Raw genomic sequence first — 57,201 nt, 5'->3', positions numbered from 1 at the left:
TAAAGATTCTGAAGAATGTCCAATGTAGAATTTATCTAAAGTTTTAGAATGAAGTATATAACAAAAATACATAGAACTAATATAAACAAAAAAGACTCACTGTTTCCAGTAAGTCTTTAAGTGAGCGCGAAAGGATTCGAACCTTTGACCGTCTGCTTAGAAGGCAGATGCTCTATCCAGCTGAGCTACGCACCCTTAAACGTTGATTTTGCTTAATTAAATAAGCTCATTAAAAAGTCGGGGCGGCAGGATTCGAACCTGCGACCTCCTGGTCCCAAACCAGGCGCGATGACCGGACTACGCTACGCCCCGAGAATATATAAGAGAGCGGAGGGTAAGGGATTCGAACCCTTGCGACACTTTCGCGTCGACAGTTTAGCAAACTGCTCCGTTAACCACTCCGGCAACCCTCCTTTTTTGTTTATTTTTTAATGATCGTTGTTCCGTTATTGCGAGTGCAAATATAGAACAGATTTCTTTATTTACCAAATATTTTTCAAGAAAAATTTGTGTATTTTTGAGGTAATAAATCATTAAAAAACCAAACTGATGCGTAAGACATTATATATCATCGGATTAAGCGCTTTTGTTTTTTCATGTACTTCCCAACAAAATGTGAAAAAAAATACGTACAAACCGAAAACCCCCGTGGCACAGCCGAAACCGGTCGTTAAAACAACGACTCCGGAAGCTCCAAAACCAAAAATTGTTTCTGATCATGGAGTTGACTTTTTTACTACCAATATAGCAGACCCTACAAAAAATGATAATACCGCAAGTTATGGTTCTATCGTTTCTGCAAAACCGGTGGGATATAAAGTTGTTAAGACTTATTTTCCTGCTGTTGCACAGAATTTCAGACAGCGTTACTTAATATTACATTATACAGCTCTTCCGGACGATAAGTCGATCATGGTTCTTACACAACAGGCAGTAAGCGCCCATTATCTTGTTAATAATACAGGAGACAATGAAATTTACCAGCTGGTAGATGAAAACAAACGTGCCTATCATGCAGGAGTAAGTGCGTGGAGGAATGATAAAAACCTTAATGATACTTCAATCGGTATTGAGATTGTGAATGCAGGTTATTCTACGGATGGTACAGGAAAAAGAATATTTGCTCCGTTTAGTGATGAGCAGATGAAAAAAGTAGCTGCATTGGCCAAAGATATCGCCACAAGATATCAGATCCCGGCTACCAATGTTCTTGCTCATTCAGATATTGCTCCGACAAGAAAACAGGATCCCGGGCCTATGTTCCCATGGAAAAAGCTATATGATGAGTATCAGCTGGGAATGTGGTATGATGAAACAGCCAAACAGAATTATCTGGAAGTGGCACAACTGGATTTTGCAAGCCGGTATATAGATACTGCTTTTATTTTTCAGGTGCAGACCGCTTTACAGAAGTTCGGGTATGGGATTGAGCTCAGCGGTAAATGGGATGATGCGACCAAGAAAACAATAGAAGCATTCCAGTACCACTTCCGTCCTCAGAATTATGACGGAATTATGGATGCCGAAACCTGGGCCATACTGCAAGCTTTGAATCAAAAATATCCGGTAAAATAAATTCTACTTAAAACGCATCTGTTAGATGCGTTTTTGTTAACTTTAACCCATCAAAAACAGTAAAATATCTGTAATGGAAAATTTCAGAAAAGAAAGTGATCTATTAGGCGAACTGAATGTGCCTTTAGATGCTTATTATGGGGTTCAGACACAACGAGCAATCGACAATTTTAAAATCTCGGGACAGCTTTTGTCTTCTTATCCGGACTTTATCAAAGGTTTAGCTTTCGTAAAAAAAGCAGCAGCAAAAACCAATTATGAATTAGGACTTCTTGATGAAAACCTGTATTTCAAAATCGCAGAAGCCTGTGATGAGATTGTCGCAGGTAAATATCATGATCAGTTTCCGGTAGATATGATTCAGGGTGGTGCAGGTACTTCCATCAATATGAATGCGAATGAAGTCATTGCCAATGTTGTATTGGAGAAATTGGGAAAAAATAAGGGCGAGTATGAGTTTTGCTCTCCTAATGATCATATCAATCTTTCACAATCAACCAACGATGCCTATCCTACAGCGATCAAAATAGGATTGCTGCAGATGAATGTCGGTCTGGTAGAAAGGCTTGAAAAAATTATTGCCGCTTTCCGAGCTAAAGGACAGGAATTCCAGGATGTTATTAAGATGGGCCGTACTCAGCTTCAGGATGCTGTACCAATGACTTTGGGGCAGGAATTTGAAGCATATGCTGCTACTCTGGAAGAAGATATCTCCAAACTGGATAACAATGCGCTTCTTTTTGTAGAGGTGAATATGGGGGCAACAGCTATTGGAACAGGTTTGAATGCCCCGGTAGGTTATGCCAGTCTTTGTGCTAAAAATCTGGCGCAGATTACAGGATTTCCTATAGTTTCAGCACCAAATCTGGTAGAAGCGACACCGGATACAGGCTCTTATGTAATTTATTCTTCAGCAATGAAACGTCTTGCTGTGAAATTATCTAAGATCTGTAACGACTTAAGATTGCTTTCTTCAGGACCAAGAGCAGGGCTTTTTGAAATTAATCTTCCTCCTATGCAGCCCGGATCATCCATTATGCCGGGAAAAGTAAATCCTGTCATTCCTGAAGTAGTGAATCAGGTATGCTTTAAAGTTATCGGAAACGATCTTACCGTAACCTTTGCTGCAGAAGCAGGACAATTGCAGCTTAATGTAATGGAACCGGTACTTTCTCATGCGATCATGGAAAATATCAACTTCCTTTGCAATGCGCTGGATACCCTTCGTGTGAAATGTGTGGTAGGAATCACTGCTAATAAAGAAGTTTGCCTGAATATGGTAAAACACAGTATTGGTATTGTAACGGCACTGAATCCTTATATCGGATATAAGCAGTCTACGCAAATCGCTAAAGAAGCATTGGAAACAGGAAAAAGCGTTTATAACCTTGTTCTGGAAAAAGGAATTCTTTCTCAGGAGAAGTTAGACGAAATTCTTGATCCTAAAAATATGCTGAAGCCGCATAACAAATAAAAATCAATAAGGGGTAGATGGTCGTTCGCAGATCATTTACCCCTTATTATTCATCATTTATACTATAATTCGTGAGGTTTTTAATCATAATTCCTGCACATAACGAAGAAAACAATCTTTCATTCACCCTGGATTCTTTACAGTCACAAACCTGCAAAGACTTTACAGTAGTTGTTGTCAATGATGGCTCTACAGACAAAACTCCGGAAGTCATCCGGAAATATACAGAAAGTGATCCTCGTTTTGAAACCATTAATCTTCAAAAGTCTGAACATCAGCCGGGTTCTAAAGTTGTTCATGCTTTTAAAAATGGCTTGCAGACTCAGTCTATCCATGAATTTGATATTATCTGTAAATTTGATGCGGATATTATCCTTTCTGAAAATTATCTGGAAACAGTAGAAAAAGCATTCGCCGATAATCCGGATTATGGTTTGGTAGGTGGCTTATTGTATATAGAGAAAGACGGAAACTGGGTGTATGAAGGGAATTCCAACAAATACCACGTAAGAGGGCCAATGAAAGCCTATCGTAAAGAATGTTTTATTCAGATCGGAGGTCTAAGGGAAACATTGGGTTGGGATAATATAGATTCTATACTTCTCGAACATTTCGGTTGGAAGGAAGTTGTTTTTCCTGAATTACAGGTAAAACTGATTAAAGTAAAAGGAGCAGATTATACCATCAGACCCGCAGATTATTATGGCAGGTATTTCTATTTTCTGGGTCTAAACAGATTTCTGGCTTATGTTGCCTCTTCAAAAGAAGCAATGAAAAGTAAGTCTTTGTCATTTTTCTTTGATATTGTTAAAACTTATGAAGGCTGCAGATCTCAAAAAGCAGTGTTGAAAATTACCAGAGAAGAACAGAAGCTGGTTAATGATCAACGTTGGAGAATGCTAAAGAAAAAGTGGCTGAAAATGTAAGCGAAACGGAGATTTATAAATGAAATGTAAATAAAAAATTAACCTATATATCTGTTATTCATTAGTGAAAAAAATAGCCTACATAGAAATAGATACCCACGCTGAAATCGCCCAGGCTTTCATGGATATTATGCAGGATTCTCAGGATTTTGCTGTAGATTATTATTTTTCAAAGAAAATTAAAGATCAGATCAGATCAGGGCATGAGGCTGTATTTCTTTCAGACAGTTCCATGATTCTGGATCAATTAAAAGAAAAAAATTATGATTTGATTATGATCGGGACTGTTCACCGTTATTTTACTACTTTTTTTACCCTCATTAAAAAATACAATACGGCTGTTATAGCTCATAATCTTAATTTTACCAAAGCCTCAAAACCGAGCCTTTTGAAAAGTATTTTCAAAGGAGATGTAATCTACCGTCTGAAGCTATGGCTAAAAGAAGGATTGCTATATTCTTCTAAAATATATCTGACTTCACAATCACTCTTGGTTCTTGATGAAGCGATGGCTTCAGAAAGGTATCAGTTTTTACCTCTTTTTTATACAAAGGATTTTCCACAAACAGACAATGAACATCGGATTATTGTGATTCCGGGTGGAGTTTCTCAGAAAAGAAGGAATTATCAATATATTTTTACGACCATTCAACATATAAAAGCGGATCAAAGCTATGAATTTGTCTTTTTGGGAAAGGCAAAAGATCACGAACTGAAGCAGCTGGGGGAGTTATCACAAAAACTGCCGGAAAATATACGGATCACCTATTTCTCCGATAGAGTTTCTTCTTATGAGTTTAATCAGTGGATGCAGAAAGCAGATGTGCTCTGGTGTCCGATACAACAGGAAACTGAGTTTTTCAGCATGAAAGAAACCTATGGGGTTACGAAAATGACCGGTAATTTGGGAGATGCAGTAGTATATGGAAAATGGGCGGTTTTTCCTTCAGCTTATCCTTCAAAATTAAATTTTATCGTTCCCGAAGGTGAAAATTTCCTCCGGCAAGTGAACGAGCTGGCCAGGCTGAATTATGATTTCCGAAAGGAATACGGGAAAGAAGAAATCCTTAAAAAAACAGAAAAACTTCTAATGAAACTGACTTCAGGATAATATTACCTGACCGCATGATAAAAGCATAAAAACGAGCTCCAACATTTGTCGGAGCTCGTTTTGTTTTAGATATTTTAATTTTTCACTGCATGGTGTTTAATTATTTATTCTTTAAATTTATAAGTTTATTTTTATTAAAATGATAAAATTCACTTCTTAATTATTTTTATTTAGAAAAATTATAAATAATTTAGCGGCCTAATTATAAAAAATTGAAACGAATTGTATTGAGCGCAGTCCTATTTATAGGGTCTGTTACGATTTTATACGGTCAGGAAAAAAATATAGATCTGAATAACGGGACTTTTGAAGTTAAGCGATGCAGAATGATCTATGTTGAAAAAGGCATTACAACCTATACAGGCGGATGTGAAATTATTCTCAGCCAACCGGGGCAGCTTCCCAAAACTATTTTTCTGAAAAAAAATGAAAAACTTGTTGTAAAAGACAAGAAAGCTTCTATCGTTTACACGGATGCCATTTCGGATATCAGAATTGATGGCATTGAACTTACTGCTAAAAAGAAGAATTTCTCGGAAATAGAAATCAAACAGGAAGCACTCCAGAATATTCAGTCTTTTTCAGTAGGGGATGTTCTTCAGCAATTACCGGGACAATTTGTGCAGCCTTTTGATAATACCCAGTTTAAAAATATTGTCTTCCGTACGGCAAGTGGTGCTTCGGTAACCTCAGGTTCGACAATTTTAAGCGGCGATGAAGCAGGAAATAAAGCCTTCGGTGTACAGCTTATGGTGAATGATATTGCTTTATCAAATAATGAAAATATGCAAAGCTATAATTCGGCGTATAGTTCTCCTTTTGGAATCAATTTTACGACGACGGGAAGGTCCGGTACATTAACTCCGGCACAGCCCAACTTCGGGATTGACCTGCGTGAAATTCCTACAGAGAATATTGAAAGTATAGAAGTCGTTCAGGGGATTCCCGATGCTAAATACGGAGACCTGACTTCAGGACTTATTAAGGTGACGACATTTGCCAAAAGATCCCCGCTGCGCCTGGATGCATCGCTCAGGGAGGGAACTTATCAGTTGGGGCTTACCAGAGGATTTGCTCTTAAGAATGATCAAAATCTGAATGTTTCCGCAGATTATATGAATTCCATTACAGATCCCAGAACCAGTCTGATCGGGTATGATAGGTTCAGTACCAATATGCTTTGGGGAATCAATACCAAAAGGATAAGAAATCGAGTCTCTTTTTCATTTTCTCAGAATACCAGCAACGGAAAAAGAGATCCGGATGATTTGCAGGGAATTGTCATCAACAGTAAAAATAAGAGCTTTTCAATAAGCGATAATTTTAAATATATGCTGAGAGGTCGGGCCCGTAAAATATTCAATACCTTAAGTGCAGATGTAGGATTAAGTTATGCTACCCAGCTGACGGAGAGAAAATATTACCTGAATCAGGGCGCGCGCCCTTACGGAAATGCTCTGGAAAACAGTGTGTACTATGCGCCCTACACTCCGCCCAGCTATGAAAATATGACGTATGTGGACGGTAAACCGATCAGTATTTCTGTCAATACAAGTGCTGACGGGGTGTATACCACTTCTAAAAGATGGGTACATATGTATTCGGCAGGATTTAATTTCAGGTATGGAGATAACCTCGGAAGAGGGAAGTATGGAACAGCCGGACAATTTTCCACTATTGCCACAACCGGAGGAACAGCAAACGGAGTACGGGATTATAATTATCAGGATAATGTTCTCGCTACTTTCCAGTATGCCTTTTATGCACAGGATAATATTTTCAAACGATTAAATAATAAACATGCCATCAGAGCAAACCTGGGACTCCGTTATGATATTCAAAACGGAAAATCAACCCTGTCGCCGAGGATAAATACCTCTTATCAGATGGGAAATCTCAGCCTGCGTGCAGGATTTGGACTTACCTCCAAAGCGCCTTCGCTCAATCAGCTATATACAGGACCGAGATATTTTGATCTTCTTCTGGGAGATTACCGCCTCCCGGGATATTATACAGTGGGAATTATGCAAACCGTGGTGACTCCCGGAGATAATGTAGATCTCAAACCTTCAAAAAGCTGGAAAACTGAATTCGGAATAGATTATAAACTTCCATTTGCAACGATAAACCTTACGGCCTATTACAACAGACTTTTCGATGGCTTCAGCACGATATCAGTAGCTAAAGTGGTGGATAAAGCCAAAGTGGAAGTAAATGTTACCGGAACTCAAATTCCTACTTTTGAAATTGTAGGAAGTGACAAGTTTTATTATCTGCAAAACAGAATCACCAACGGATATGAATCTACAGATAAAGGACTGGAGCTTATGGTTTCTTTTAAAAAAATAGAAGCCCTGAATCTGGTAACAGCTTTTAATGCTTCTTATGTAACCACAAAAAGTAAAAAGAATGAAGGAATTCCTACCATTTCAGCACTTTCAGTTCCGGATCCGGCTTTCCAGTACGGGCTCTACAATGATACCTATTCCAACGCGGATATGGCAAGAGCCAGTTTTAGTTTTGACTATCATTTGCCGTCTTCAGGGTTGATCATAGGTCTTCGTACCGATCATTTTTTAATAGATAAGAGACAGACTTCGGGCAGAAGCATTTATCCGGTCGGTTATATCGATCCGCAACTTAATGTGGTCATGATTCCGGAAGGAGAAAGAAGCGATCCGAGGTACCAGAACCTTTTTAGAAAATCATCAGATGAAACCTTATCCGGGTTGGGGAGTAAAACATTGCATAATATACACCTTCGGGTAACTAAGGATTTCCTGAGTGGTTTCAGAATATCCATCTACGTGAATAATGTTTTCAATCTTAAAGCCTATAGTGAATACGGAACCCAATACGGGAACTTTAGTCCAACATCATTCGGAGCTAATATCTCATATAAATTTTAAAATCAGTTGTATTATGAAAAATATAATAACCTATTTGTTTTTACCACTGCTAATTCTCGTGGTTTTAGGATGTAAAAGAGAAGATGACTTCGGAAGCAGCAGTGATCTTCAGCCGGTACCTTATATGGTAAAGGTAAGATATGATGCTGCCAAATTCGGTCAGCTGGGAGGGAAAGGAGCTGCCAATTCCACGGTAACCTTAGAAAATATTTCTACCGGTGACAAAGTAATCGGGAAAACAGATATTAACGGAGAATTACATTTTAATGCCATTCTTCCCGGAACTTATAATATTACTGCGGAATCAGCAATGTCTAAGCAGGAATATGAAACAATATTCGGAATGTCTACATCCAATACCGAAGTTCATTTTGGAGGAATGAAGGAAAAAGCGATTGTGAATGTGAATGTTTCCGCAGCGGAAATTATACTCTCTTCAGGAAGAGTAGGAGATCTGGTGATTAAGCAGGTGTATTATGCCGGTTCTTCCACCACTGAAGGTGCTTCTTTCAGGGATCATTTTCTGGAAATTTATAATAATTCTGATGAAACTATTTATGCAGATGGTTTATATATTGGACTTTTGGAAGGGAATACAAACAGTAATGTGACGTCTTATACCCTGGCCAATGGGCAGTATGACTGGAGTAAATCTACAGGAAACAGTATTGGGGCAAGTGCAAATACAGATTACGTCTATGCCAATGTCGTGATCAGAGTTCCCGGTAATGGAAATCAGCACCCGATTTTACCAGGGGAAAGTATTGTCATTGCGCAGACCGCAATTAATCACAAAGCACCTTATGATACTCCCAACGGACAATCGGTTGGAATTAAAAAACCTGAACTGACCGTAGATCTCAGCGGAGCAGATTTTGAAACCTACCTTGGAGATTATCTTACGGCTAACGGTGGAAGTCCTTATATGTATGATATACAAAATATTATGGTTCCTGATATGCAGATTGTCCATTGGGCAAGCAGTTCTAAAGATATGCTGTTGAGTGTGACTTCCAGACCGGCATTTATCATATTTAAAGCCTCTCCGGATGAGGTTGCATCTTTTGCAAAAGTACCAAGTCCTAAAAGCGTAACTGGGCCGCTATTTGCCAGAATTCCTAAAGAAATCATTATTGACGGGGTAGATACAACCGATAAAGAATTAAAAGCACCAAAAGATTTACCAATGGATATAGATGCTACAAGAGCTTTTATTAAAGATCTGTCAGGAGCTCCTTATCCTGATTACAGTTCTTATTCCATCATCAGAAAAATAAAACAGGTGGTCAACGGAAGGACTATTCTGATGGATACGAATAATTCCCAAAATGATTTTACAACGATAAAAGTAAGCCCAAGAGGAAATGCACAATAATCATAGAAGTAAATTGTCATGGTACGGATATTTTATCCTGTTTGTCCTGATTTTAGCCAATCAACCGGTGTTTTCACAGAATACCAGACTGGATAGCATTGATATCAGTGATATAGAAAAAAATATCAGGCTGGAAAATCCTTATCTGAACTTTTTTCATCCCCTGGATTTTTCAGCAACTTCTTTTAATTATTCCGTGAATAAACAGGGATTTAAAAGAGTGCAGTCTCCGGAAAAATCAGAAGCTTTCAATTTTAATTCACAGGGTGTATTTCAGCTCTCTCCGAAAATCGTCCTTTCAGGAAGATTGAATGCTATTCGGGAGAAAGAACATGCGGTTCCTTTTATTCTAACGGATGAGAGAACTACTAACCAGCCCTTTATCCATAATCCGTCTTATTTCTACGCGCCGAGACCGGCAGACTGGTTAAAGCAGGATTATAATATTTATGGGGTGTTAGCATACCGGCCATTAGATTTTATGATCACCCAGCTAGGGGTCGAAGGAAATTTTACAAAAGCATACAGAGATGCAGATCCGCGTCCTAAAACAGACCGTTACGTTTATAATGTATTTTCTAAAATAGGACTGAACTGGAAAGAGCATAGCCTTTTTGCTAAAGGTAAATACTTCAATGACTACCGGAAGAATGATATCATGTATGTGAATTTAAATACCAATGTGCCCTCCAGTGATAGTGTGTATATCCGGTATAATGAAGGCTACGGGAATCAGTATAAAGGAGATCTTTATTCCTATACCGAATATAAATCTGACGGGTATATCTGGGGCGGAGAATATGCATTCAATACTAAAAATATCCATCTAAGTGCAGGATATGATTATCAGTATTTTATTGAACGCTTTTATAAACAATACAGCTATAAAGATACGGATAATGTAGAGCGACGGGTCTATATGAAATATTCGGGATTGAGAACGGATAGGCACAGTGCTTATGTAAATTTTCTCGGGAAGTTGAATGGATATCATTGGGTTTCACGACTGGATTTCTGGGATCAGATGGATGATAATTTCAATTATGAACTTAAATATAAAACCTATAGACTGCATCAGTATCAGCTAAGCTGGAATAATAATATCCGTTGGTTCAATACAAGGAATGAGTCCCAGAAAATCCGTCTGGATTTTTTATACGGAAGAAACAGAGTGAAGGATATTTCCGTAGTTCTGGACAGGGAAATCAATTATTTCCAGTATTGTATGGGATATGAAAAAGAATTTCGTGTGAATACGGAGGATAAACTGGCAGTCGGGGTAGATCAGTATCTGTATCTCCCTGTTCAGAAAAATTTTATGTATATTCCTTATCAGAGTACAAAAGAAAATATATTTGTACAAAAAATTGCGATCCCTGATTACGGATATGACGCTTCCGCAAAAACAGGGTTTACCTTACACCTGAAATATAAGATGAACCGGGCAAAAATCCGCTATGAGATTGAAGGAATATTAACCCAAAACTGGCTTGCAGGAAATCAGTATCAGCAGGCTGTGACTAATTATAATGGTAATGCAAACTTTATGGGTAGTTTTGCATTGAAAGTATTTTATTAAAATGAAGGAAAGATATCTTGCAATACTGGCTGTTGCATCAATAATTATAATGTCTGCCTATACCACTAATGATCCGACGGGATATACCGTAAATGAACTGCGCGAATTGTACGGGAGTGGTCATCATTCTCTGTGGCCTAAAATGCAGCTCTTTGATGAAGCGAAAGCAGGATTTCAGGATATAGGTTCTCTTCCTGAAATGACATTTCCCGCGGATAATCCTTATTCCGAAGATAAAGCAGAACTGGGAAAAATGCTTTTCTTTGATCCGCGCTTATCCGGTTCAGGTCAGATCTCGTGTGCAAACTGTCATAATCCGGATTTGGGATGGGCAGACGGAAGCAGAGTTTCCTTTGGACACAACAGACAAACGGGAACCAGGAATGCTCCTACACTGATTAATATAGGATATGCAAAAACATTATTCTGGGACGGAAGAGCCATGACCCTTGAGGAGCAGGTAAAATCACCGATTGAAAATCCGGTGGAAATGAATATTCATTATAAGCTGGCTACAAAAAATATAAGAAAGGTAAAAGGCTATAAAGTCTATTTTGAAAAAGCGTTCGGAACTAAGGATATTACAGAAGAAAGAATTTCTAAAGCGATTGCTACTTTTGAAAGAACCCTGGTAAGCCCGGCTTCCCGTTTTGATAAATTCATAAGAGGTAAGAAAAATGAGCTGACGGATTCTGAAGTCAACGGGCTGCATTTATTCAGAACAAAAGCTAACTGTATCAATTGTCATAATACACCCTATTTCTCAGATCAGAAGTTTCATAATCTGGGGCTTACTTATTACGGAAGAAAATACGAAGACCTTGGAAGGTATAAGGAAACGCTGAAGAATGAAGATGTAGGAAAATTCAAAACCCCGACGCTGAGAGAAGTGACAGATAATAAGCCCTATATGCATAATGGCCTTTTTCCGGAACTCGCCAATGTTGTGATGATGTATAATGCAGGAATGGGACGGGAAATTCCTAAAGCTCATCAGACGAATGATCCGAAGTTTCCACATAAATCTGCAATGATTGTCAGGCTGAATCTTACGGATGATGAGGTATTTGATATTGTAGCTTTTCTCAAAACCCTTAATAGCTATAAATATAAAATGAGGCCACCGGAACTGCCGGTTCAGTAAAAATAAGAGGTAAAATATAAAGAGAAAACGCTCCCAACCGGAGCGTTTTTTTATATTGAATTACCGGAATCTTTGAGTTTTCAGATCCGTATATCGTTTATTTAAACTTGAAAACACTTTTAATAAATCTCATGTTCAGGTAATCTTCTATCGGGAAAATTTTGGTGAAATAATTTCCGATATAGATCAGTAACAGGACTACAAAAGGTTTGTAAACCAGATTGATCAGGTTGCTGCTGAAATTAGGAAGAACAATGGCAACGGTGATCGCCAGAGTACAGATAATTGAAACGAAAATCATTTCAATACTCAACGGAGATACTTTAAATACAATATAATTGAAAATAATTTTTATAACATTGTAAATACTAAGAGAAATAGCGGTAGATAATGCAATCCCAATCAGTTTCAGCTCTGTATTTTTGATGAAATAATAATTCAGTCCGATGGTTAATCCTGCCAGTAAAAGCATCACCAGAATGTTGAATCTGTAATATTTTGAAAGAGAAATGATATTACCGTTAAATCCTGTAGCCAGATCAATTAAAACAGCAGAGCCCCAGATCCAGACTACCGGTTCGTATTCCCGGAGCATAGTGCCGTTTTTAGGCATAAACTGTGTCAGATAGGGGAAACCCACCATAATGCAGGAGAATAATACGGCGCCCAGAAAATATAAAGACAGGGAGGTTTTTTTGTGAAACCGGTCAAGCTCTTCCATGTCTCCGTCAGCAAGTGTTTTATTGATAATAGGAGCTGAAATATTAAACAATCCCAACTGGGGAATGGATATCAGTGAAATAAGCGCATACAGGACAGAATAAATTCCAACCTCTTCCATGCCCATGAATTCTCCGATCATAAAACTGTTGATAGCCAGGTAATTTCCGAAAGTTCCCAGAAAACCAAAAAAACTATAGTTAAAGAAATCTTTCCACAGATTATTTTTTTTGAAATAATCCGTATTGAAATCAAGCTGGATTTTTTCCAGTCTGTTGGTGTAATAAATATATCCGAAAAGCATGAAAGCAAATGTTCCGAAGAAGAAAGCAAATGCAATTTTTTGAGATAAAGCGAAATAATAGAACAGACAAAAAGCTCCCAGATTAGCAATTTTAGGAAGCAGATTATCAAAAATATTGGAAACTACAATTCTTTTATAATTGGAGGTATATTTATTGAAAATAGCACAGAATGAAAGAATAAGAATTAAAGGAAGGATCATTTCTTTAATCTTCCAGGCTTCTGAATGTCTGAATTTCGGGTAAAAATAAGGCAGTATAAAAAATACTGCAGTAAATACAAGAAAGTTGACGAAAACAGTGAGCAATGATAATGACAGCATATTTTGTTTCTTACCGTCTTTTTCTACCCTGTGAAAGAATTTTACATTTGAATATGAAATTCCAAGCACTACAAAAGGAACCAGCATCTCAGCAGCAGGAAGTATATAGCGGAGTTTACCGTAAAATTCAAAATCATTCGGGAAGATGAAGATTGCGGAAACCGTGCCCAGCAAAAAACCAATATAACCGATAATGGAATATTTGAAGCCTTGTCTCGCTACTACACTCATAAACTTGTTTTAGGTATAAAAATAATATTGTTGATGTACTGAGTTTTATTTTTTTCGTCGTTTATATTTTGCAGCAGAATGTCTTCTGTAAGTGTTTCTAATCTAAAGCTGTTTCTGTTGAGGTAGTGAGCCCCGTATCCCCAGCTTTCCACTTCAGCAATTTCATTCCATATAGGTGTTTGGTGATGTCTCTGTTCCATCTCAACCATTAAAGTCGGAAGAAACTGTTTAATGGTTTCTTTAGCTCCGGAAAGTGTCTTTATTTCATTGCCTTCAACATCTATTTTGATGAAGTCCAGTTTGTTAAAGTGTTCTATTGCAGCCCAGTCATCAAGTTTGATGACTTTTACTTTTTCAGTATAGCTTTTTTCCTCACCCTTTTCCTTGTAAGAAGTATTTAAGGTTCCGCGGGAAGCAATTGTTTTTCCATTGATGACAGGAACTTTAAATTCCGCTACCACATTCTCGTCAGAAAGAGCTAAAGGCAGAACTCTCATATGGGGAAACAGTCTTTTCAGGCGGCTGTAAAGTTTTTTATTAGGTTCAAAAGCATAAATATGCTCATGATCCAGCTTATTTTCCAGTTGATAAAGAAATGTTCCCACATTCGCACCAATGTCCAGTATCACAGCATTTTTAGGAAGGTATTCTTTGATCCATACCAGTTCCGGTTCTACATTGCGTTCCGAAAAATTATCTTTGTTAAGATTGTTTAAGTTCTTAAAATATCTTTTTTTGTAGAAATTCGGACTTATATATTGTAGCTTTTCTGCAAGTTTTTGGTATAAAGACATCCTTGGCTTTTTGACGAACAGCAAAGATAAGCAAAAATGTAAAACTTTTCTTAAAAAATGTTAAATATAATGATTTGATAATCAGCTGTTATGGTTTGTCAGCTGTTTTTTGTGAAAAATAAATTTTAACAGCCGGTTGATGGGCTGCGTGAGCTTTTCATCTGATGAACAGCCTATTTCGGACAATCCCGGAAATACAATAAAGAATAAAATTTTTTATTGTATTTTCCCGGGGATAATGATAGGGATAAACCGGATGTTGATTCAGACTACTCTACACGAAAGGGCGTATTCAGAAAATCATTAAACGGTTTCATGATTCTGAATACCTTTGTCAGGTTTTTTACCGCATCTTTGTTCAGGACTTCTTCATCCTTCAAAGGATGCAGGATAATAAAATTTTTAAGTTTCAGATATTCAGCCATCGGGTCTTCTTTTTCAAATCCCTGAGGAACTTTTTTAAGTTTGTCACTTTGGTCAAGCTCAGGAAAATACTTTTTAAATTCTTTATGATGCAAAACTTTCATAAAATCAGCCCCATATAATGAAATTTCCTTTCGGACTTCTTTTAAAACAGAAGATTCAGGCATGTAAATTCCGCCGGCCATAAACGACTTACCTGGCTCCATATGAAGGTAATATCCTCCTTTCTGACTTCCTTTACCCATTCCCAGAGAGGCTCCGAAATTGGTTTTATAGGGTGTTTTGTCTTTTGAAAACCGGGTATCTCTGTAAATTCTGAAAAGTGCTTTTTTAGCATCTGTTCTGGCAAGCTCTTCCTCGAAATCCGCCATTTCTCTTATGAGGTCTTCCAGAAAAGAAATAACATTTCCCTGTGACTCTGTGTAGAGATCTTTATGCTCATTAAACCATTCACGATTGTTGTTTTTTGTCAGTTTTTTTAGAAATGTGAAGGTTTCCGGTTGTATTGTATTCATTTTGTGATGGCAGTTTTGTTAGTATTTTTATAAAATGATGACTCAGTTTATGAATTACGAAGTTAAAAAATAAACTTACGTTGACCAAAAATTAGACTGGAGTTTACATATTCATACGTTTTCTTTTTTAGCTTTAAAATGCCCGCTCATTACAACTTCATTTTTATGAAATATCTTAAAAAAAAATCAAGAGGTAGTTTGAAAAAATTATAGGGAGGAAAAACTTAGAGTTATGGATCTTATTGCAGCAGAGCAGGAGAGCCATGCGGAAATGATGCGTATCAGTGCTATTGGCAGGTCCTTAATAGGGATCTGCATTTCTGAGATGTGTTCCTAATCATTAAATGATTGGATAATTGTTAGAAAAAAACAAGGCTGCCTCAAAAAGAGGCAGTTTTTTATTATGAAAATTAAATTGGGTAATCACTCGTATCTCAATGCTTCAATAGGATCAAGTTTAGAGGCTTTTAATGCCGGATAATATCCAAAAAACACACCGGTTACAGCACAGACAATGAAGGAGATGATAATAGAAGACTCCGTGATAAAAGTAGGCCAGGATAAAAAGAAAGTAACCAGTTCTGAAGAAAGAATTCCCAGAGCAACTCCAATAATCCCGCCGGTAATACTGATGAGAACAGCTTCAATAAGAAACTGATATAAAATATCTTTTCCCCTTGCCCCGATAGACATTCTCAGTCCGATTTCTTTTGTTCTCTCCGTTACGGAAACATACATGATATTCATAATTCCGATACCTCCTACAATCAGGGAAATACCGGCAATAGCAGATAACAGAACCGTAAGAAGCTGACTGGTGGAGCTCATGGTAGAAATGAGTTCAGCCTGGGTTCTGACACTGAAGTCATCGTTATTTCCATCCGCAGGAAGTTTATGTTGTTTTCTTAAAATTTCTGAAACCTGATCGGTAGCCTGCTGTGAGGTATTAGCATCAGTGGAAGCGGCATAGATAGTCTGAACGTAGGTAATTCCCAGAAATCGTCTCTGAACGGTATTAAAAGGAGCAATGATGACATCATCCTGATCCTGTCCAAATGCATTAGAGCCTTTTGTTGCTAGTACCCCGATTACTTTCATCGGAACTTTATTGAACCTGATGATGCTTCCTACCGGATCATCTCCGTTGGGAAAAAGGTTGGTGTAAACCGTTTGTCCTAAAAGACAGACTTTATTAGATGTCGTGACATCTTTTTTAGTGAAAAGATTTCCGCTTGCAATATTCCAGTCTCTGATTTTAAAGTATTCTTCATTCACGCCCTGAAGCTGTGTAGGCCAGTTGTTGGGTCCGTTGATGGATTGTCCGTTAGCCTGTACGGCAGGAGAAACATAAGAAACATCCGGAGCTCCTTTGGAAATAGCATCTGCATCCTGTAGTTTTAAAGTCTGTAAACCTGAAGCCCCGATTCTGGCCCCTCCTGAAACATTGACATTACTCGATGGACGGATCGTAATCATATTGGAGCCCATGGATGAAAGCTGATCACTGATGCTCTTTTTTGAACCTTCCCCGATAGCAGTCATGGCAATGACCGATGCAACACCGATGATGATTCCAAGCATGGTAAGGAATGCGCGGAGTTTGTTCCGTAAAAGAGCTTTCCAGGCAATTCTAAAGAGGTTGGTGAGGTTCATTATAATTAATTTTAATTTAAACTATTGATAGTCATCATTCATAGGAAGGTTTTCCAGAGCGTCTTTAGCAGACTTTATATTATCATTTTTTACATCTTTTATGACTTTTCCATCTCTTAAAGTGACGGTTCTGCTGCTGAAAGTGGCAATGTCGGGTTCATGGGTGACGAAAACAATGGTTCGTCCCTGTTTATTCAGATCCTGCATAACCGCCATAATTTCATAGGATGTTCTGGTATCAAGATTTCCGGTGGCTTCATCGGCCAGAATCATTACGGGCTCATTTACAAGGGCTCTGGCGATGGCAACTCTCTGCTGTTGTCCGCCGGACATTTGATTGGGAAGATGGTCTACTCTGCTTTCTAACTTTACGGCAGCTAAAGCCTGTAATGAGCGCTTATGACGCTCTTCTGCAGAAACTTTCGAATTATAAAGAAGCGGAAGTTCTACATTTTCCCGTGCCGTGGTTCTGGGAAGAAGGTTGTAGGCCTGAAAGACAAATCCTATCTTCTGATTCCTTAAAACAGCCAGCTCATCCCGATCAAGATTTTTGATATTGACTCCATCCAGAATATAGTCTCCGCCTGAAGGTTTATCGAGACAGCCTATAATATTCAGTAAGGTAGATTTACCGGATCCGCTGCTTCCCATAATGGTCACAAATTCACCTTTTTCAACCGAAAATGTTACCCCTTTCAGGGCATGAACGATTTCTTCGCCCATTCTGAATTCTCGTTTAAGATCCATGATCTCAAGAATTTTTTCAGCCATAACTTTATATTAATTTAATTGTCAGTTGCCGGTGGCTCTTTTTATCTTGGTCCGCCGCCACCGCCGCCGCTGTTTTTATTATTACCGCCACCTCTTCTTTGAGGCATAAACGGGCTTTTGGCCTGTCCGCCGGAAGTTTTTTTGGAAAGGGCTTTGTATCCGGTAATAATGTTATCATTTTTATTCAGTCCTGAAATAACCTGTATTTCCGTATCATTGTCCAGTCCGGTTTTTATTTTTTTACGGGATAGGGTACTGTCTTTCGCAATAACCCAGACTGCGGCTTCATTTTTCTTGTCTGTTCCTTTATTTTGTTTTTTCCATTGCCCTTTTTCATGTTTTTTACCGTTGGCAAAAGGGGAATTTACTTTATATTTCTGAACAATCAGGCTGTCCGGTCTGAAGCTGGTAGCCGCTGCTGGTATTTTCATTACATTTTCTAAAACCTCAGTGTAAATGGTGATATTGGCTGTCATTCCCGGCTTTAATTTTAAACTGGAATTATCTGCGTTAATGATTGTGGTGTAATTCACAACATTCGATGATACAGTAGGGTGGAGACGAACTTCTGCTACTTCACCGGTAAATGTTTCATCCGGGAAGGCATCCACCGTAAAAGTGGATTTCTGACCTACTTTTACATTTCCGATATCCGCTTCATCTACAGAAGCACGAACCCGCATTTTAGTAAGGTCTTTTGCTATACTGAATAGAGTAGGCGTACTGAAACTGGAGGCAACGGTCTGTCCTTCGCTTACATTTCTGTTGAGAACAGTTCCGTCTATCGGAGAATAAATATTGGTAAGGGACAGGTTTTTATTGGCGGTAGAAAGCTGGGCTGTTACCGTACCTACCTGTGCTTTTGCCATCTTGTACTGATTGTTTGCGTTATCAAAATCTGCTTTGCTGATAGCTCCCACTTTATAAAGCTGGGATTGTCGGTTGATGTTGATCTCATTATAGGCGAGATTGCTTTTGGCATTTTGAAGGTTAGCCTGATATTGTTCTGACTGAAATTTTAGCAGATCCGGATCCAGCGTAGCCAGAAGCTGTCCTTTTTTTACGGTTGAATTAAAATCAACGTAAATACTTTTGATAATCCCCGATACCTGAGTACCTACAGCCACCGTATCCACCGGTTGTATGGTTCCTGTGGCAGTAATGGATTTTGAAATTTCTCCCATCTCAGGTTTAACCGTTTCCAGCTGGATTTTTATTTCTTTCTCTCTGATGAAGAAAAACCAGACTGCACCAATAACAATGATGCCGCCCACAACCCAGTACAACCATTTTTTATTTTTTGTTTTCATCGTTTACTTAAGATTTATAGGGTTACCTGCATAAAATTCGTAGATCTGTTTGTTGAGTACTGCAGTATATTTAGCCTGAAGATAATTCTGAATAGATTGTATATAGAGTAGTCTCTGCTGCTGAAGCTGCACATAATCAATACTGCCGATTTTCATTTGAGCATTCATAATATCATACGTCTGTTTATTAATGTCAAGTTGCCTTGAGGCGGAATCATACTGAGAAACCGCATTTTGAAGACTGATATAGGATTGCTCCACCTGTTGATTAAGAACGGTTTTGGTGTTCAGTAAATCCAGATTGGCCTGTTCAATGGCAATTTTTGATTTTTCAATTTGTGTTTTATAAATCCTGTTATTGTAAATAGGAATTCCCAAACTTAATCCGACAGGCATATAGAAGTTATTTCCCAGCTGGTTAAAATAATTTCCGCTTCCATTGGCATAGCTGGTGGAAATATTGCCTGTTACGCTTAGGGTAGGTTGTATGGAAGCCTGGGCCATTTTCAGGTTGGTATTGGAGTTTTCTATATTAAGTTCTCCGTATTTTACTTCTGGGCGTTGGTTTTGTGCTAATGTTTGTACTTCCTGTAAGGGCTTTAGCTGATCATCCACTACAATACGATCCGGTTGTGTAATCTGAAAATTATATTCGGAAGGGAGTTGTAGTAATTGTTTTAAATTGACAATATCGGTTCGTAACGTATTTCTTGCCGATGTTAAATTGTATTCATCCTGTGCTACCTGTGCCTGAATCTGAAGGTAATTTAATTTTGAAATATTACCGGCACTGTAAAACTGATCTCCTTGTTTTAATTGAGTCTGGGTTGTTTTCAGAACGCCCTCCAGGGATACAATATTTTCCTGTGTCATGAGAATGCTTAAAAAAGCCTGTGTGATACTTAGGGTAATATTATTTTGGGCTTCCAGTACCGACAAATCGGCCATCTGCACCAGTAGATTTTTTGAAGATTCATTGTTTTTTATATAACCTGCATGATACAATGTCATAGAGGAGCCAAGCCCGATACTTTGGGACGGAACGCCGGTAGCCTGTAGCCCGTTTCCTCCATTGAGGGCAAAAATTCCCTGAGATACGGTTCCGTTTAAACTGGGGTATTTTGCATCTTTAGCCTGAAGAAGATCCTGCTCGGCAGAATTTTTAGATAATCTCAACGAGTTGATGGAAATATTATGTTCTTTTGCATATTCAATACAGTTATCCAGTGTCCAATTTGCTGGGTAACTGGACGTTTGTGCAAAAATTTCAAGACCCGTAAAAGAGAATGCCAGAAGGAAAAATTTGCTTTTCATGGTTTTATTTTTGAAAATTCATAAATAATACAGAAAAAATCAATCCAATTTAATAAAAAAAAATAATGTTTAACAACTTTTTAACCCAAAGCTTATTTTTTTGGATTTAATTTTTAAAAAATTAAAAATATATTAAAGGATTCTGAATTTAAGTTTGTATATTTAATACTTTGTTCAAAAACAAATCAAATAATTATTGTATCTTTGCAAAAATTTTAAAATAGTTAATGAATTTATTTACGGAAACCAATTTAAGTCCTGATATTCTTAAGGCAATTGGCGAACTGGGTTACGAAAGCCCAACAGAAATCCAAAAACAGACTATCCCTTTTATTCTTTCAGATATTCGCGATTTGATCGCACTTGCGCAAACAGGGACAGGCAAGACAGCAGCGTTTTCGCTTCCGATTTTGGATATGATTGACGATACGAGTCGCAAAATCCAATTATTGGTGCTTTGTCCGACACGGGAATTATGTCTTCAGATTTCTAAAGACATAAAGAATTACTCTAAATACATGAAAGACATCAAAACCACTGCGGTATATGGTGGAAGCAGTATTGTAGAGCAAATGAGATCTTTGAAGGATAAACCGCAAATCATTGTGGGAACTCCGGGAAGAGTAATCGATCTTATCAACAGAAAAGCATTAGATTTTTCTGCTATTCATTGGTTAGTATTAGACGAAGCTGATGAAATGCTTTCTATGGGATTCAAGGATGAATTGGAAACCATTCTAAGCGAAACTCCGGAAACTAAACAAACTTTCTTATTCTCAGCTACGATGAATAAAGAAGTGGAAAGAATTTCCAAAAATTACCTTACAAAACCACACCGTATTTCAGTAGGTTCTATCAATGAAGTGAAAAAGAACATTACTCACGAATATTATGTAGTAGGGTACCGTCAGAAAAAAGAAGCATTAAAAAGATTAATTGATGCAAATCCTAACCAGTATTCCATTATCTTCTGCAGAACGAGAATGGAAACTCAGGAAGTAGCAGATTTCTTAATGCAGAACGGTTATGCAGCTGATGCCCTTCACGGAGACCTTTCTCAGGCGCAGAGAGATACGGTAATGAAGAAATTCAGATTGAAAAATATTGATATCCTTGTAGCAACGGATGTTGCAGCAAGAGGATTAGATGTGAACTCTCTGACTCACGTTATTCACTTCTCTTTACCTGATGATCCTGAAGTATTCGTTCACAGAAGCGGAAGAACAGGTAGAGCAGGAAAAGACGGTATTTCTATGGCTTTAATCAAGCCTGAGGAAAGCAGAAAGCTGAAACAAATCAAGTCTGCTACTAAAATTGAAATTAACGAAAGAACAATTCCTACAGGAGATCAGATTATCAAAGCTCAGGTAGGTGGTGTTTTCGAAAAATTATTGACGGAACACGAAGATCTTTTCGAATTTGACGATAGTTTAATCCCGGATCTGAGCAATTTTACCAAAGAAGAACTGGTACACCAGTTGCTACAGTTCCAGCTGAAAGATCTCGCTTTATATTACAAAGATAAACATGATCTTGTGGAGCAGAAGTTAAGCAGCAGAGATGATGATTACTCAAGAAGAGATCGTGGACGCGACAGAGACAGAGACAGAGGAAGAGACAGAGACAGGGATCGCGGAAGAGACAGAGATCGTGGTGGAAAACCAAGAAGAAAAGATGAAAACATGGTGAGATTCTTCTTTAATCTTGGGAAAAAAGACCATTTAAAGAAACTTGATGTTTTAGATATTATCAATAAAGCGACTGCTGGCGGAAAAAGCAAGAAAAGAGCTGAAATCGGTGATATTGAGATCTTAGAGAAATTCTCCTTCTTCGAAGTAGAAAAATCATTCAAAGACAATGTTCTGAGCAATATTCAGTCTATGAAATTCAAAGGAAAAGATATGAGGGCTGAAGTGGCAAACTAAGCCTTATTATGATCATACAAAACCGGCATCATTGCCGGTTTTTTTATTTGATAATCAGATGTTCATGTAATGTTAACAAAACTTAATGTTAGATAGTTTCAGGTAAGATCCTTTTTTAAGAAATTTGCACACGAATTATAAATACTAAAAAATGGGAATTGGTAATATTTTCCACGCTTTTCAACCAAAGGATAAAATCTTTTTCGTACTTTTTGAAAAAGTAACTGAAAATCTAGTTGCAATGTCTGAAGAATTCAATGCAGGAATCAAAGATTTCGATCTTAATGACGATTCTATGTTGAAGAAAATGAGTGACTTTGAGCATAAAAATGATGAACTTACTCACGAAATCTTCGTAGAATTAGGGAAAAACTTCATCACTCCTTTTGACCGTGAAGATATTCACACACTGGCAACGGGACTGGATGATATCGCTGATTATATCTACGCTTCTACAAAATATATCTTCTTGTACAAATCACCAGAAATGAAGGCATATTCTGACTTCTCTTTACTGATTCACAAAGCATGTCTTGAGATTCAGAATGCCATGAAAAACCTTAAAGGGTTTAAAAACATGGAGCAGGTGAAAGAAGCTTGTATCAAAGTAAACTCTATTGAAAATATTGCGGACGATTTATTGTCTAATTCAATGGTGGAATTATTTGAAACAAACGATGCCATCAATATCATCAAAGTTTCATCTGTATTAAACTATCTTGAAGTAGTAACTGATAAAGCAGAAGATGTTGCCAATACGATTGAAAACATCATGATTAAATACGCCTAAACAATACATAGCAAAAAATGGAATTTCCGATTTTACTTGTAGTTATTATTGGATTGGCGCTTATCTTCGATTACATCAATGGTTTTCATGATGCAGCCAACTCAATTGCAACTATAGTTTCTACAAAAGTTTTAACTCCATTCCAGGCTGTACTTTGGGCGGCACTTTGGAACTTTGCAGCATTCTTTATTGCTGCTTATATCATTGGAGAATTCAAAATTGGTAATACAATTGCCAAAACAGTTAATGAGAATTTTATCACCCTTGAAGTGATCTTTTCAGGTCTTGTGGCAGCCATTGCCTGGAACCTGTTGACTTGGTGGTTCGGAATCCCTTCATCATCGTCACATACATTGATCGGAGGGTTTCTGGGAGCAGCACTGATGCATGCATTTATGCTGGATTATCATGAGGTGGCGGCAGCACAGCCGGCTCTTGGTTTCTGGGAGACCGCTAAGGAAGCTTTCAATCAGGTAACTCACCAGAGTGTCGTTAAATTTGATAAAGTAATTCCTATCTTCCTGTTCATTTTCATGGCTCCGATCATAGGGATGATTATCTCCATCATTATCACTTTAATTATTGTTCACCTTTATAAAAGATCAAACCCACACAAAGCGGATCAGTCTTTCAAAAGATTACAGCTGGCTTCTTCAGCTTTATTCAGTTTAGGACACGGACTGAATGATGCTCAGAAAGTAATGGGGATCATCGGGGCAGCATTAATTTACTACCACGTTGAAATGCTTCACGATCCGGTTTATCTGAATATTCCTGCAGCAGGACGTTTCGATTATTTTGCTCAGCATTACCTTTGGGTTCCTTTGGTATCGTTCTTAGCAATTGGTTTAGGAACCATGAGTGGTGGCTGGAAGATCATCAAAACAATGGGGACTAAAATTACAAAAGTAACTTCACTGGAAGGGGTAAGTGCAGAGACTGCGGGAGCAATCACATTATTTATCACAGACCACTTTGGTATTCCGGTATCTACAACACATACAATTACAGGTTCCATCATCGGGGTAGGATTAACAAAGAGAGTTTCAGCCGTAAGATGGGGAATCACCGTAAGCTTACTTTGGGCTTGGGTACTGACGATTCCGATTTCAGCTATTGTAGCAGGGATCACTTATCTTATCGTAACCTTCTTATCTTAAGCTGTAAATTAAAATATTCATACAAACTTTGTCCATCCGGGCAAAGTTTTTTGTTTTATAAAGCCTCGAAAAATTGTATTTTTGTTCAAATTATAAGATTTTATGGAATTTTTAGACAGATACCAGCAGATCGTTGGTGACGCCATCAATAAGTATACTTTTAAAGATAAACCTACGGAACTGTATGATCCGATGAATTACATTATTTCCCATGGCGGAAAGCGTCTTCGTCCCATTATGGTACTGATGGCATGTGATCTGTTTGGAGGAGATCTTAAACAGGCTATAAAGCCGGCTTTAGCGATCGAGTTTTTCCATAATTTCACGCTGATCCATGACGATATTATGGATGAAGCTCCTTTAAGAAGAAATAAACCTACTATTCATACTTTACATGGAATTAACGTAGGAATTCTTTCCGGAGACGGGCTGATGCTTAAAGCGTATAAGTTTTTTGAAGATCTTGAACCTGAAATTTTTAAAGCCTGTATCAGAATATTTACCCATACAGGACTTTTATTATGTGAAGGACAGCAGTATGATATCAATTTCGAAACCCAGGAAAATGTAACTTTTGATGATTATATCAGAATGATTACTTATAAAACCGGAGTATTAAGTGCTTCTTCATTCGAGATCGGAGCGTTAATTGCCAAAGCTGATTTCAAAGATGCTAAAGCGATTTTTAATTTTGGAAAACACATCGGTATAGCATTCCAGATTATGGATGATTATCTTGACGTATTCGGAGATCAGGCTCAGTTTGGAAAAAAACACGCAGGAGATATTTACGAGAATAAGAAGACTGTTCTTTATTTGTTGGCCAAAGAGCATGCAACGGAAGAAGAAAGAAAAGAACTTGATTACTGGTATTCCAAAAAGACAGAAAACGTTGATAAAATCTACGGGGTTGAAAAAATCTTCAGAAGAACAAAAGTGGATGAAAAAGCACTTCGGTTAATTGAAAAACACAATGAAATCGGACAAAGTTATCTTCAGAAAATTGATATTCCGGAAGAAAAGAAAAAACCGTTTATTGAACTGGCCAATTATTTATTGAGAAGAGAGAGCTAAATAGAGGAAGCAGATGATAGGGAGTAGGAGCAGCTTATCTGCTACCTATTTCCTGCCGCCTAACATCTATACAATGAAATTCAGAACCGAAGTTGATATTAGAACATCAGAAAAGAAGATTGAGATTGAAGACCGGATATTTTCAATAGGCTCATGTTTTGCTTCTGAAATGACAGATTTACTGCAGCAGGGGCAGCTTCAGACATTGAATAACCCCTTCGGGACCATCTTTAATCCTCATTCCATTTGTAATGAAATTAAAATTCTTCATGATTCAGCATTTTATGAAGAAGAGGATCTGATCACATATAATGATGAGTACATCTCTTTGGATCATCATACCGGTTTTGATACGCGGTATATTCATCAGACTTTAGATAAAATCAATACTGCTATTGAAGCGGGAAATGCATTTCTTCAGGAAGCAGACTGGGTGATCATCACCTATGGAACATCCTTTATTTATGAATTTCTTCCCAAGAAAAAACTGGTAGCCAACTGTCATAAGATTCCTCAGAAATTTTTTCAGAAAAGACTGCTCTCTCATCAGGAACTGACTCATTCCATCTATGATACTATTCTTGAACTTAAGGATATTTGCAAGGAAGGGGTACAGATTTTATTTACCGTTTCACCGGTAAGACATACCAAGGACGGAATGGTAGAAAATCAGCTGAGTAAATCAAAACTGATCACCGCCATTCATGAATCTATATCAATGTTTGAAAATTGTCATTATCTGCCTGTTTATGAGGTTCTTATGGATGATCTCAGAGACTATCGTTTTTATAAGGAAGACATGATTCACCCAAGTACTCAGGCTGTTAATTATATTTTTGAAAAATTTGGTGATTCTTATTTCTCAGAAGAGACAAAAGACTTTATCAAAGAAAATTTCAAAATAATAAAAGCGCTGGAACATAAAACAAGTGATAAAAAAGATCCTAAATTCATAGAATTCAGAGAAAAGCTGGATCAGAGAATTAAAAATCAGCAGGAAAAGGTTAAGCATAACATATTTTCAAATGACTGATTTTACAAAGCTTGATTATTTGAAAGAAGGTAGCGGAAAGCAAAAAAGAGCTTTTGAAATCCTTACCCGATACAAGGTTTTTGAAAAACTGAGTATCTATTCACCGGTTTTAGCGGGAACCATTCCTATTGACATTGATGTGGAGGGAAGTGATCTTGATATTATCTGTGAAATTGATCTGGCCGCTAAAGAAAATTTTTTGAATCATATTACAGCAACTGAGCTGATTCCGCCTGATGCAGAGATAAACGTTGAAGAAATGGTGGTAAGAGGAGAAAAAAGTATTGTACTGAATTTTATGCTGGAAGAATTTCCGGTTGAGATTTTCGGACAAAATAAACCGGTTATACAGCAAAATGCTTATAGGCATATGATTGCTGAGTATAAAATATTGCAGGAAAAAGGAGAAGAATTTAAACAAAAAATAATAGAGCTGAAAAAAAGGGGAATAAAAACAGAACCTGCATTTGGTATGCTGATGAATCTGGAAAACCCCTATGAAGATCTGTTAAAATGATAACAAAATGATTGATACACATACACATTTATATGCTGAAGAATTTGATGAAGACAGAAGAGAAGCTATTCAGCGAGCTTTAGATAAAAACATTACAGCGTTTTATCTTCCGGCTATAGATTCCGAATCTCATGAAAAAATGCTGACATTGGAAGCTGAATATCCGGGGCAGATTTTCTCGATGATGGGATTACATCCGTGTTATGTAAAACCTGAATCCTGGGAAAAAGAGCTGGAACTTGTTAAAACTTATCTTGATCAAAGACATTTTCCGGCAATTGGAGAGATCGGAATTGATTTGTATTGGGATAAAACAACATTGGACATTCAGGTAAAAGCTTTTGAGCAGCAGATTGACTGGGCAATAGAAAAAGATCTTCCGATTGTGATCCATACAAGAGAAAGTTTTGATGAAACTTTTGAAGTACTTGAGAAAAAGAAACATCCTAAACTGAGAGGGATATTCCATTGTTTTTCCGGTAATCTGGAACAGGCAAAGCATGCTATAGACCTCAATTTTATTTTGGGGATTGGAGGTGTCGTAACATTTAAAAACGGTAAAATAGATCAGTTTCTGCACGAAGTCCCTTTGGATAAAATTGTGCTTGAAACAGATTCTCCCTATCTGGCGCCGGTTCCGCACAGAGGGAAAAGAAATGAGAGCGCTTATCTTGATCTTGTAGCAGGAAAGCTGGTGAATATTTATGGAAAAGATTTTTCAGAAATAGATAGGATTACCACCGAAAATGCGAAGAAACTTTTCCGATAAAAGCAATTATAACATTGCTCTTTGCTGAAAAAATAAAAAGCTGCCTCAATGAGACAGCTTTTGTATTTTATTTCTTCCTGGTGAAGTTCTTGTTTTTAGGCTTTTTAAATCCTACCGGAGCGGATCCTTCGGTTTTCTTTTTATTATTATTGTTTTTAGGACCTCTTGAAGGTTGTCTCGGACCTTGTTTATCTGCTCCTGCAGACATCGGTTTATTATTTGAATCTCTTTTCTGAGCTACAAGATCATCTGTATGGAACGGATGATCCTTTACCACAGGGATTTTCTTTCCGATTAATTTTTCCGTATTCTTTAGGTTAAGAAGATCCAGCCCGTCTACAAAAGAAATGGATGATCCTTCAGCACCTGCTCTTCCTGTTCTTCCGATTCTGTGTACGTAAGTTTCAGAAACATCTGAAAGTTCAAAATTGATCACAAACTTTAATTCATCAATATCAATACCTCTTGCAGCAATATCTGTAGCTACAAGTATTCTTGTTTTTCCTGATTTAAAGTTGTTAAGGGCATTCTGTCTCGCATTTTGAGACTTATTTCCGTGAATGGCTTCTGCAGAAATATTGTCCTTCTGAAGTTTTCTGGCGATCTTATCGGCACCGTGTTTTGTTCTTGAAAATACCAGTACAGAATCTGCAATGTCATTTTTAAGAATGTGAGACAACAGATTCAGCTTATTCTCTCTTTCTACAAAATAAACCGACTGCTTGATCGTATCTGCTGTAGAAGAAACCGGGGTTACTTCTACTTTTACAGGATTGTTCAGAATCGAATTAGCCAGTTTTTGAATTTCTCCGGGCATCGTCGCAGAGAAAAACAAAGTTTGTCTTCTTTGAGGTAAAAGTTTAATAATCCTTTTAACATCATGTACAAACCCCATATCAAGCATTCTGTCCGCTTCATCAAGAACAAATATTTCAAGATTTTTCAGGCTGATAATTCCCTGAGCAATAAAGTCAAGAAGTCTTCCCGGAGTTGCTACTAAAATATCAACCCCTTTTTTCAATGCAGCCTCCTGATTTCCCTGTTTTACCCCTCCGAAAATAACGAGTTGTTTTAGAGGGAGATATTTACCGTAAGCATTGATGTTTTCTTCAATTTGAATAGCTAATTCTCTTGTTGGAGTAAGAATTAAAGCTTTTATATGATTATTAGAAATTTTATTCTTAGATAAATTTTGTAAAATAGGAATGGAAAAGGCTGCAGTTTTACCTGTTCCCGTCTGGGCACAGCCTAAAAAGTCTCTGCCTTCTAATATATCAGGAATAGATCTTTCCTGAATAGGGGTAGGAGTGGTGTATCCCTGTTCCTGAATTGCTTTAGCAATAGGTTCTATAAGTTGTAAGTCTGTAAAATTCAAATGAATGATTTTAAAATTTTAAATAAAAATTCTCTCAGTCTGAAAGAATTACATTTTGCAAAGGTACTCTAAATATTTTTAAGAATTCATGTGTTCTATGCGAGGGTAAACAATTCATTTTCATTTATTTTTTTATTATCCATAAATGGAATTTTCATTTATAATTTAATGTGTTTTTAATTATATTTTTAAAATTATAATAAATTTTAATTATTTTATATCATATTATTCATTTTTATGCTATATATTTGAGCGTAAACTAATTTAATCATGAAAAAAACAATCATTTTACTTGCCGCTGTTTGCGGTCTGGCAGTTCATGCCCAATCGTGGAATCTTACAGGAAATTCAGGAACGGCTCCCGGAACTAATTTTATCGGAACAACAGACAATCAGTCCCTGGTATTTAAAACCAATAATACAGATAAGCTGAAAATCACACCTGGCGGAAGATTTATCTTTTTTGATGTGACTTCAGCCGGTCAGGTATGGGACAGGAATCTGTTTTTCGGTGGCGGATATGATAATCCTACAGGTCTGTTGAATACAGCTTTCGGAATGGGAACTTTTACGATGAACTCAACCGGAGGGGCCAATGCCGCTTTCGGAGGTAACGCGATGTCTCTTATGACCAGCGGCGATATGAATGTAGCCATAGGTGCCAATAGTATGCGGCTTACCAATAGTGGTTCAATGAATACTGCGCTGGGAATGAATGCGATGGAAAGCTTTAAGACAGGAGCAGGAAACATAGGGATCGGTAACAGTGCGATTGGATCAGGATATCTGACCGGAGACTATAATGTGGGGATTGGAAAAGACGCCCTGAGGTATATCGGGACAGGAAATAATAACACGGTCGTGGGGGCCAGTTCGTTTGGTGGGATGACCTCCGGAAGCAACAATATTGCTTTGGGATTTTCCAACGCCAATACGATTCTTTCAGGAAATAACAATATTTTTATCGGAAATTCCATCATTCCGTATATGTCAGCTCCTCAAAATGAATTGAATATCGGGAACTGGATCATCGGGAACAACGGGACTATCGGTATCGGAAAGTTTATCAGCCCGCTTCCGGCTGACGGAATTACTTCAGACGGACTAAAATACAAGCTTTTTGTAAAAGAAGGGATCAGAACGGAAAAAATAAAAGTGGATATTGCCCCGGATAACGGCTGGGCAGATTATGTTTTTAAAAAGGATTACAAGCTGATGCCACTGAACGAGCTGGATCAGTTTATTACGGAAAACGGCCACCTTCCTGAAGTTCCCACCACAGAGGATGCCATTAAAAACGGAATAGAACTGAAAGAAATGAACATCCTTTTGTTAAAAAAGATTGAAGAACTGACGTTGTATACCCTTGAGCAGCAGAAAAGGATTGATGCGCTGGAGAAAAAAATTAAATAATTCAATAAATGATTATAATGAAAAAAATTTATATCACATTATTGATGACAATACCTTTACTCATTTTGTCTCAGAGGCAAAATGATAACTGGTATTTTGGAAGCCAGGGCGCCGTGAATTTTTATAATCAGACCCCTGTAGGCATAAGTACAAGCAGTATGTATGCTTTGGAGGCCTGTGGTGCCGTAAGTGACGACGGAGGAAATCTTCTCTTTTATATGAATGGCGAAAAGATCTGGAACAGGGACAATCAGGTGATGCCCAACGGTACTTTGCTTGCTCCTTATCAGAATGATTCGGCACAGCAGCTCGCCATTGTAAAAAATCCTGCAAATTCTATGCAGTATTACGTATTCATTACCGGAGAAAGCAACGGAATGTCAAATAAGATCAGCTATTCGATTGTAGATATGTCCTTAGGAGCTATCGGATATAACGGTGCACCATTGGGTGATGTGGTACAGGGAGCCAAAACAATTCCGGTTCTGAGCAATACCGGCCAGACATTTACTTCTGAAGCCATTACGGTGGTTCCCAATGTTCTCGATGAGTCTTTCTGGGTTCTGATCCCGAACGGAACAAAACTGTACAGTTATAAAGTCAGTCATCAGGGGATCAGTAATGGAAACCCGGTGGTGAGTGATTTAAATTTTCCTGTAAATTTAGGCTCTAGCAAGTATTATTCTATAAAACCTTCTGCGAAGATTCCTAATAATTACAATCATAGTTATTCGCATTATATTTGCGTTTCTTATTTCAATGATACTGCTACGCCTAATCCTACTTTTACCAATAAAGTATATTCATTCAATTCCTCTACCGGAATGATCACTCCGGATTATTCACTGCAAATTGACGGTATACGGGGCTATGTTCCGGAATTTAATAAAAATGCTTCCGTCCTCTTCCTGGGGCATCGGAATATCCACGCGATTGATCTTGTTAATTCCACCCCTTCCAATGTTCAGCATATGGAAATTTATCATCCTGCTGTTGATCCGCAATTTGAAGAACTGGGAATTCAGAGAAATAAATACGGAGATATCTATATAAGCCGGTCCAATAATATCTATCTGGGTAAAATTCTTAATCCGGATGTGTATGGTCCGTCAATGGGGGTCAATATGAGTGCTGTTCCTCTGGCTGCCGGAGGAACCCGTTATGGATTACCACAGCCTGTGGAATCCCAGTATGATGTAACGCCCTATTCTCCGTGTATGGATCAGCTGACCCTGAGTACTCCGGAAATTCACGATAATCTTTTTACCTATAATGTTGCCAAAGAAATTAAAACGATAGGAAATTATCAGGTAACCGCAGATCAGGGGATCATCATGAATTCAGGAAACAACATCACGCTTTTACCCAATACTCTGATAAGAGCTTACCGGTATATTGCTAAAATTACGACATGTGACCCCAATGCTGTAAGCAGATCTTCAGGGAATATAGCAAAAGCAAACGCTCCTGTAAGTATGTTCTTAAACCTTGATAAAGGTGAAAGGAGTAACCAGAATACAGAGGTCAGGATATTTCCTAATCCCGTTAAAGATATGCTGAATATTTCAGCATCCGGAAAAATTAAGGAAGTTGAAATCTATGATATTTCCGGTAAAAGAATAAATGCGGAGATCAGGAATAATCAGGTGGATGTTAAAAATATTCCGGCGGGTTCTTATGTGATCAGAATTGTTACCGATACTGGAGTGGCTAACAAACAGTTTATCAAACGATAATATTGAATATGAAAAAATGGTTGTCCGGATTCGGGCAACCATTTGTATTTCTGATGATGGTTAACTTAATTGAACCTGTATCCCACTCCTGCCTGTAAGAAGCCGATTTTTGTAGGAACAGCATTCGTTTTATTGGCTTCAAAAAAATTGAAATTGTATCGGGCATCCACGAAGAATTTATCATTAATCTTATATTCCGCACCCAGAAAAGGAAAGAGGTTCAGTGTTTTTATACCTTCAGCATTATCGCTGCTGACTTCACCAAAAGTAGTATCCGCTTTTGTTTTGGATGAAATATTAAATCCGAAATTCATTCCCACAGAAGCAGAAAAAGCAGGTACAAAATAATATTTTACAGAAACAGGAACCTGAATCTGATTGAGCTTGTATTCAAACTTCATATCATTTTTGTTGACTATTTCATTCCCTATCAGCTGAGCTCCCTCAAATACAGTTGAGCCGCCGAGCTGGGTATATAATACTTCAGCCTGTAAACCGAATTTTGAAGACAGAGAATGTTCAGCTACAATACCTGCGTAGAAATAAGATTTTGAATCCATTTTCTCCCCGTAAAATTTCATATCTGACAGAGAATAACCTCCTTTTACTCCAAAATTTATCGTTGAATCCTGTGCTGAAACAACCGTAGATATGGCCAAGAACAGAGCCGATAAAATAATCTTCTTCATTTTATTTTTTCAAGTTAAATGATTAATGTTTTTACAAAAAGAAATTCCTCCCGAATGAAGGAATTATGGTGGCAAAAATAATTTAAATTTTTTTAAAATGAAACTATTTTATCTTAGTCCATTGCTGGTTTTTTCTGAGGTTTTCAAAGAAATGATAAACTTCAGATAACTTTTCACTACCCCGTTTGCCATAATCCTCTATATTTTTTGAGGTTCCGTCAGCAAAGTTAATTCTCAGATAAGATGTCGGAAGATCCGTAATATTTCTTTCTCCGTATTGATCCTGAAGCTTTTTTACATCCAGTCCATCCAGCATGCTGATCAGTTTGTTGTAATCAGATTCTTTAATCGTTCCTTTAAAGGTTCCTTCACGGGGTTTTGAAAATTCATCTTTAGAAGGTTTATCATTAAAATTAAAATGTTCAGCTTCAAAAACAGCCGTCCTGTCCGGGGTAATGGTCATTTTGAATACCGGACAGAATCCAAAACATGGTGTTGCTTCATACTCAATTTTAGTATATTTTGAATTTACTTTTTGAGAATTACATGAACATAAAAATAGAAATGCGCAGAAACTTAGGATGTATTTCATAGTTTAAATTTTCAGCAAATCTCTCAATAATTGTTCCAAAAGCTGATGGTGGCTATAAAAAAGCAACCCCGGATCATTCCGGGGTTGTATATTGAGGCGGATAGCGCCAATTTTTATCCATGCAGTTGCTTCCAGATAGCATCTTTCAGCTCCACAAGTCCCTCTCCGGTAACCCCTGAGAAAAACAATGGTTGTTTGTTTTCCGGAAATTCAGCTGCAATTTCTTTTTTCAGTTCATCATCCAAAAGATCGGATTTTGAAACTGAAATGATGAAATCTTTGTCTAAAAGTTCAGGATTGTATTCTACCAGTTCATTTTCTAAGATTTTAAATTCCTGATAATGATCTTCAGAATCTGCCGGAATTAAAAACAACAGGATTGAATTTCTTTCAATATGTCTCAGAAACCTGTGGCCTAACCCTTTTCCTTCTGCTGCTCCTTCGATAATTCCTGGAATATCAGCCATTACAAAAGATTTGTAATTTCTGTAATCCACGATACCAAGGTTAGGTGTAAGGGTGGTAAAGGCATAATCTGCAATTTTCGGTTTTGCTGCAGAAACCGCAGAGAGAAGGGTAGATTTTCCTGCATTCGGGAATCCTACCAAACCTACATCAGCTAAAATTTTAAGCTCGAAAACAATATATCCTTCCTCACCCGGAAGACCGGGCTGTGCATATCTCGGAGTCTGGTTGGTTGAAGATTTGAAATGTTCATTCCCTAGACCTCCTTTTCCTCCATGCATCAGGATGATTTCCTGTCCGTCTTCCAAAATTTCACCAATAATTTCACCTTCCTCATTCTTGGCAATCGTTCCTACAGGAACTTCAATATATACATCAGCTCCGAAAGCTCCGGTTAACTGATTTTTTCCTCCGCCTTCACCACGTTCTGCTTTTACGTGACGCGTGTATCTGAGAGGAAGTAAAGTCCATTCATTCCCGTTTCCTTTCATGATGATGTGACCTCCGCGACCTCCGTCGCCTCCGTCGGGACCTCCTTTGGGAATATATTTTTCACGGCGAAGGTGCGCAGAACCTGCTCCTCCGTGTCCGCTTTTACAATGAATCTTTACGTAATCTACAAAGTTTGACATAATTTTTAGGGTTTAGGCCTTAGGGGTTAGGGAATAAATATTTAACTATGCTAAATCCTAATCCCTAAATCCTAAATCCTTATTTAATTTTCTCTACCTCAGCGAAAAGTTTTTGAGAAATCTCATCAATTCCTCCAACACCGTTTACCTCCACATATTTTCCCTGCTGCTTATAAAGTTCGGCTACTTCTGCTGTTTTAGCATAATATTCTTTAATTCTGTTTTCGATGATCTCTACATTGCTGTCATCTGATCTTCCGCTGGTTTCACCTCTTTTCAGAAGTCTTTCAACCAAAATTTTATCTTCTACCACTAATGAAAGACAGATGTCAATCTCATCATTCAGTTCTTCTTTAACGATTTTTTCCAACGCTTCTGTCTGGGCAGTAGTTCTTGGATACCCGTCGAAAATGAAACCGTTGGTATCGGTTGGTTTTCTGATCTCGTCGATCAGCATATCTGTTGTTACCTGATCCGGAACCAATTCTCCCTTATCGATATAAGACTTAGCCAGTTTCCCAAGTTCAGTGTCATTTTTCATGTTGTATCTGAAAAGATCACCTGTTGAAACCTGCTTTAAGTTGAATTTTTCGATTAGATTCTGAGCTTGTGTTCCTTTTCCACTTCCTGGAGGGCCGAACAGAACAATGTTTATCATAATTTTGATTCGCTTCCGGCAATTGGCATTCTGCTTCCGGCTCTTGGCTTTTGGCGACTTGCTTTTTTTTGCTTTTAGCTTTGTTTAGTTAATAATTACTTTTTTTAGAAATTTATTTAAAAGCTAATAGCCAGAAGCTAAAAGCTAATAGCCGTTTTAATGGTTGATTTTTCCGTCTTCTAATTGATATAAATTAGGTAGGTTTCTTCCTAATTCATCGTAATCCAACCCATAACCAAGTACGAATTTATTTGGAATTTCTTTCCCGATATAATCCAGTTTGAAATCCTTCTTGTAAATCTCAGGCTTCAATAAGAAACTTGCCAGTTTTACAGATTTAGGACGTTGTGTTTCTTTAAAATATTTGAAAAGACTTTCCACTGTATTTCCTGTATCCACGATATCTTCTACAAGAATAATGTGACGGTCTTTTACATCCTTAGTCAGTTCCATTTTCTGGTAAACGATTCCTGTAGATTCAGTTCCTACATAAGAGCTCATTTGAATGAAGGCTATTTCGCATTCACCCGGATAATATTTTAAAAGATCGGAGAAAAACATGATAACCCCATTTAATACACCGATGAAAACAGGAACTTCATCCTTATAATCTTCATAAATTCTTAATGCTGTCTCTTTTACAATTTCCTGAATTTCGGCATCCTTTAAATAAGGAACGAAAGTTTTGTCGTGAACTTTAATACTTTCCATAAAATTTTTAGTAGGTGGCAAAGTTACGGATTTTTGATTTTTCAATAAAATCTTTTTGTGTTTAATCCCGAATTTGTACTATCTTTGTTCTTTCAAAACCCAAAAATACAGACATGTAGGATATAATTTCTTTCAGATTTATTAAAGCAGTAACGGACGAGTTGCTGGTGTTTAACCTTTATTAAGAAAGAAATCATGATTTTACTTCATCATATGTCCTTTGGGTTTCCGGGAGGAAATCTGCTATTCAATCATATCAATTTGACGATACAACCCCACACTAAATATGCACTGGTGGGAAGCAACGGCACGGGAAAATCTACCTTGCTGAAAATCATTGCCAATGAGCTACAGCCTCTGGATGGAAACATAAATATTCAGGGAGATCTGTTATATATTCCGCAAATGTTCGGGAATTTTAACCATCTAACTATTGCAAAATGTTTAAAAATAGATCAAAAGCTTTATGCTCTTGAAAAAATTATTGCCGGCGAGGCTGATGAGAAATACTTTGAAATTTTGAATGACGACTGGGAGATTGAAGAACGCTGTCAAAATGCACTCCGGTACTGGGGGCTTCAGAATTTTAATCTGAACCAGACATTAGACGGATTAAGCGGAGGTCAGAAGACCAGGGTTTTTCTGGCCGGAATTCAGATTAATCAGCCTGATATTATTATTATGGATGAGCCGACCAATCACCTGGATCTGGAAGGTAGAAAATTAGTCTACGATCTGATCGGTAAAACTACAGCATCCCTGTTGATGGTAAGCCACGACCGGACATTGCTGAATCTGGTGGATGCTCTGTTTGAGCTGAGTAATCAGGGAATTACTGCTTATGGCGGAAATTTTGACTTCTATAAAGAACAGAAAGAAGTGGAGGTGGAAGCACTTCAGAATGATATCCAGTCCAAGGAAAGAGCATTGAGGAAAGCCAGGGAAAAAGAAAGGGAAACCATCGAGCGTAAGCAGAAACTGGATGCGAGAGGCAAACAAAAACAGGAAAAATCCGGAGTAGCCAGAATTATGATGAATACTCTTCGGAATAATGCAGAAAAAAATACTTCAAAACTGAAAAGTGTACACATTGAAAAAATAAACGGAATTTCAGGAGATCTCAGAACATTGCGTTCTTCCCTGAGAAATTCTGATCAGATGAAAGTGAATTTTAATGACTCTGTTTTGCATTCCGGAAAACTTTTGCTGTCAACAGAGAATATTAATTTTAAATACGGCAATGAAAAGCTATGGAAAGAAAATCTTAGCTTTGACATCCGAAGTGGAGACCGTATTTCTATTAAAGGGGCAAACGGATCCGGAAAAACAACACTGATCAGACTTTTGATGGGAAATGTCACTCCTTCGGAAGGAAATATCAGCAGAACAGATTGTAACTGTATGTATATAGACCAGGAATATTCCTTAATTAATAATGATTCCACGGTTTATGAATTTGCTCAGGGCTTTAATGATAGTGCTGTCTCTGAATCTGAAGTGAAAACTTTATTGTCCCGCTTTTTATTTGGTAAAGAGACCTGGGATAAAAACTGCGGTTTTCTGAGTGGTGGAGAGCGTCTGAGACTTCTTTTATGTGGTCTTTCTATCAGCAACAGGACTCCCGATATGATTATTCTCGATGAACCTACCAATAATCTTGATCTGCAGAATGTGGAGATCCTGACTGATTCTGTTAAAGATTATCAGGGAACACTTTTGGTGATTTCCCATGATGAAATTTTTCTGGAGGAAATTGGAATAGACAGGGACGTGCTATTGTAACAGTAGATGTGAAATGTATTATAGACGGGCTTTAGCCCGTCTTTTTTAATAAATTAGTAAAATGATTTCCTGTGTGTTACTGCTCGGCCTGATCTGTGGAAGGTTGTTTACAGTGTTTCAGTATCCAGCCGGAGATTTTACTAAGAACCTTGCCTCGTATTTCTTCATTAAGAATCTCATGACGCATTTCCGGATAGATTCTGGTTTCTACATCCGAAAATCCATCAGTTTTTAAATGCTCAACAGTATTGCTCACGCCTTTGCCAAAATCACCAATAGGATCATTCTGCCCGCTTACAAATAAAAAAGGAAAGGATTTAGAAATGCTATCAGACCAATTCCTTTGCGTTGCTTTTTTATAAACGGTAAACAATGTATAAAAAGCATTATTGGTAAATGGAATCCCGCATAATGCATCCTGTTCAAAATCATTTCTGTTTTTTGGATTAAGGCTCAGCCAGCTGGTTGTACTGAAGTCTTTATCGTTTTTAAAATGTTTATTGTTAACCCTTGTAAAAACAAAGTTTAAAAGTGTACGATGACGGGGAGCAAGGAAACTGGCTAATGATAAATAACTTCTTAATAAGTTTATGCCCGGTAACGGTCCGCCTGTTCCTGTAATAACAGCTCCTGCAAACTGATCACCGGATTGTTGAAGAAGACAGCGTGTAATAAAAGATCCCATCGAATGTCCGAGTATAAAATGAGGAAGATCAGGATATCTTACCCTGAGATAATCCGCCATCATTTCTGCATCAGCAATTAACCTTTGATCCGGTCTGTTTAGCTGGAAAAATCCGATTTCTTTTTTATCTCTTACCGATTTTCCATGCCCCAGATGGTCATATGTTAATACCGCAATTCCCTGACTGGCAAAATACATTGCAATCTCCGAATATCTTCCGCTGTGTTCCTGCATACCGTGAACAATCAATAAAGTGGCTTTTATGGATTCAGGTGAAAAATGCGTAAAGAAAAGTTTAGACTTATTATTGACATTGGAGAGCAAGTATCCCGATTGTTGTGCTGATCTCATAATGTGGAATATCTTTAATTTTTTTAGGGGAACGATCAAAGATACGTAATTAATGAAAAGATATTTGATTAAATTTTTCTTAAAATTTTAATTTTTTGTTAATCCTGATAACATAGATTAATACTTTGTTTTAGTGTCTTAAACGTTATGATTTTCACCCTGATTAAAAATAAATATCCTTCAGAATTTGGTCGTCATTTTTTTTAAAAGTAATTTTGCACGAATCTAAAAACAAAAGTAAAATATGTCAACTTATGTAGTTGTAGGTCTTCAGTACGGAGATGAAGGCAAAGGAAAAATAACGGATGTTTTATCTGCAAAATCAGACTACGTAGTACGTTTCCAGGGTGGAGACAACGCAGGTCACACGGTGTATGTAGGGGAAGAAAAATTCGTCTTACACCTTCTTCCTTCAGGAGTTCTTCAATGCAAAGGGAAATGTATCATTGCGAACGGAGTAGTGGTAAACCCTAAATCTTTCATTAAGGAAGTCAACCAGATCGAAAGCAAAGGACTGAAAACTGACCACATTTTTATCAGCAGAAGAGCGCATGTTATCATGCCTTACCACATTCTTTTGGATACATACCGTGAAGAAGAGCACGGAGGAACTCAGATCGGAACTACTAAAAAAGGAATCGGACCTTGCTACGAAGATAAAATCGCAAGAGTGGGAATCAGAATGGTAGATCTTTTAAATCCTGAGATTTTAAGAGATAAAATTGAGAAAAACTTAAAAGTTAAAAATTCTCTTTTTGAAAAATATTATGGAAAACCGGTTTTGGATGTTGAAGAAATCTATAATGAATTCTTAGAAATCGGGAAACAACTTCAGGACAGAATCGTTGATACGGAACTGGAACTGAATGAAGCTATTCAGGCAGGGAAGAACGTATTGTTCGAAGGAGCTCAGGCTTTAATGCTGGATATCGATTTTGGTACCTATCCGTATGTTACTTCATCTTCTCCGTCTACGGGAGGAGTTTGTTCAGGAGCAGGTGTTCCGCCAACTTCACTTCAGAATCTTATCGGGGTTGCGAAGGCCTATTGCACAAGAGTAGGAAACGGACCATTTCCGTCCGAACTGGATAATGAATTAGGAGAGAAAATCAGACAAATCGGTGGAGAATTCGGAGCTACAACAGGGAGACCGAGAAGAACAGGATGGTTAGATCTTGTTTCTTTAAAACATGCTTGTATGATAAACGGAATCAATAATCTTGTGATCACAAAATTAGATGTTCTTACAGGAATTGATACCCTTAAAATCGTTACTCATTATAAAACTGAAGACGGAAAAATTATCGATTACTTAACTTCTTCGACTGAGAAATTGTACAATTACGAGCCAATCTATCAGGATTTACCGGGTTGGGAAGAAGATATTACAAAAGCAAGAAGTTACGATGAGCTTCCTGATAATGCACAGAAATACATTGAGTTTATTGAAAAATATTTAGGAATCAATGTATACTTAGTTTCTGTAGGTCCTGAAAGAAGTCAGAACATCATCAGAAAAGAATTATTCTAATATTTCTTATAAATAAATAATACAAGAGGCTGTCATTGTGATAGCCTCTTTTTTTTTAAACAATTGATACGGTTATCTCTGATGGATTTACGAATTTAAAATTAATACTGCCAGAGATATGTTTCTTGAATACACAGAAATTAAGGCGTCAGAATGAGGATTTTAAAAGTGTTAAAATTTTAATATTATCATATTTTTTTTAAAAACAATAGTGTTTTGATAAAATTTTGGCAGATATTTTGATATTGAAACATTGCTTATCGATAAGAACTAACAAAACTAATAATCATTATTTTTTAACAGTTTAAATAGTAATAGTGATGAAACACCTGAACCAAAATCAAGAATTTCGTTTCAACGAAGTTCTTTTTGAGCACCGCAACAAAGAATACGGCGCCTATGTATTAAGAAACGAATCAGATAGAATATTAACCAAAGCACTTTTTGTAGGAGTGAGCTTATTGGCAGCTGTGTCAATTACCCCGCTTTTGATTTCTGCATTTAGAACTCCTGAAGTCATCCAGGATGGTGGATATTTCCTTCCGCCGCCTATGATTATTCCTGATGATCCGGCTCCTAAAGATCCGCCTGTACAGGTGAAGCCGGAAGCTATACAGGCAGAAAAAGTTAAAACATATGACGCTACAATACCAGAACCTAAGGCTGTTGTTAAAAATGAAAAAAAGATACAGGAAGATACTGAAAAAGCAGTAGCAGGTACACAGACGTCGCCGGGAAAAGAGATTGAAACCACTGCTTATATACCTGTTCAGCCTCAGACAATAGGAAACGGTAGTACGCCTTATGTGGCTCCGCCTCCTGTAGTTGAAAAGACCGATCCTAAAAAGATTGAAACTGAACTTAGTGTTGAAGCTAATTTTGTAGGCGGCATCGATTCATTCAGAAATAAAGTGATGAATAATTTTGACGGCTCAGCATTTAGCTCTGACGATGTGATGAAAACCTCAGTGACCTTTATCGTAGAAATGGACGGAACCATTTCGGGAATCAAGGCGAGTGGTGGCAATGCCGATTTTAATAATGAAGCAATAAGAACTATTAAAGCTATTTCCAAAAATGGAAAATGGATTCCTGCAAAAAATAAAAAAGGAGAATCCGTAAGAAGTTATTTCAAATTTCCGATCTCAATGAGGTTTGAATAATCAGTACGGAATATATTTTAAAAGTTATCCACAAAGATTTTTTTTTGTGGATAATTTTTTTAAATGTTAAATTGCTTATTAACAATATTTTAACTCAATTTTGAATTTCTCTGTTCACCGAGAGCAAAGAAAAAAGTGTATTTTTGAAACTTAAAGTTCGAATAATGGCAAAAATCATAGGTATTGCTAATCAAAAAGGAGGTGTTGGTAAAACTACCACAGCTGTAAACTTGGCAGCAGCATTAGGGGTATTGGAAAAAAGAATCTTAATCATTGACGCTGATCCTCAGGCGAATGCAACGTCTGGGCTTGGAGTAGAAGATGTTCAGTATTCTACGTATAATCTATTGGAGCACAGTGCGGATACAAGAGCTTGTATCAAGAGAACTGCAACTCCCAACCTAGATATTATTCCATCACATATTGACCTTGTAGCAGCGGAAATCGAATTGGTAGACAAGGAAGATCGTGAATATATGCTTAAAAAAGCATTGGCCAGTGTAAGAGAAGATTATGATTATATCATTATCGATTGTGCACCGAGTTTAGGTCTTATTACTGTGAATGCTCTTACGGCAGCTGATTCCGTAATTATTCCGATCCAGTGTGAGTACTTTGCATTAGAAGGACTTGGAAAACTTTTGAATACCGTTAAGAATGTTCAGAAGATCCATAATAAAGATCTTGATATCGAAGGTCTTCTTCTTACCATGTATGACAGCCGACTGAGGTTGTCAAACCAGGTAGTCGAAGAAGTTAATTTGCACTTCCCTGAAATGGTTTTTGAAACAATTATCAGCAGAAATGTAAGATTGAGTGAAGCGCCAAGCTTCGGAGAAAGTATTCTGAATTACGATGCCGAAAGTAAAGGGGCTGTACAGTATATTCAGCTAGCAGAAGAAGTTCTTTTAAAGAACGAGAATTTAATAAAAAATTAAATTAATAATAAATGGCCCATGAGTGAATGCCAGTCATCACTTATCAAACATCATTTATCAATTATATCTATGAAGGACAAAAAAAGAGCTATGGGACGTGGCTTAGGAGCCATTTTAAGTGCAGAATCTAAAGCAACAGTTAATTCAGCTACCGATGAAGGAGCGGATAAATTCGTTGGAAATATTGTAGAAGTTGCGCTTGAAGATATTTATCCGAATCCGACGCAGCCAAGAACTTATTTTGATGAAAAAGCATTAAATGAACTTGCGCAGTCTATTAAAAACCTAGGGGTAATTCAGCCTATTACGTTAAGAAAAGATGGTGAGAAGTTTGAGATCATATCTGGGGAAAGACGTTACAGAGCTAGTAAAATAGCGGGATTAACGACTGTTCCTGCCTATATACGTTTAGTAAATGACCAGGAGCTTCTTGAGATGGCTCTTGTTGAAAATATTCAGAGAGAAGATCTTGATGCTATTGAAATAGCCTTAACTTATCACAGGCTGTTGGAGGAAATCGGTCTTACTCAGGAAAATCTTAGTCAGCGAATAGGAAAAGACAGAAGTACAATTACCAATTCTATCCGATTATTAAGATTAAATCCGGATATTCAAAATGCAATCAGAAGTGGTGAAATTTCTGCAGGACACGGCAGAGCAATCATCAGTCTTGAAAATGAAGAGAATCAACAGGTATTGTTTGATTTGATTATCAAAGAAAAACTGAATGTTCGTCAGGCTGAACAAGCTGCAGCAGCATTGAAAAATCCTAAATCTCCCGCTGCAAAGAAAGTAAATGCAGAACTTTCCAATAATTATAAAAGAGCCCAAAAAACCATTGCTGACATCCTGGATGTAAAAGTGGAAATAAAGGCCTCCGGAAATGGTAAAAAAGGTAAAATTGTTCTGGACTTCAAAAATGAAGAAGAGCTGGAATACATTTTGTCTCATATTAAATAATGAAGCAAATATTTTTCACATTTTTCTTGTGCATCGCTGCTCAGGCATATTCACAAGTCGCCCCTATTGATACGGTTCGGGTACCGCAAAGTCTTCCGAAAGAGGAATCCTCTGTGGTAAAACCAAAGCCAGGAAAGACCGAAGCAAAAATTATTGCAGATCTTGAAAAAGCGAACGGACCTACCAAGAAAACATTGAAGCTAAACCCTACGAGAGCAGGCTTGTATTCTGCTGTTTTTCCGGGATTAGGTCAGTATTATAATAAAAAATACTGGAAAATTCCCATTGTATGGGGGGCTGTAGGAACAGGAGTGGGAATTGCAATCTGGAATGATAATCAGTACAAAAAATATCGTGAATATTATGTAGCCAAACTCAACGGTACTCCTAATGAATTCGTAGACAGTCATCCGTTTCTGGATAAAAGAGCTTTAGGAAATGCACAGGATAGAGCCAAAAGACAAAGAGATTATGCAATAGCGATAACAGGATTAATTTATATTCTGAATATTGTGGATTCAGTAGTAGATGCTCACCTTTACGAAAGCCGTCATGACCCTGACCTTTCTTTCAAACCAACGGTCATTCAGGATCAGTATGGTTATGATACTCCAAAAACAGGGTTGAGTTTAAGTTATAGATTTTAATATAGAACATAGGATCGGAATTTCTCAGATAAGAAACAGAATAATCTGATCATAAATATAAAATAGCATATGAAAATAGCATTAGTTGGCTACGGTAAAATGGGTAAGATCATAGATGAGATCGCACAGAAAAGAGGACATGAAGTAGTGGCCCGCCTGAAGGAAACACCAACTGCTGAAAATCTTAATAATCCTGATGTTGTCATCGAATTTTCTCTACCAGAAGTAGCATTCGATAACATCAAAGCCTGTCTTGAAAATAAAATTCCGGTGATTTGCGGAACGACCGGATGGCTTGAAAAAAAACAGGAAATAGAACAATTAGCTGTTGATAATGATACCGCTTTCTTATATGGATCTAACTTTAGCCTGGGAGTGAATCTGTTCTTTGCACTGAACGAAAAACTGGCAGACTTAATGAAAAATGTAGATGAATATTCCTGTCAGTTAGAAGAAATTCACCACATTCATAAAAAAGATGCCCCAAGTGGAACAGCAATCTCTATTGCAGAAGGCATTATCAGTAACAATCCGAAATTTGATGCCTGGAAACTTGAGGAAACTCAGGGGAAACAGCTTGGAATCTTCGCTGTACGTGAAGATGAGGTTCCGGGAACTCATAGTGTTTATTACAGAAGTGAAGTGGATGAAATTGAAATAAAACACACCGCTTACAACAGAAACGGATTTGCATTAGGCGCAGTAGTTGCAGCCGAATGGATTAAAGATAAAAAAGGAAATTTCGGAATGAAAGACGTTTTGGGGCTTTAATTTGTAACAAATTCTTTAAATTGCGACACATAACAGAAATGATGAATAGTGAATTGTAAATAGCCGAAAGCTGTGATCATTTATTGCTCATCATTTTATCATTTATATTATCAGAATAGGCAGAAAAATTTATGAATTATTTTTTAACTTATACAGTATATGTTCTCATTTTATCCGTATTAATGGGGATCTCAACATGGAAGTTGTTTAAAAAAATGGGGTACAATCCTCTATTTGCATTTATACCCTTCTATAATTATTTCATTATTCTTAAAGAAACGAAACACCCGAAATGGTGGGCCGTTCTATCTTATCTTCCGATTGTAGGGCCAATCATGATGTCTGTTTTTCATCTTTATCTGGTAAAGAAATTTGGAAAAACACTCTTCAAGGATCAGATTCTTACGGTGATTCTTCCATTTATTTATATGGCCGTCATCAATTATTCCAAAGATGTAGAGCTGGAAGATGAAAATGCAAATGATCTGTTTCTAACCGACGAAGAAAAAAGTGTAAAAAAGAAAGATACCTTCCTGGGATCTATTACGTTTGCTGTAGTTTTTGCAACGATTATCCACGTTTTTATAACCCAGCCGTTCGGGATTCCTACCGGATCTATGGAAAGAACATTATTGGTAGGTGATTTCCTTTTCGTAAACAAATGGAGCTACGGTTACAGACTTCCAATGCGTCCTTTAGCAATACCTTTCCTTCAGGGAACAATTATGGATACAGGACAGAAAGGAAACCCGAAAGATGATCCGAAGTCTTATGTAGATGGAGTAAAACTGCCTTATACAAGAATTTTGCAGTTCAATAAACCACAGAAAAATGATGTAGTCGTTTTCAACTATCCTCAGGATTCGGTACACACTGCAATAGATAGAAAAGATCCGTACGTAAAAAGATGTGTGGCTACTGCAGGTGATACTTTTGAAATGAGAGCGGGAAGACTTTTCGTGAACGGAAAGCCGGAAACTGTATTGGGAGATCAGGAAGTTCAGCACAGATATATTGTAACTACCAGCAGTCAGTTAGATATTCCTACATTATACAAAGCTTACGGGTTTTTACCAGTTCAGGAAGTGGAACAAAACAAAGGCGGATATATTTATGCTTTCCAGGGACTGACGGATAAGATTGCTAAAGATATCAAAACTCTTCCTCAGGTCACTGAAATGAACGAAGACGTTTCAGTAAAAGGAGAGGCTGCCGTATACTACAGAGATCAAGCGAAAACAAAGATTGATACCACTCAGTCTATTTTCCCGATCAACAAACCCTGGAATCAGGATTGGTATGGCCCGCTAAGAATCCCTAAAAAAGGAGATGTTGTAGCTATCAACACTGAAACACTTCCCATGTATCAATGGATTATTTCTGAATATGAGCACAATAGCTTAGAAAAAAAGAACGGAAAGATCTTTATCAACGGGAAAGAAGCAAACCAGTATACGATCCAACAGGATTATTATATGATGATAGGGGATAACAGAGATGCTTCATTAGATGCAAGATTCTTTGGTTTCGTTCCGGAAGAAAATATTGTCGGAAAACCAATGTTTACATGGATGAGCCTTCAGGGGGCTTTTGCAGATAACAGCTCCACCTATCAGGCGCCATTCAAGATTCGTTGGGAAAGAATGTTTAAAGCAACCAATACCGGAGAAGCCAATAAAACTTCTTACTGGTGGATTGCCGCAATGATCCTGATATTATTCTTCGGTTGGGAGTATTTCGTGAAATTATTCAGAAAGAAAAACACAGAAGAATAGTGTTTAAAAGTAAAATATTTAATAGAGTCCTGTTAGCAGGAAGCTTTATTGTAACTGTTTTTATTATTGCAAAACTCTCAGGGGTTTTGCAATATGCTTTTGTACCACAAGCAGGAAATGAGCCAACTATTAAAAAGGGATCAGTTGTTTTTATGAGTAATATTTTACCGTATGATAAATTTACAATGCTCGCCTATAATCAAAGAAATAAGGACTATCACGAAGGAGTCTATGTACAAAGATTAATAGGAGTGGAAAATGATAAAGTATGGATTAAAGATGGAAACGTATATGTCAATGGAGTACTGATTGATCAGTTTAATGTGAAACATCCTTATAAAATAGATAGAGGATATGCCAATGACCTTATTTTCAAAGGAGCTGATGAGCATGAAATTTTTCAGTTGAATGAAAATTACTTTATTGCCCAGCTGAGTGATAAAGAGCTTAATGATAATTTTTTTCATGAGCGATTTATAGATACCAGTCCCAGTCCGGATATTGATAAAGTATATCATCATAAAGATTGGAATGCAGATAACTTTGGCCCCGTAGTCGTTCCGGGAGGAAAATTATTTTTATTGGGAGATAATCGCAATAGTAGTTTAGATTCCCGCTATCTTGGTTTTATTGATGAAAATGATGTCGTAGGAAGGATCTTTTATCCTAAAAATTAGAATTTATTATTATGCAAAATATTTTATTGCCGGCTTTTTATATGCCTCCGGTTTCATGGTTTTCAGTGTTTTTAAATGCTGAAAATAACGTTGTATTTGAACAATTTGAAAACTTTCCAAAGCAAACCTATAGAAACAGAGCCAATATCTATGGGGCAAACGGAAAGCTTTCACTGATTATTCCCATTAACCATAACGGGAAAAGAGAAATGAAAGATATTGAGATTTCATATAGAGAAGACTGGAGAAGCCTTCACTGGAAATCTATCAAAACAGCTTATCAGAGCTCACCTTATTTTGAGTATTATGAAGACAAATTCAGAAAGATATTTGATCTGAAAGAAAAATTTCTTCTTGACTTTAACCTTAAGGGGTTGGAAATCATCCAACAAATACTTAAAACGGAAAAGGCACACTCTTTGAATGAAGAATATATCAAAAATCCTGAAAGTATCAATTACAGAGAAAAGTTTTCCGCAAAGCTTCCTTCAGAATTTGAAATGGAGGAATACTATCAGAGTTTCTCGGATAAACTTGGATTTTTGGAAGATTTATCGGTTCTGGATCTTATTTGTAACAAAGGACCCGAATCTCTTACTTATATAAAGAATATTAAACAATCATATTAGTATAAAACCGCCATTGGCCATTTTTCTCAGGAAACAAAAATGACGGTTGCCTATGACATAAAAATAAATCTCAACATATGAAAAAGGTATTATTAGCTGCTGTTTTTTTAACAGGTTTCAGTTTCTCTTACGCACAGGAATCTAAAGCTAAAACTATTGACCCTAAAGAAGATAAAGATCTGATGACGTGGTATCATAAAGATTTTGCCACTTCAAAAGTATATGGTGTAAATACAGCAAATGCATATAAATATCTGGAATCTAAAGGCCTGAAACCTAAAACAGTGGTTGTAGGGGTTCTGGACAGCGGAGTACAGATAGATCATCCGGGATTGGTAAAAAACATATGGTCTAACCCGAATGAAATTCCGGGAAACGGAAAAGATGATGACGGAAACGGATATATCGATGATGTACATGGATGGAACTTCATCGGAGGTAAGAACGGAGATGTAGATATCGATAATATGGAAGTAACAAGAGTTGTTGCCAAATATAAACCGGTTTTTGAGGGAGAGGATTCTACAAAAAACAAAGCAAATCAGGCAAAAATGCCGGAAGAATTTGCCTTGTATATGAAATCTAAAGATCTTTTCAATAAAAAGAGCCTGGAGGCCAAACAAGGCCTTCAGACATATACAATGATCAATGATTTGATTCCGAATATGATGAAATTGCTGGGTGGAAAGCCTGTAACTTCAGAAACCCTTTCTGCAATCAAATCACCAACTGATCAGAAAGATGCTATTGCCCTTCAGGTATTAGGACAGGTTTCTCAAAGCCCTGAATTCAAAGGAAAGTCTGCTGCTGAATTCGAAAAAGGGATCAAAGATCAGATGAAAGAAGCTATTGATTATTATGCCCCTCAGTCTAAACAGTATGATTTGAGCTATGATACCAGAAAAGAAATTGTAGGAGATAATTATGATGATTATGCTGAAAAAAATTATGGAAATAATCATTATGAAGGACCTGATGCAGAACACGGAACCCACGTAGCAGGAATCATTGCAGGACTTCCTCAGGGAAAAGAAGTTCAGTACGGGGTAGCTTCCAAAGTCGCTAAAATTATGTCTGTAAGAACAGTTCCAAACGGAGACGAAAGAGATAAAGACGTAGCCAATGCCATCAGATATGCAGTAGATAATGGAGCAAGAGTTTTAAATATGAGCTTTGGAAAACCGGTTTCCCCAGGGAAAAACGTTGTTTGGGATGCTTTTAAATACGCAGAAGATAAAGGCGTACTTTTAGTAAAGGCTGCAGGTAACGAAAATGAAGATGTCGCAGAGCATTTAGCTTATCCTACCAATTTTAAAAATGCTGCCGATGAAAAACCATTTGTAAGCAATGTTCTTGTAGTAGGAGCAAGCACCAATAAAAATAATGAATTGAGAGCAAGTTTCTCTAATTATAATAAGAAAATGGTAAATGTTTTTGCTCCGGGAGAAGAAATTTATTCTACGGTTCCTAAAAACGAATACAAATACCTTCAGGGAACCTCTATGGCTTCACCGGTTGTTGCAGGAGCTGCAGCAGTTCTGTTAGCGTATATGCCGGATCTTAAACCATATCAGATTATCGAGGCCCTTGTAAAATCCAGCAACCCAAACACAACAGAAGGGTTTGCCGATTACTCTCAGGCGGGTGGTGTTATCGATTTAAAGAAAGCCGCAGAATATGCGTATACCAACTTTTATAACGGTAAATCTGCTTCCGGAAATATGTCTTCTAAACGTAAGCTCGAGGAAGTCAAATCCGTAAAAAAGAAGGTTAAAAAATAATTTATCTGCCTGTATTTAAGGCTAAACCATAAAAGGTCCGAAATTTTCGGACTTTTTTATTTTTTATTTTCAATTTTGGCACGGTTTTTTGTAACTTTAAGGTAACAAAATAATAAACAACAAAATGAAAAAGTTACTACTTGCAGGGATGTTAGGAACATCACTTTTTGCAGTGTCTTGTTCCTCAGTGAATAGAGCAGCTACATCTCAAAATCAAAAGGCAGACTTCCTTAAATTAAAAGGAGATTGGCAGATTGTAAGCGTTAATTATGAAAAAGGATATAAAATCAAACCTTTCGATGAAGGAGCAGACGCGCAATGTTTTGTAGGAAGTCATTGGAGATTAATTCCTAATAACTGGACCGGAGCGTATACCCTAAACGGAGGAGGAAGCTGTCCGGCTATTACACAACCGATCAAGTTTGAAGTAAAAGATGGTAGCACATTTATGTTTAAAAAAATCGCTACCGGCACAAAAGCAAAACAAAATACTGCAGGGTACGTGCTGACATTAGTAAGCCAAAGTACAGACCAGTTTTCACTTGAACAAGATGTTCCGTTTGAAGGAGGAAATGTAAAAGTTGTTTACAATTTTGAAAGAGCCGGAATGAAATAATTTATAAACATAAAAGATCAAAAAAATGAAATTTACTAAAACATACGCAGGAGCGCTTTTCTTATCATCAGCTTTGTTATTGACAAGTTGTGAAGCAGTTCAGAATTCAAATCACCAGCAAAGAGGTACAGCAGTAGGTGTTGCATCCGGAGCTGTATTAGGTGGTATCTTAGGTAACAACGTAGGCAGAGGCGGAAATGGTGCGATAGGTGCTGTGTTAGGTGGTATTATCGGAGGAGTTGCAGGGAATGTTATCGGTAACAAAATGGATAAGCAGGCCAGAGATATTAAAGAAACTTTACCAGGTGCTCAGGTAGAAAGAGTAGGAGACGGTATTAAGGTGACCATGAACGAAAGTATTGTGAACTTTGCTTTCGACTCTTCAAATCTTACTTCTGTGGCTCAGGGTAACTTAGATAAACTTGCAAAAGTATTAAGTGATAACCCTGATACAAACATCAATATCTACGGATATACAGACAGCGTAGGTAAAGACGCATACAACTTAGCACTTTCTCAGAGAAGAGCCGATGCCGTAAAATCTTATTTGGTAGGTAAAGGGATCACAGGAAACAGAATGTTTACGAAAGGTGAAGGTAAGAATATGCCGGTTGCCAGCAATGATACTGACGAAGGAAGAGCTAAAAACAGAAGAGTAGAGTTTGCTATTACTGCTAACGAGAAAATGATTAATGATGCCAAGCAAGGGCAATAATTAATTTAACATATAAATATTTTCGTAAAAGACCGCTCCGGCGGTTTTTTTTGTATTTTTATACTATCAATTTTGAATTTGTTATTTTTGTATTTGAAACAGCATAAATGAAGAAATATCTTAAACTGCTCCGGGTGGAGCAATGGGTGAAAAACCTTTTTGTATTTGTCCCTCTGTTTTTTTCAGGTAATATCACCAATGTAGACTTACTTGCCAAAAGTATTTTTGCATTCATTATTTTCTCGCTGGCTGCCAGTGTTGTCTATATTCTGAATGATTATAACGATATTGAAGCAGACAGGAAACATCCCGAAAAAAGAAGAAGACCTCTTGCAAGCGGTGCTATATCAAAATCAACAGCCATAGGGATTCTTACCGGGCTCATTATTGCCGACATTGCTCTGGTATTCTTTGCACAATTATATTTTCATCAGTTTTTATGGAAGTTTGGAGCAATCATAGGCTTTTATGTGGTGATGAATCTTGCCTATACCTTTAGATTAAAACATGTTCCGATTATTGATATTTTTATTATAGCCATTGGTTTTGTATTAAGGGTTTTAGCAGGAGGATATATCACAGGAATAAGTATTTCCCAATGGGCTATTTTACTGACATTTGTGTTAGCACTGGTCCTTGCTATCGGAAAGAGAAGAGGAGAGCTTATCAATGCTCAGGTTTCAGGGAAAACAAGAAGGGCGCTGGATGGCTATAATGTTCAGTTTGCAGATATTGCCTTATCTATTTCCATCACTCTTGCCATCGTATGTTATTTGATGTTTACTCTATCACCGGAAGTTCAGGCCAGATTTCATGAAAGAGTGTTTTATACTGTAGTTTTTGTAGTCTTCGCGCTTTTGAGATATCTTCAGCAGACACTGGTATACAACAGAACAGAATCCCCAACGAAAATTGTATACAGAGATCGTTATATACAGGTCACTCTATTACTTTGGGTTGCCACATTTTTAATTCAAATTTACTTTAAAAAATGAAGCCGAATTTCACACAAAAAGTGACCAACTGGGGAAATTTCCCTGTAGTGGAAAAAGAAATGAGATCTGAGGACAGCTTCAAAAAAATAAAGGAGTTTGTACTGAATCATAATGAGGTCATTGCCAGAGGAAACGGCAGATGTTATGGAGATGCCTCATTAGGAGAAACTATATTTTCTACCAAAAAATTAAATAAATTCATCAGCTTTGACCGTTTGAACGGGGTCATTGAATGTGAAGCCGGAGTTCTCCTCTCAGACGTTCTTGAAATAGCTGTTCCTCAGGGATATTTCCTTTATGTGACGCCCGGGACAAAATTTGTTTCCGTAGGAGGGGCTATTGCTTCTGATGTGCATGGAAAGAATCATCATGCTGAAGGCTGTTTTTCGGAATATGTTATCGAGTTTAAGCTGATGACGGAAAACGGGGAAATCATCAGCTGTTCCAGAGAGGAAAATGCAGAGAAATTCTGGGCCACCATTGGAGGTATGGGACTGACAGGAATCATCCTTACTGCAAAATTTAAGCTCAAAAATATAGAATCCGCCTATATTCGTCAGGAAAGCATCAAGGCTGATAATTTAGATGAAATTTTCAGGTTATTTGAAGAAAGTGAGAACTGGACATACACGGTAGCCTGGATTGATTGCCTCCAGAAAGGAAAAAATATCGGCAGAAGTATTCTGATGAGAGGAGAGCATGCTTTTCAGCATGAGCTGCCTCAGAATCTGGTAAAAACCCCTTTACGATTAAAGAAAAAACTACAGCCAACTGTTCCGTTTTATTTTCCGGGATTTGTATTGAATGCCCTGACGGTAAAAATTTTCAACTGGCTATATTATAAAAAACAATCCAAAAAAGAGGTGAAAAATTTTATTGATTATGAAACGTTTTTCTACCCGCTGGATTCAATTAATGAATGGAATAAAATCTATGGAAAATCAGGATTTATCCAATATCAGATGGTGATTCCCAAAGAAGCCGGAAAAGAAGGAATGAAAAGGATTCTTGAAACCATTGCCAAAAGCGGAAACGGCTCATTTCTGGCTGTTTTAAAACTTTTCGGAAAAAATAACCCAGAGGCTTACAATTCATTTCCGATGGAAGGATATACCCTGGCTTTGGACTTCAAGGTGAATTCTAAACTAAAAAAACTTGTTGATCAGCTGGATGGTATTGTTCAGGAGTTCGGAGGAAGAATTTATCTTACCAAAGACAGCATGAGCAGATCATCACTCACCAATTATCTGAAAAATATTCGAAACTCTAAATTTGTGTCATTACAGCACAAAAGAATTATAAATAACAACTCATAATGATAGTTCTGGGAAGTACATCTGAAGTGGCACAGGCTTTTGTGGAAAAAGCGCTTCAGGAAGGAGAGAAATTTGGAAAAATCTACCTTTTTACCTCAAATAAAGAAACTACGGAAAGGTTTGCAAGACATATTGATGTGAAGTTTCTGCAGCAGTCTGAAGTGATTGAGCTGGACCTTACCAAAGAAATTGATTACAACAGATTTGATAATATCAATTCAAATGTATTATTTTGCGCTGTGGGATATTTAGGAGAAGGAACAGAAGAGGGGCTTTATGATAACAAAAACACAGAACGTATTATCGGAATCAATTATGCGAAACTGGTTCCTGTGATGAATTATTTTGCCTATAAATTTGAGAGCCGAAGATCAGGAACGATTATAGGGCTTTCGTCAGTAGCCGGTGACAGGGGACGGCAGAGTAATTTTATTTATGGAAGTGCAAAAGCCGCTTTTACAGCCTATCTGAGTGGTCTTAGAAACTATCTTTTTGATAAAAAAGTTCATGTTCTGACCATAAAACCAGGATTTATGGCTACCAAAATGACAGAAGGTCTGCCTTTGAATCCTAAACTGACCGCAACTCCAAAAGAAGCTGCTGCATGCATTTATAAAGCATTCAAAAAGCAGAAAAATGTGGCATATGTTTTGCCGGTTTGGAGTATTATTATGATGATTATCAGGAATATCCCTGAATTTATATTCAAGAAATTAAAGCTTTAAAAAAATGAAAAAGTTGTATTGTTTTGATTTTGACGGAACTTTAACGTATAAGGATACTATGTTTATGTATCTTAAATTCTACGATTCTACAAGATACCGAATTCAATTTTTAAGACATGTACCCCTTTTTATTTTACTGAAACTTAAGCTGGCTGAAACGGAGAAAGTGAAAAAAAGCTTTATAGGTTCTATTCTGAAAGGGCAGTCGCAGGAAAAAATTGAATTGAAGTCTAAACAGTTTTTTGAACATCATTATCCTAAAATTGTCAGAGAAAATGCTTTAGACTTTATAAAAAATATCGATAGAAATAATACACAAAGTTTATTGGTAACTGCCTCACTGGATATCTGGGTGAAACCTTTTGCAGAAGAATTAAAAATGCAGCTTGTTTCTACACGCGCAGAGTTCAAAAACGGTGTGTTCACGGGAAATTTTATAGGTAAAAATTGTAACGGAAAAGAAAAGCTGGTAAGAATTAAAGAAGAAATCAACGATTCCAGATACGATAAAATTATTGCATTTGGCGATACTTCGGGAGATCGGCCAATGTTGAAATGGGCAAATGAAGGACATTACCAATTTTTTCACTAATTTTGGGTGATAAAAGTGTAAAAAATGAAAAGGCTGTTCATCGTATTTGTTGCAACTTTAATGAGCTGCGCAAGTACATCATCCCAGAAAACATCAGGCATGCAAAATACAAAAGCAGAACTTCTTGTTTCTGAGTCGCAGGGTGGCGCAGATAAAGTAAGTTTCAGAATCATTAAAGATGAAAATGACTTTCATCGTATTATTAAAGGAAGTTTTGGCCTTATAGAGCTGGGAAAAGAACCTGCTGCCAATGATCCTGAGTTTCCGAAAAATAAGAAAGTTGTTTTGTATAATATGGGAATGTTTAGATCAGGAAGTCACAGAATCACCGAAATCAAAAATACTTTTGTGAAAAATAACGTTCTTTACGTGGAAGTTCCGGGTGAAGAACAATCTGGCGGAATGGAAATTCAGGTGATTTCCAATCCTTGGTTTATTTTTGCTGTTCCTTCAGATTATCAGTTTAACTCCGTAGAATTAAAATATTCAAAATAATAATGGATAAAATATATTTAGATAATGCCGCAACCACTCCTCTTGCAGAAGAAGTTATAGACGCAATGGTGGGTACAATGAAGATGAATTTCGGGAATCCGTCTTCAACGCATAGTTTTGGCCAGGAAGCGAAAATCCTTATTGAAAATGTAAGAAGGCAGGTTGCAGACTATCTTCATGTAACTCCTGCTGAAATTATTTTCACTTCTTGTGGAACAGAATCCAACAACATGATTATTAAATCCAGTGTGGAGCACCTTGGTGTTGAAAGGATCATCAGCTCGCCTTTAGAACACAAATGTGTCTCTGAAAGTATCCTGGATATGAAAAGCAGAAAAGGAGTGGAGGTAAATTATATCCGCCCTAATGAAAAAGGAGATATTGATCTTAATAAATTAGAAGAATTATTAAAAAATTCGGATAAAAAGACTTTAGTAAGCCTAATGCACGCCAATAACGAGATAGGAAACCTTATTAATATTAAAAAGGTGGCTGAGCTATGTAAGGAATACCATGCTCTTTTCCATTCGGATACTGTACAGACAATGGCTCATATGAATCTGGATTTATCTGAAATTCCGGTAGATTTTGCTTCTTGCAGTGCTCATAAATTCCACGGACCAAAAGGATCCGGTTTTGCTTTCATCAGAAAAGCAACGGGTTTAAAAGGAATTATTACAGGCGGACCTCAGGAAAGAAGCCTCAGAGCGGGAACAGAGAACGTTGCCGGTATTGTAGGGCTTGGAAAAGCGTTAGAACTTTCTCTGAATCATATGGAAGAATATACCAATCATATGCAGTCGATTAAAGATTATGCTATAGAAAGGCTTTCAGCAGAAATTTCAGGGATTAAATTCAATGGAAGAAGCGCTGAAAAGGAGAATAGTCTTTACACTGTATTAAGTGCTCTGTTACCTTATAAGAACCCATTAATCGGGCTTCAGCTGGATATGAAAGGTATTGCTATTTCTCAGGGAAGTGCATGCTCATCCGGAGCTTCTAAGCCATCAATGGTAATGATGATGGTACTTTCAGAAGATGAAATGGATCACGGTACCCCATTGCGTATCTCTTTCAGTCATATGACAACAAAAGCAGATATTGATGCATTAGTGAATGCACTAAAAGAAATCTCAAAGGACTATGCTATAGAAAAAACTAATGTTGAGCATAGATAGTCTTATGAGGTAAAAATCGTAATTTTGAGCATTCAATAGAAGAATTGAACGAGAATATAATATTAATTAAAATAAAAGAAACAAAATGGCTTTAGAAATTACAGACAGCTCATTTCAGGATACGGTTTTAAAATCAGACAAACCGGTATTAGTAGATTTTTGGGCAGTATGGTGTGGACCATGCAGAACTTTAGGACCAATTATCGAAGAAGTTGCATCAGATTTTGAAGGAAAAGCAGTAGTGGGAAAAGTGGATGTAGACAACAACCAGGAAATTTCAATGCAGTATGGCATCAGAAATATCCCTACCGTTCTTATTTTTAAGAACGGAGAAGTAGTAGATAAGTTAGTAGGTGTAGCTCCAAAAGAGGTAATCGCTGAAAAATTAAGCGCTCACTTATAAAAAAAATAAGTTTGATAATGAATGCCTTCCAGTATTGGGAGGCATTTTTTCAAAAATAATTTGCAGATAACAAAAAAAGATGTAATTTTGCAACCACGAAAAAGAAACGAAGTTCTTTAAAATTTTGATCCGGTAGTTCAGTTGGTTAGAATGCCGCCCTGTCACGGCGGAGGTCGCGGGTTCGAGTCCCGTCCGGATCGCAGAAGTTTTCTCAATTTCTTTAAAAAATTGATCCGGTAGTTCAGCTGGTTAGAATGCCGCCCTGTCACGGCGGAGGTCGCGGGTTCGAGTCCCGTCCGGATCGCAGAAGTTTTCTCAATTTCTTTTAAAAAAATTGATCCGGTAGTTCAGCTGGTTAGAATGCCGCCCTGTCACGGCGGAGGTCGCGGGTTCGAGTCCCGTCCGGATCGCAGAAGTTTTCTCAATTTCTTTAAAAAATTGATCCGGTAGTTCAGCTGGTTAGAATGCCGCCCTGTCACGGCGGAGGT

The 57,201-nt window shown here is 37.3% G+C and carries 51 protein-coding genes and 6 tRNA genes; 40 read left to right on the top strand and 17 right to left on the bottom strand.

The window, feature by feature from the left end; translation table 11 throughout:
• Positions 1-121: 121 nt before the first annotated feature.
• The 3 genes from JO178_RS19250 to JO178_RS19240 all read right to left on the bottom strand — a co-directional run bounded on the left by JO178_RS19250 (position 122) and on the right by JO178_RS19240 (position 413).
• Positions 122-195: transfer RNA gene (locus JO178_RS19250), tRNA-Arg, on the bottom strand.
• A 42-nt stretch (positions 196-237) separates the two neighbouring features.
• Positions 238-312: transfer RNA gene (locus tag JO178_RS19245), tRNA-Pro, on the bottom strand.
• Positions 313-328: 16 nt separating this feature from the next.
• A tRNA-Ser gene (locus JO178_RS19240) sits at positions 329-413 on the bottom strand.
• A gap of 136 nt (positions 414-549) precedes the next feature.
• On the opposite strand from JO178_RS19240, the gene JO178_RS19235 reads away from it, so the two are divergent.
• From JO178_RS19235 to JO178_RS19200, 8 genes are all read left to right on the top strand, one after another.
• The gene (locus JO178_RS19235; protein WP_291939328.1) at positions 550-1,575 is read left to right on the top strand and encodes an N-acetylmuramoyl-L-alanine amidase; all 1,026 of its coding nucleotides are present in this window, start codon (positions 550-552) and stop codon (positions 1,573-1,575) included.
• 73 nt (positions 1,576-1,648) lie between these two features.
• Complete coding sequence (gene aspA / locus JO178_RS19230) at positions 1,649-3,049, top strand: aspartate ammonia-lyase (protein WP_291939325.1); 1,401 nt, start codon at positions 1,649-1,651, stop codon at positions 3,047-3,049.
• A gap of 71 nt (positions 3,050-3,120) precedes the next feature.
• Positions 3,121-3,975, top strand: coding sequence for a glycosyltransferase family 2 protein (locus JO178_RS19225; RefSeq protein ID WP_291939323.1), 855 nt, complete (start codon positions 3,121-3,123; stop codon positions 3,973-3,975).
• Between the two features lie 64 nt (positions 3,976-4,039).
• Positions 4,040-5,086 (top strand): hypothetical protein, encoded by a 1,047-nt coding sequence (locus JO178_RS19220; protein ID WP_291939320.1) that lies wholly within the window; start codon positions 4,040-4,042, stop codon positions 5,084-5,086.
• A gap of 227 nt (positions 5,087-5,313) precedes the next feature.
• On the top strand, positions 5,314-7,995 hold the full coding sequence (locus JO178_RS19215) for a TonB-dependent receptor (protein WP_291939317.1): 2,682 nt from the start codon (positions 5,314-5,316) through the stop codon (positions 7,993-7,995).
• Positions 7,996-8,008: 13 nt separating this feature from the next.
• Complete coding sequence (locus JO178_RS19210) at positions 8,009-9,370, top strand: DUF4876 domain-containing protein (protein ID WP_291939315.1); 1,362 nt, start codon at positions 8,009-8,011, stop codon at positions 9,368-9,370.
• The gene (locus tag JO178_RS19205; protein ID WP_291939312.1) at positions 9,360-10,949 is read left to right on the top strand and encodes a DUF6850 family outer membrane beta-barrel protein; all 1,590 of its coding nucleotides are present in this window, start codon (positions 9,360-9,362) and stop codon (positions 10,947-10,949) included. The genes JO178_RS19210 and JO178_RS19205 overlap by 11 nt, the downstream gene beginning before the upstream one ends.
• 1 nt (position 10,950) lies before the next feature.
• On the top strand, positions 10,951-12,093 hold the full coding sequence (locus JO178_RS19200; protein WP_291939309.1) for a cytochrome c peroxidase: 1,143 nt from the start codon (positions 10,951-10,953) through the stop codon (positions 12,091-12,093).
• A gap of 97 nt (positions 12,094-12,190) precedes the next feature.
• Here JO178_RS19200 and JO178_RS19195 read toward each other — a convergent pair whose 3' ends face one another.
• The 7 genes from JO178_RS19195 to JO178_RS19165 form a co-directional block, all read right to left on the bottom strand.
• On the bottom strand, positions 12,191-13,669 hold the full coding sequence (locus JO178_RS19195) for a lipopolysaccharide biosynthesis protein (protein ID WP_291939307.1): 1,479 nt from the start codon (positions 13,667-13,669) through the stop codon (positions 12,191-12,193).
• Positions 13,666-14,463 carry an FkbM family methyltransferase gene (locus JO178_RS19190; protein ID WP_291939305.1) on the bottom strand — a complete coding sequence of 266 codons (798 nt, stop codon included), beginning with the start codon at positions 14,461-14,463 and terminating at the stop codon, positions 13,666-13,668. The genes JO178_RS19195 and JO178_RS19190 overlap by 4 nt, the downstream gene beginning before the upstream one ends.
• 269 nt (positions 14,464-14,732) lie before the next feature.
• The gene (locus JO178_RS19185; RefSeq protein ID WP_291939303.1) at positions 14,733-15,401 is read right to left on the bottom strand and encodes a DUF2461 domain-containing protein; all 669 of its coding nucleotides are present in this window, start codon (positions 15,399-15,401) and stop codon (positions 14,733-14,735) included.
• Between the two features lie 423 nt (positions 15,402-15,824).
• Positions 15,825-17,054, bottom strand: coding sequence for an ABC transporter permease (locus JO178_RS19180; protein WP_291939301.1), 1,230 nt, complete (start codon positions 17,052-17,054; stop codon positions 15,825-15,827).
• A gap of 21 nt (positions 17,055-17,075) precedes the next feature.
• The gene (locus JO178_RS19175; RefSeq protein WP_291939298.1) at positions 17,076-17,825 is read right to left on the bottom strand and encodes an ABC transporter ATP-binding protein; all 750 of its coding nucleotides are present in this window, start codon (positions 17,823-17,825) and stop codon (positions 17,076-17,078) included.
• A gap of 41 nt (positions 17,826-17,866) precedes the next feature.
• Positions 17,867-19,135, bottom strand: a complete 1,269-nt coding sequence (locus JO178_RS19170) for an efflux RND transporter periplasmic adaptor subunit (protein ID WP_291939295.1) — start codon at positions 19,133-19,135, stop codon at positions 17,867-17,869.
• Between the two features lie 3 nt (positions 19,136-19,138).
• A complete protein-coding gene (locus JO178_RS19165; RefSeq protein WP_291939292.1) occupies positions 19,139-20,449 on the bottom strand; it encodes a TolC family protein in 1,311 nt (436 codons plus the stop codon).
• Between the two features lie 227 nt (positions 20,450-20,676).
• Between JO178_RS19165 and JO178_RS19160 the strand changes: the two genes are divergently transcribed.
• The 7 genes from JO178_RS19160 (at position 20,677) to JO178_RS19130 (ending at position 27,717) form a co-directional block, all read left to right on the top strand.
• Positions 20,677-22,374: a DEAD/DEAH box helicase gene (locus JO178_RS19160; RefSeq protein WP_291939290.1), complete on the top strand. Its 1,698-nt coding sequence runs from the start codon at positions 20,677-20,679 to the stop codon at positions 22,372-22,374.
• A gap of 151 nt (positions 22,375-22,525) precedes the next feature.
• Complete coding sequence (locus JO178_RS19155) at positions 22,526-23,164, top strand: DUF47 family protein (protein WP_072884742.1); 639 nt, start codon at positions 22,526-22,528, stop codon at positions 23,162-23,164.
• A gap of 17 nt (positions 23,165-23,181) precedes the next feature.
• Positions 23,182-24,324, top strand: a complete 1,143-nt coding sequence (locus tag JO178_RS19150; RefSeq protein WP_291939280.1) for an inorganic phosphate transporter — start codon at positions 23,182-23,184, stop codon at positions 24,322-24,324.
• A 102-nt stretch (positions 24,325-24,426) separates the two neighbouring features.
• Complete coding sequence (locus JO178_RS19145; protein ID WP_291939277.1) at positions 24,427-25,398, top strand: polyprenyl synthetase family protein; 972 nt, start codon at positions 24,427-24,429, stop codon at positions 25,396-25,398.
• A gap of 73 nt (positions 25,399-25,471) precedes the next feature.
• Complete coding sequence (locus tag JO178_RS19140; protein WP_291939274.1) at positions 25,472-26,431, top strand: GSCFA domain-containing protein; 960 nt, start codon at positions 25,472-25,474, stop codon at positions 26,429-26,431.
• Entirely contained in the window at positions 26,424-26,948 is a 525-nt protein-coding gene (locus JO178_RS19135) for a DUF4269 domain-containing protein (protein WP_291939271.1), read from the top strand. The genes JO178_RS19140 and JO178_RS19135 overlap by 8 nt, the downstream gene beginning before the upstream one ends.
• A 7-nt stretch (positions 26,949-26,955) precedes the next feature.
• A complete protein-coding gene (locus JO178_RS19130) occupies positions 26,956-27,717 on the top strand; it encodes a TatD family hydrolase (protein ID WP_291939269.1) in 762 nt (253 codons plus the stop codon).
• Between the two features lie 67 nt (positions 27,718-27,784).
• On the opposite strand, the gene JO178_RS19125 is transcribed toward JO178_RS19130, so the two are convergent.
• Positions 27,785-29,092: a DEAD/DEAH box helicase gene (locus JO178_RS19125; protein WP_291939265.1), complete on the bottom strand. Its 1,308-nt coding sequence runs from the start codon at positions 29,090-29,092 to the stop codon at positions 27,785-27,787.
• A 270-nt stretch (positions 29,093-29,362) separates the two neighbouring features.
• Between JO178_RS19125 and JO178_RS19120 the strand changes: the two genes are divergently transcribed.
• Both JO178_RS19120 and JO178_RS19115 read left to right on the top strand, forming a co-directional pair.
• Positions 29,363-30,505, top strand: coding sequence for a hypothetical protein (locus JO178_RS19120; RefSeq protein ID WP_291939262.1), 1,143 nt, complete (start codon positions 29,363-29,365; stop codon positions 30,503-30,505).
• Between the two features lie 17 nt (positions 30,506-30,522).
• Positions 30,523-32,241 (top strand): T9SS type A sorting domain-containing protein, encoded by a 1,719-nt coding sequence (locus tag JO178_RS19115; RefSeq protein ID WP_291939259.1) that lies wholly within the window; start codon positions 30,523-30,525, stop codon positions 32,239-32,241.
• Positions 32,242-32,306: 65 nt separating this feature from the next.
• Here JO178_RS19115 and JO178_RS19110 read toward each other — a convergent pair whose 3' ends face one another.
• The 5 genes from JO178_RS19110 to JO178_RS19090 form a co-directional block, all read right to left on the bottom strand.
• Positions 32,307-32,930: a porin family protein gene (locus JO178_RS19110; protein ID WP_291939255.1), complete on the bottom strand. Its 624-nt coding sequence runs from the start codon at positions 32,928-32,930 to the stop codon at positions 32,307-32,309.
• A gap of 103 nt (positions 32,931-33,033) precedes the next feature.
• Positions 33,034-33,522, bottom strand: a complete 489-nt coding sequence (locus JO178_RS19105) for a DUF6438 domain-containing protein (protein WP_291939251.1) — start codon at positions 33,520-33,522, stop codon at positions 33,034-33,036.
• A 113-nt stretch (positions 33,523-33,635) separates the two neighbouring features.
• A complete protein-coding gene (gene obgE, locus JO178_RS19100; RefSeq protein WP_291939249.1) occupies positions 33,636-34,619 on the bottom strand; it encodes a GTPase ObgE in 984 nt (327 codons plus the stop codon).
• A gap of 79 nt (positions 34,620-34,698) precedes the next feature.
• Complete coding sequence (locus JO178_RS19095) at positions 34,699-35,277, bottom strand: adenylate kinase (protein WP_291939246.1); 579 nt, start codon at positions 35,275-35,277, stop codon at positions 34,699-34,701.
• Positions 35,278-35,433: 156 nt separating this feature from the next.
• Entirely contained in the window at positions 35,434-35,988 is a 555-nt protein-coding gene (locus tag JO178_RS19090) for a phosphoribosyltransferase family protein (RefSeq protein WP_291939331.1), read from the bottom strand.
• A gap of 195 nt (positions 35,989-36,183) precedes the next feature.
• Between JO178_RS19090 and JO178_RS19085 the strand changes: the two genes are divergently transcribed.
• Complete coding sequence (locus tag JO178_RS19085) at positions 36,184-37,770, top strand: ABC-F family ATP-binding cassette domain-containing protein (RefSeq protein WP_291939243.1); 1,587 nt, start codon at positions 36,184-36,186, stop codon at positions 37,768-37,770.
• Between the two features lie 76 nt (positions 37,771-37,846).
• Here the strand turns inward: JO178_RS19085 and JO178_RS19080 are convergent, their stop codons facing one another.
• A complete protein-coding gene (locus JO178_RS19080; protein WP_291939241.1) occupies positions 37,847-38,806 on the bottom strand; it encodes an alpha/beta fold hydrolase in 960 nt (319 codons plus the stop codon).
• A 244-nt stretch (positions 38,807-39,050) separates the two neighbouring features.
• Between JO178_RS19080 and JO178_RS19075 the strand changes: the two genes are divergently transcribed.
• From JO178_RS19075 to JO178_RS18970, 22 genes are all read left to right on the top strand, one after another.
• Positions 39,051-40,337, top strand: coding sequence for an adenylosuccinate synthase (locus JO178_RS19075; protein WP_291939238.1), 1,287 nt, complete (start codon positions 39,051-39,053; stop codon positions 40,335-40,337).
• Positions 40,338-40,657: 320 nt separating this feature from the next.
• Complete coding sequence (locus JO178_RS19070; RefSeq protein WP_291939234.1) at positions 40,658-41,500, top strand: energy transducer TonB; 843 nt, start codon at positions 40,658-40,660, stop codon at positions 41,498-41,500.
• A gap of 164 nt (positions 41,501-41,664) precedes the next feature.
• Positions 41,665-42,438, top strand: coding sequence for a ParA family protein (locus JO178_RS19065; RefSeq protein ID WP_291939231.1), 774 nt, complete (start codon positions 41,665-41,667; stop codon positions 42,436-42,438).
• A gap of 69 nt (positions 42,439-42,507) precedes the next feature.
• On the top strand, positions 42,508-43,398 hold the full coding sequence (locus tag JO178_RS19060; protein WP_291939228.1) for a ParB/RepB/Spo0J family partition protein: 891 nt from the start codon (positions 42,508-42,510) through the stop codon (positions 43,396-43,398).
• Positions 43,398-44,045 (top strand): DUF5683 domain-containing protein, encoded by a 648-nt coding sequence (locus JO178_RS19055; protein WP_291939225.1) that lies wholly within the window; start codon positions 43,398-43,400, stop codon positions 44,043-44,045. Before JO178_RS19060 ends, JO178_RS19055 begins: the two co-directional genes overlap by 1 nt.
• Before the next feature lie 69 nt (positions 44,046-44,114).
• Complete coding sequence (gene dapB, locus JO178_RS19050; RefSeq protein ID WP_291939222.1) at positions 44,115-44,816, top strand: 4-hydroxy-tetrahydrodipicolinate reductase; 702 nt, start codon at positions 44,115-44,117, stop codon at positions 44,814-44,816.
• Positions 44,817-44,947: 131 nt separating this feature from the next.
• The gene (gene lepB / locus JO178_RS19045; RefSeq protein WP_291939219.1) at positions 44,948-46,591 is read left to right on the top strand and encodes a signal peptidase I; all 1,644 of its coding nucleotides are present in this window, start codon (positions 44,948-44,950) and stop codon (positions 46,589-46,591) included.
• Entirely contained in the window at positions 46,591-47,268 is a 678-nt protein-coding gene (gene lepB / locus JO178_RS19040) for a signal peptidase I (RefSeq protein WP_291939217.1), read from the top strand. The genes lepB (JO178_RS19045) and lepB (JO178_RS19040) overlap by 1 nt, the downstream gene beginning before the upstream one ends.
• 11 nt (positions 47,269-47,279) lie before the next feature.
• Positions 47,280-47,897: a WbqC family protein gene (locus JO178_RS19035; protein WP_291939214.1), complete on the top strand. Its 618-nt coding sequence runs from the start codon at positions 47,280-47,282 to the stop codon at positions 47,895-47,897.
• Between the two features lie 77 nt (positions 47,898-47,974).
• Positions 47,975-49,678 carry a S8 family serine peptidase gene (locus JO178_RS19030; RefSeq protein ID WP_291939211.1) on the top strand — a complete coding sequence of 568 codons (1,704 nt, stop codon included), beginning with the start codon at positions 47,975-47,977 and terminating at the stop codon, positions 49,676-49,678.
• A 124-nt stretch (positions 49,679-49,802) separates the two neighbouring features.
• Complete coding sequence (locus JO178_RS19025; protein ID WP_291939207.1) at positions 49,803-50,294, top strand: lipocalin family protein; 492 nt, start codon at positions 49,803-49,805, stop codon at positions 50,292-50,294.
• Positions 50,295-50,319: 25 nt separating this feature from the next.
• Positions 50,320-51,009 (top strand): OmpA family protein, encoded by a 690-nt coding sequence (locus JO178_RS19020; protein ID WP_291939205.1) that lies wholly within the window; start codon positions 50,320-50,322, stop codon positions 51,007-51,009.
• Between the two features lie 107 nt (positions 51,010-51,116).
• Positions 51,117-52,004 (top strand): decaprenyl-phosphate phosphoribosyltransferase, encoded by an 888-nt coding sequence (locus JO178_RS19015; protein WP_291939202.1) that lies wholly within the window; start codon positions 51,117-51,119, stop codon positions 52,002-52,004.
• Complete coding sequence (locus tag JO178_RS19010; protein ID WP_291939200.1) at positions 52,001-53,320, top strand: FAD-binding oxidoreductase; 1,320 nt, start codon at positions 52,001-52,003, stop codon at positions 53,318-53,320. Before JO178_RS19015 ends, JO178_RS19010 begins: the two co-directional genes overlap by 4 nt.
• Positions 53,320-54,045, top strand: a complete 726-nt coding sequence (locus JO178_RS19005) for an SDR family NAD(P)-dependent oxidoreductase (RefSeq protein WP_291939198.1) — start codon at positions 53,320-53,322, stop codon at positions 54,043-54,045. Before JO178_RS19010 ends, JO178_RS19005 begins: the two co-directional genes overlap by 1 nt.
• A gap of 4 nt (positions 54,046-54,049) precedes the next feature.
• Positions 54,050-54,637: an HAD family hydrolase gene (locus tag JO178_RS19000; protein ID WP_291939195.1), complete on the top strand. Its 588-nt coding sequence runs from the start codon at positions 54,050-54,052 to the stop codon at positions 54,635-54,637.
• A 24-nt stretch (positions 54,638-54,661) separates the two neighbouring features.
• Positions 54,662-55,132, top strand: a complete 471-nt coding sequence (locus JO178_RS18995; RefSeq protein WP_291939192.1) for a hypothetical protein — start codon at positions 54,662-54,664, stop codon at positions 55,130-55,132.
• 2 nt (positions 55,133-55,134) lie between these two features.
• The gene (locus JO178_RS18990) at positions 55,135-56,310 is read left to right on the top strand and encodes a cysteine desulfurase family protein (protein ID WP_291939189.1); all 1,176 of its coding nucleotides are present in this window, start codon (positions 55,135-55,137) and stop codon (positions 56,308-56,310) included.
• A gap of 85 nt (positions 56,311-56,395) precedes the next feature.
• A complete protein-coding gene (gene trxA, locus JO178_RS18985; protein WP_027374941.1) occupies positions 56,396-56,713 on the top strand; it encodes a thioredoxin in 318 nt (105 codons plus the stop codon).
• Between the two features lie 126 nt (positions 56,714-56,839).
• Positions 56,840-56,913, top strand: a tRNA-Asp gene (locus tag JO178_RS18980).
• Positions 56,914-56,943: 30 nt separating this feature from the next.
• Positions 56,944-57,017 (top strand) — tRNA-Asp (locus tag JO178_RS18975).
• Between the two features lie 32 nt (positions 57,018-57,049).
• A tRNA-Asp gene (locus JO178_RS18970) sits at positions 57,050-57,123 on the top strand.
• Positions 57,124-57,201 lie beyond the last annotated feature (78 nt).

The sequence above is a fragment of the Chryseobacterium sp. genome (assembly GCF_019236175.1).
Classification (GTDB): Bacteria; Bacteroidota; Bacteroidia; order Flavobacteriales; family Weeksellaceae; genus Chryseobacterium.
Note: the sequence above shows the minus strand (reverse complement) of the source record. Positions and strands in the feature narration are given on the sequence as shown.

Coding starts and splice junctions, on each gene's coding strand:
- JO178_RS19205 (WP_291939312.1), top strand. CDS start 9,360: ATGCACAATAATCATAGAAGTAAATTGTCATGGTACGGATATTTTATC.
- JO178_RS19020 (WP_291939205.1), top strand. CDS start 50,320: ATGAAATTTACTAAAACATACGCAGGAGCGCTTTTCTTATCATCAGCT.
- aspA (WP_291939325.1), top strand. CDS start 1,649: ATGGAAAATTTCAGAAAAGAAAGTGATCTATTAGGCGAACTGAATGTG.
- JO178_RS19140 (WP_291939274.1), top strand. CDS start 25,472: ATGAAATTCAGAACCGAAGTTGATATTAGAACATCAGAAAAGAAGATT.
- JO178_RS19055 (WP_291939225.1), top strand. CDS start 43,398: ATGAAGCAAATATTTTTCACATTTTTCTTGTGCATCGCTGCTCAGGCA.
- JO178_RS19190 (WP_291939305.1), bottom strand. CDS start 14,463: ATGTCTTTATACCAAAAACTTGCAGAAAAGCTACAATATATAAGTCCG.
- JO178_RS19160 (WP_291939290.1), top strand. CDS start 20,677: ATGAATTTATTTACGGAAACCAATTTAAGTCCTGATATTCTTAAGGCA.
- JO178_RS19010 (WP_291939200.1), top strand. CDS start 52,001: ATGAAGCCGAATTTCACACAAAAAGTGACCAACTGGGGAAATTTCCCT.
- JO178_RS19085 (WP_291939243.1), top strand. CDS start 36,184: ATGATTTTACTTCATCATATGTCCTTTGGGTTTCCGGGAGGAAATCTG.
- JO178_RS19180 (WP_291939301.1), bottom strand. CDS start 17,054: ATGAACCTCACCAACCTCTTTAGAATTGCCTGGAAAGCTCTTTTACGG.
- JO178_RS19090 (WP_291939331.1), bottom strand. CDS start 35,988: ATGGAAAGTATTAAAGTTCACGACAAAACTTTCGTTCCTTATTTAAAG.
- JO178_RS19115 (WP_291939259.1), top strand. CDS start 30,523: ATGAAAAAAATTTATATCACATTATTGATGACAATACCTTTACTCATT.
- JO178_RS19155 (WP_072884742.1), top strand. CDS start 22,526: ATGGGAATTGGTAATATTTTCCACGCTTTTCAACCAAAGGATAAAATC.
- JO178_RS19200 (WP_291939309.1), top strand. CDS start 10,951: ATGAAGGAAAGATATCTTGCAATACTGGCTGTTGCATCAATAATTATA.
- JO178_RS19065 (WP_291939231.1), top strand. CDS start 41,665: ATGGCAAAAATCATAGGTATTGCTAATCAAAAAGGAGGTGTTGGTAAA.
- dapB (WP_291939222.1), top strand. CDS start 44,115: ATGAAAATAGCATTAGTTGGCTACGGTAAAATGGGTAAGATCATAGAT.
- JO178_RS19005 (WP_291939198.1), top strand. CDS start 53,320: ATGATAGTTCTGGGAAGTACATCTGAAGTGGCACAGGCTTTTGTGGAA.
- JO178_RS19165 (WP_291939292.1), bottom strand. CDS start 20,449: ATGAAAAGCAAATTTTTCCTTCTGGCATTCTCTTTTACGGGTCTTGAA.
- JO178_RS19060 (WP_291939228.1), top strand. CDS start 42,508: ATGAAGGACAAAAAAAGAGCTATGGGACGTGGCTTAGGAGCCATTTTA.
- JO178_RS19105 (WP_291939251.1), bottom strand. CDS start 33,522: ATGAAATACATCCTAAGTTTCTGCGCATTTCTATTTTTATGTTCATGT.
- JO178_RS19030 (WP_291939211.1), top strand. CDS start 47,975: ATGAAAAAGGTATTATTAGCTGCTGTTTTTTTAACAGGTTTCAGTTTC.
- JO178_RS19170 (WP_291939295.1), bottom strand. CDS start 19,135: ATGAAAACAAAAAATAAAAAATGGTTGTACTGGGTTGTGGGCGGCATC.
- JO178_RS19080 (WP_291939241.1), bottom strand. CDS start 38,806: ATGAGATCAGCACAACAATCGGGATACTTGCTCTCCAATGTCAATAAT.
- JO178_RS19110 (WP_291939255.1), bottom strand. CDS start 32,930: ATGAAGAAGATTATTTTATCGGCTCTGTTCTTGGCCATATCTACGGTT.
- JO178_RS19095 (WP_291939246.1), bottom strand. CDS start 35,277: ATGATAAACATTGTTCTGTTCGGCCCTCCAGGAAGTGGAAAAGGAACA.
- JO178_RS19210 (WP_291939315.1), top strand. CDS start 8,009: ATGAAAAATATAATAACCTATTTGTTTTTACCACTGCTAATTCTCGTG.
- JO178_RS19130 (WP_291939269.1), top strand. CDS start 26,956: ATGATTGATACACATACACATTTATATGCTGAAGAATTTGATGAAGAC.
- JO178_RS19135 (WP_291939271.1), top strand. CDS start 26,424: ATGACTGATTTTACAAAGCTTGATTATTTGAAAGAAGGTAGCGGAAAG.
- JO178_RS19070 (WP_291939234.1), top strand. CDS start 40,658: ATGAAACACCTGAACCAAAATCAAGAATTTCGTTTCAACGAAGTTCTT.
- JO178_RS19235 (WP_291939328.1), top strand. CDS start 550: ATGCGTAAGACATTATATATCATCGGATTAAGCGCTTTTGTTTTTTCA.
- JO178_RS19150 (WP_291939280.1), top strand. CDS start 23,182: ATGGAATTTCCGATTTTACTTGTAGTTATTATTGGATTGGCGCTTATC.
- JO178_RS19000 (WP_291939195.1), top strand. CDS start 54,050: ATGAAAAAGTTGTATTGTTTTGATTTTGACGGAACTTTAACGTATAAG.
- JO178_RS19025 (WP_291939207.1), top strand. CDS start 49,803: ATGAAAAAGTTACTACTTGCAGGGATGTTAGGAACATCACTTTTTGCA.
- JO178_RS19035 (WP_291939214.1), top strand. CDS start 47,280: ATGCAAAATATTTTATTGCCGGCTTTTTATATGCCTCCGGTTTCATGG.
- JO178_RS19075 (WP_291939238.1), top strand. CDS start 39,051: ATGTCAACTTATGTAGTTGTAGGTCTTCAGTACGGAGATGAAGGCAAA.
- trxA (WP_027374941.1), top strand. CDS start 56,396: ATGGCTTTAGAAATTACAGACAGCTCATTTCAGGATACGGTTTTAAAA.
- obgE (WP_291939249.1), bottom strand. CDS start 34,619: ATGTCAAACTTTGTAGATTACGTAAAGATTCATTGTAAAAGCGGACAC.
- JO178_RS18995 (WP_291939192.1), top strand. CDS start 54,662: ATGAAAAGGCTGTTCATCGTATTTGTTGCAACTTTAATGAGCTGCGCA.
- JO178_RS19120 (WP_291939262.1), top strand. CDS start 29,363: ATGAAAAAAACAATCATTTTACTTGCCGCTGTTTGCGGTCTGGCAGTT.
- JO178_RS18990 (WP_291939189.1), top strand. CDS start 55,135: ATGGATAAAATATATTTAGATAATGCCGCAACCACTCCTCTTGCAGAA.
- JO178_RS19175 (WP_291939298.1), bottom strand. CDS start 17,825: ATGGCTGAAAAAATTCTTGAGATCATGGATCTTAAACGAGAATTCAGA.
- JO178_RS19145 (WP_291939277.1), top strand. CDS start 24,427: ATGGAATTTTTAGACAGATACCAGCAGATCGTTGGTGACGCCATCAAT.
- JO178_RS19185 (WP_291939303.1), bottom strand. CDS start 15,401: ATGAATACAATACAACCGGAAACCTTCACATTTCTAAAAAAACTGACA.
- JO178_RS19195 (WP_291939307.1), bottom strand. CDS start 13,669: ATGAGTGTAGTAGCGAGACAAGGCTTCAAATATTCCATTATCGGTTAT.
- JO178_RS19015 (WP_291939202.1), top strand. CDS start 51,117: ATGAAGAAATATCTTAAACTGCTCCGGGTGGAGCAATGGGTGAAAAAC.
- lepB (WP_291939219.1), top strand. CDS start 44,948: ATGAATTATTTTTTAACTTATACAGTATATGTTCTCATTTTATCCGTA.